Raw genomic sequence first — 56,080 nt, forward strand, 5'->3', positions numbered from 1 at the left:
CGACGCGCACGTACCGGGCCTCGGCCGCGTCCGCCAGGTCGACGGAGACGGTGTTGCCCCGCGCCGGGTCGAAGGCGCGGGGGGCGGAGGCGTCGAGGGTGCGGAACGCGGAGCCGTCGGCACTGCCCTGGAGGGACAGCGTCTGGGTACGGCCCTCCCAGCCGGACGGCAGCTTGAGCACCACCCGGTCGACGTCCCGGGCGGTCCCGAGGTCGGTCTGCACCCACTGCGGGAACGACCCGGCGGGGCCCTCCCAGTAGGACGCCTGCGCGCCGTCGGTGACGTTGCGGGCGGGGTATTCACCGTGTGTGCCGCCGGCCGTGGCCGGACGGCCGAGCGCGAGGTTGGCGCCGGCGGCGGCGGGCGCCCGGCCCGGCGCGGCCTGGGCGGGGGCGGCGAGGGCCAGCGTCGCCGGTCCGGCCGCCACGAGACACGCCGTGACCGCGCAGGTCAGCGGTCGGCGGCCGAGGGATCTCCATCTCATGAGGTCCTCTGTTTCCGTGAAGTCTGCACGCCAATTGAGCAATCAGGTCGACTTTTTGCGGAAAACGCGTCATCAGAGTTGTGGTGGCCCAGGGGTTTGTCAATGCTCCGGGAAGGGAGCTGTGACATGCGGAAATCCGCTTGCGCTGCTTGCGCCGCCTTGCGTTGACCGGCGCGTTCCGGCTGCCTACGCGGTGACCCCGCCGTATGTCTCGTGCGGAGGGGTCGGATGGCTGTGCGCGGGGACATCCGGTAGGTGACTGAGCGCAAAGAAACGAGCAAGACGCGCAAATACCTTGCTCGTCGAGCGTCCGGAGGTGCGCCCGGTGGGGGAGGTCAGGTGCCCAGGCCGGCGTCGCGGGCGCGGGTCATCGCGTCGTCGCGGTTGCTGACCTGGAGCTTGGCGAAGATGTGCGACACGTGGTTGCGCACCGTCTGGTCCGACGGGGACAGATGACGGGTGATCCGCCGGTTGGTGTGCCCGCGGGCCGGCAGATCGAGAACCTCCCGCTCCCGGCCGGTCAGCCGGGGGAAGGCCAGCCGGCCGGGGAACGCGGGGATCGCGGGGAAGTACGTGCCCAGCCGTTCGGCGATGGAGGCGCTGAACACCGCGCCTCCATCGGCCACCGTCCGTACCGCGCGCAGCAGTTCGTCCCGGGACGCCTCCTCGGCCACACAGCCGTGCGCGCCCGCGCGCGGCGCCGCCACCTCGTCGTCGTCCTCGAACAGGGAGACGACGAGCACCCGCGGCCGGGGGCCGGCCGTCCCCGAGGTGATCGCGCGGAATCGCCTCCACGCCCGGCGTCCGGGGCGCTCGCGGCTCCAGGAGGACCACCTGCACGGCGCGGCCGAGCCGGGTGACGGTCTCGACCGCCCCCTCGCCGCTGCCCGCCTCCCCGACCACCGCCAGGTCGTCCTCGGTGTCCAGGGCGACCCGCAGTCCCTGGAGGAACAGGGGATGGTGGTCGACGATGAGCACACCCACGGCCACGGCCTCAGCTCGGGCCCCTTCGCACCATGTCGTCAATAAGGCTAGGTGCTTCCCCCTTTGGTCCAGGAGTGTCCTTTCCGGTCGTCCACCTGCCCGCTCGATGACGGTTCCGGAGCGGGTCGGGACCGTCGCGAATCGAACGCGCGCCAACGGGTGGCTCCGGCGTGCGAGAACCGGCACCGGTGTGGTGGGTTTGAGCGCGGTGGTGCTGGTTCCGGCGGGCGCTCCCCGGCCCGGTCGGTGTGCCGGTGGGGCGACGGACGGCCGGTCGGTGAAGCGACTCGAATGCGACGTGGAGGACGCGGCGCGGGCGCGGCGCGGGACACGGTGCGTCGGGGCGGGGCCGGAGTGGGCGGGGTGATTGATTGCGTACGCGGGCTATTGTGCATGCGGGTATACGCGCAGTGATAATATCTACGTGTGCAAACTGGTGCGAGGGGTCAGTACCGCCCGCTCGCACCGGCTGCCGAGGCATGGCCCCGGGGCCGCACCGTGCCTGCTTTCCGTCGTCACCAGGAGATTTTCTGTGAGTTCTCTCTTCGAGCCCTACACGCTGCGTTCGGTGACCGTGCCCAACCGGGTGTGGATGCCGCCCATGTGCCAGTACTCCGCCGCCCCCGACGGTCTGTCCCAGGGCGTGGCCGACGACTGGCACTTCCAGCACTACGGCGCCCGCGCGGCGGGCGGTACGGGGCTGATCATCGTGGAGGCCACCGGCATCGCGCCCGAGGGCCGCATCTCCCCGCAGGACCTCGGCCTGTGGAACGAGACGCAGGCAGGCGGGCTGCGCCGGATCACCGACTTCCTCAAGAGCCAGGGCACCGTCCCCGGCATCCAGCTCGCCCACGCCGGCCGGAAGGCCTCGACCAGCCGGCCGTGGCAGGGCGACCGCCCGGTCGGACCGGACGAGCACGGCTGGACGCCGGTCGGCCCGAGCGCCGAACCCTACCCCGGCCTGAAGGTCCCGCACGCGCTGACCGTCGAGGAGATCCAGGACACCCTCGACAAGTGGCGCGCCTCCGCCCGGCTCGCGCTCGCCGCCGGCTTCCAGGTCGTCGAGATCCACGGCGCCCACGGCTACCTCATCGGCAACTTCCTCTCCCCGCACAGCAACCGGCGCACCGACGCGTACGGCGGCAGCTTCGAGAACCGCATCCGCTACGCCGTCGAGGTCGTCGACGCCGTACGGGAGGTCTGGCCCGACGACCTCCCCCTGTTCTTCCGCCTCTCGGCCACCGACTGGCTGGAGGAGGGCGGCTGGACCCCGGACGACTCCGTGGCCCTCGCCCGGGTGCTCACCGAGCACGGCGTCGACCTGATGGACGTCTCCACCGGCGGCAACGCGGCCGGGGTGACCATCCCGGTCGGCCCCGACTACCAGGTGCCGTTCGCCGCCCGCATCAAGCGGGAGACGGACATGCCCGTGGCGGCGGTCGGCGAGATCTCCGACCCCGGCCAGGCGGAGAAGATCCTCGCCGCCGGTGACGCCGACGCGGTCCTGATCGGCCGGCAGTTGCTGCGCGAGCCCACCTGGGCCCGGCGCGCCGCCCGCGAACTCGGCGGCGACGTGCGCATTCCCCCGCAGTACGGCTGGCGTCCCTGATCCACCGGGGCACCGGAGGCCGGTAGCCAGGGGAGCGCCGGGCGCCGGTCCCGGCCGTGCCCGCGTGTGCGCCGCCGGGGACTGAGTGGGCGCTTTATCATGTTCCGGTGCGATGTGTCCCCCGCTGGGCCCTGCTCTCCTCCGGGTGCGCGCCCGTCCTGCTCGTCGCGGGCTGGACGGGCGCCGCGTCGTTCGAAGGCTCCGCCTACGACCCCCTCACCCAGACGATCAGCGTCCTGGCCGCCCCGGGGAGCCCCGGCTACTGGCTGATGACCGGGGCGCTGCTCGCCCTCGGCGTCTGCCATCTGCTGTCCGCCTGGGCACTGCGGCCCGCCGCGACCCCGGGCCGCCTGGCGCTGGGCGGCGGCGGGCTCGTCGCGTTCGTGGTGGTCGTGCTGCCCGCGCCGAGCAGCGGGGGCTCCCTGCGGCACGGCTCGGTGGCCGTGATCGGGTTCACCCTGCTGGCGCTCTGGCCGGTGCTGGCCGCGCGGGGCGGCGGCGGTACCGCGACTCCCTGGGCCTTGCGGCCCGGACCGGCGCTCGCGGCGACGGCCGTGATGGCCGCATGCGGCCTCTGGTACATCGTCGAGACACAGCGGCACGGCGCCGCGGGCCTCGCGGAACGCGTGACGACCTTCGCCCAGTCGGTGTGGCCGCTCGTGGTGGTCACCTCGTGCCTCACCCGCGCCGGGACCCCGCCCCCGCGGCGCGCGGAGCGGCCCGCCGGTCAGCCGCGGAGCCGCCCGTGACCGCGGGGCGGCCGGGCCTGCCCGCCGGCGCCGGCCCCGGTGCGTCCCGCGCACCGGTCGTCAGACCCCTCGCGTCCACACGTCCGGGCCGCCGCCACGCCAGTCGATCATCAGGGAGCGGACCACGTCCATCTCGTCCCACCCCTGGAGCCCGGCCTCCTGGAGGAAGCGGGCGACGTCCGTCACGCTGTACGCCCGGCCCAGGATCTCGCCGTCCACCCGCACCCGTCGGCCCCCCTCGTCGTCCGGCGGATACACGGTCACCGGACGGGTCGTCGCAGCCATGTCGCGGTCCGGGGTCAGCTCTTGAGGAAGTCGAGCAGATCCCGGTTGAACCGCTCCTTGTCGCCGTCGACCATCGCGATGCCGTGCGAGCCGCCCTCGTACACCTTCAGCGTCGCCTGCGGGATGATCCGCGCGGCCTTGCGGGCGGTGGCGTCGATCGGGACGATCTGGTCGTCGTCGCCGTGCACGATCAGCGTCGGCACGTCGAACCTGCGGCAGTCCTCGTGGAAGTCGGTGTAGCCGAAGGCGTCCACGCAGTCGACGCCGCCCGTGATCGCCTGCTGCATCGCCATGTACCAGAACGCGTCCTTGTTGCCCTGCGTCACCTTGTTCCCCTCGCGGTTCGCGGAGAAGAACCCGACCGCGGTGTCCTGCCAGAACTGCGAGCGCTCCTTGAGGATGCCGGCCTTGATGCCGTCCAGCACCGAGCCCGGCACCCCCTCGGGGTTGTCCGGGCCCTGCGCCATCAGCGGGGTGACGGCGGAGAGCAGCACGGCCGACCTGACCCGCGAGGTGCCGTGCCGGCCGATGTAGCGCGCGAGTTCACCGCCGCCCATCGAGTGGGCGACCAGGGTGACGTCGCGCAGGTCGAGATGGGTGACGAGGTCCTCCAGGTCGTCCGCGAAGGTGTCGAAGTCGTAGCCGTCGTACACCGGTGTGGAACGCCCGTGGCCCCGGCGGTCGTGGGCGATCCCCCGGAAGCCCGCGTCGGCGACCGCCTTGAGCTGGTCCTGCCAGGCGTCGCCGTTGAGCGGCCACCCGTGGATGAAGACGACCGGACGTCCGCTGCCCCAGTCCTTGTAGAAGATCTCGACTCCGTCACGCGTCGTGCAGATGGGCATGGGACTCGCTCCTCGCGGGGAAGGGGAGGGGCACCGCGCGTTCCGGTGCCGTGTTCTCAGCAGAGTCCAGCCGGCCCGGTCGCGCAATCCGCGGACCCGTCCGGCGCCCTCCGTTGCGCCGACCGGGTGAGCGGTCCCTTCCCTCCCGGGGGCGGGACGCGGGGTCAGGGTCGTGACCGATCCGGTACGGAGACACGCCCAGAAGGGGGTCGCGGCGAATGAGCGGGACGACGGACGGGGCGACGGGCGGGACCGTGACAGCGGTCAGCAGCAACGGCGAGTACTCCTTCACCAAACCCAACCGGCCGAGCATCACCCTGCTGGCCGGCCTGGGCGTGGAGGGCGACGTGCACGCCGGGGTGACCGTCAAGCACCGCTCTCGCGTCGCGCAGGACCCGACCCAGCCCAACCTGCGCCAGGTCCACCTCATCCACGAGGAACTGTTCGCCGAGGTCGCCGACGAGGGCTTCGAGGTGACCCCGGGCGACCTCGGCGAGAACGTCACCACCCGCGGCATCGACCTGCTCGCCCTGCCGGCCGGTGCCCTGCTGCGCCTCGGCGACACGGCGGTGGTGGAGGTGACCGGCCTGCGCAACCCCTGCCTCCAGATCGACCGCTTCCAGGGCGGCCTGCTCAGGCGGGTCGTGGGCCGCGACGAGACCGGCCGCCTCGTGCGCAAGGCCGGGATCATGAGCGTCGTGAAGGTGGGCGGCGTGGTCCGCCCCGGCGACCCGGTCGTGGCGGAACTCCCCAGCGGGCCGCACCGGCCGCTGGACCGGGTCTGACCCGTGGCCCCGCCCCTTCGGTCTCAGGGCCGGGCCGCATCGCTCAGCCCGCACCGAGCCACCCCGTCCTGACGGACACGCGTCCTGACGGACACGCGTCCTGACGGACACGCGTCCTGACGGACACGCGTCCTGACGGCCTCGCGTCCTGACGGCCTCGCGGCCCCGCAGTCCCGCTGAAGCCCGCTGTGATGACAGCCATGCTGTCTCAAAAGAGCATCCGCATGCCGAGACGGCGTGGCTTGTGGAGGTGCCCGTTCCGTATATTCGCACGCATGTCTGCTCCGGCCGCCCTGCTGTGCCTCGCGCTCTTCGCGAACTCCGCGTGGTGTGTCGACGACGGTCTCTGTCGCCCCTGACGCCCGCCCCGTCCGCGCCGCCGCGCCGCCGGGCGCCCCGTGCCCCCGCCCGTCGCCCCCGAGCACCACCGCCGGAGACCCTTCGTGACCACCGCCCCGCCCGCCGGGCCGGCCGCGCCGCCGCGCGCACCCGCCGGCCTGTTCACCCCGTCCCCCACCTCCGCGCCCCGGCCGCAGGCCCCGCCACTGCCCGCGATCCGGCGCATGCCCCTCGCCGTGGCCGGACTGCTGGCCGCCGCCCTGACCGCGTACGTCTGGTCCGCGCACGGCGCCAAGCCCGGCGTCCTGCTCCTGCTGGGCCTCGGCCTCGGTGTCGCCCTCTTCCACTCCCGCTTCGGCTTCACCTCCGCCTGGCGGCAGCTCGTCGCGGTCGGCAACGGCACCGGACTGCGGGCGCACACCCTGCTGCTCGGCACCACCGCCACGCTCTTCGCGGTCATCATCGGCACCGGCACCGGACTGTTCGGCGCACAGCCGGCGCCGTCGGGCGGCTCGCTCGGTGTCGGCCTGGTCGCCGGGTCGGCGCTCTTCGCCGTCGGCATGCAGCTCGGCGGCGCCTGCGCCTCCGGAACCCTCTTCGCCGTCGGCTCCGGACAGACCTCGGTGGTGCTGACCCTCGGGGGATTCATCGCCGGCGCCACGCTCGCGGCCTGGCAGTTCGACCTCTGGAAGGACCTGCCGGCCTGGGACCCGGTCGTCCTGTCCGACCACATCGGCTGGTTCGGCTCCTGGGCCGTGACGATCGCCGCGCTGCTGCTCGTCGTCTTCGTCTCGCGCCGCGTCCAGGCCCGACGCAACCCGCCGCCGCTCGGCCCGGTCCCCTCGGCGCGCACCGCCGCCGTCCGGGCGCTGCGCGGGTCCTGGCCGCTGGCGGCCGGCGCCCTGGTCCTGTCCGTGCTCGGCGCGGGCGTGCTGCTGGTCTCCGGCGGCGCCTGGGGTGTCACCAGCGCCTTCAGCCTGTGGGGCTCGGAACTGGTCGGCGCGCTCGGCGGCCACCCGGAGAACTGGACCTGGTGGCGGCAGCCCGGCAACGCCCAGATGCTGGCGGGCCCCGTCCTCGCCGACAAGACCACGCTCACCGACGTCGGCATCATGATCGGCGCGGCCGTCGCCGCGGCCCTCGGCGGCACCTGGGCCCTGCACCGCGGCATCCCCTGGCGTACGGCGGTGGCGTCCGTGCTCGGCGGAGTGCTGATGGGCGTCGGTGCCCGGCTCGCCGGCGGCTGCAACATCGGCGCCTATCTGGCGGGCATCGCCTCCGGCAGCCTCAGCGGCTGGGTCTGGGGCGCCTTCGCCCTGGCCGGCACGTGGGTCGGTCTCAAGCTGCGTCCGCTGTTCGGACTGGGCAATCCCAAGCCGGGCGACGGCGTCTGCTGACCGGACACCGGCCGGGCGTGCCCGCGCCGCCGGTACCCGCCGGCCCGCGGGCACGTCCCGATGCGCTCAGTACCTCTCGCACGGCCCGCCGTCGACCGCGACGACCGTGGCGCCGACGAACGACGTGCTGACGAACGACGCGTAGTGGGGCAGCAGCGGGCGTTCACCTTGACGGTGAGGACGAACTGCCGTGCTCCACACCGGAGTTGCCGGTCAAGCCCACCACGCCGTGCTTGGCGGGCCGCGTCCCCGACTGGTTGCCGACGCCCCGGATGCCGCCGTCCGACGCGGCGTCGCTCACATCGGCGGTGACCCGCAGCACCTCGGTGCCGGGCGACGCCTGCTCGATCAGTTCCGTGCCGTCGCCGGTGCCGCCGCCGGTGATGACGACGGCCTTGCCGTCGGACCCGTTCGTCACGAGGAGACCTCCTCGAAGGGCGAGGTGCGCGATCGGTGATCTCCGGGGCCGTCGTCCGCCGGGCAGGGTGCGTGGGCCGGGGTCGTGGGGCTGAGGTCCGTGGTCGCCGCCGCTGTGCCGGCTACCACCGCGTCACCGTGGAGCGGCTCGCGGCCCGGTCCCGGCGCCACCCGGATGACGCTGTACCGCTGGTGGCCGGACCAAGGTGGCCGTGGTCGGCCTCGGGGAACATCGGTACAGCGGTCAACGCTGAGCCCGTGATCATGGCGTCTACCGCATGGTGGCGACGGACAACGCCTCATACGCCGACATGGTGTTCGGCTTGGTCAAGATCCTCGGCCACAACTTCAGCCCCCGCTTCCGTGACCTGGACGATCAGCGGTTCTGGCGGGCCACGATGCCCGGCGTTCAGACGGGCACTTGCGGTGCGGTGGAGGACCTGGCCCCCAACCGGGTCAACCCGAACAAGGTGATCACGCACTGGCCGGACATGCTGAAGGTCGCCGGTTCCCTGGTGACCAACCAGGTCCGTGCCTACGACCTGCTGCGCATGTTCGGCGGTGAGGGGGCCCGACCCCGCTGGGGACGGCGTTCGCGGAGTACGGGCGGGTCGCGAAACTGCCACTCCCGGAAAGACAACGGCTCCTAAGCGAGCCGTCGGCCGGATGTCAGTCAGCTGACGGAGGCTGTCGGCACGGTGGCCGAGCCATTCTCGTGGAGACATCGAATCCGCCCGGTACCCGGGCGGGACCACGAGGAGCGGACCATCAACACCATCGCGCAGCACTGGATCAACGGACGGTGGACCGGCTCCGGCTCGGTTCTGCAATCGATCAACCCGGCCGACGGCACAGTCGTCGGCTCCTTCTACGACGGTGGTGAGGCGGAGGCCTCGGCCGCCGTGGACGCCGCCGCCGTCGCGTTCGAAACCACCGAGTGGGCCCGCACTCCTTCGCTCCGGGCGACCGCACTCAGCCGGCTGGCCGACGCCCTCGAGGCCCGGGTGCCCGAGATCGCGGCCATGTTGTCCCGGGAGAACGGCAAGCTGCTGGGTGAGACCACGTGGGAGGTCAGCGGTGCGGTCGGGTGGCTGCGGTACGCGGCGGCCTCTGCACGCACTCAGAGCGCCGGGCGCGCCGCCGAGACGGCACCCGGCCAGTACACCCACTCGGTGCCCGAACCGCTCGGTGTCGCCGGGATCATCTCTCCCTGGAACTCCCCCATCATGCTCACCGTGCGGGCACTGGGCCCGGCACTGGCCGCCGGCTGCACCGTCGTGGTCAAACTTCCGGCTCAGACGGCACTGACCAATGAGCTTTTCGCGCAGGTCCTGGCCTCGGTCACGGAGATCCCGGCGGGCGTGGTCAGCGTGTTCACCGAGTCCGGCAACACCGGGGCCCCGTTCCTGGTCTCCTCGGACAAGGTCGACGTGATCAACTACACCGGCAGTACGCCGGTCGGGCGCCGCATCGCGGCCGCGGCCTCCACGACGCTCAAGCGGCTCGGTCTGGAACTGGGCGGCAAGGCGCCGATGGTGATCCTTCCCGACGCCGATCTGGACGTGGTGATCCCGACCGTGGTGCAGTCGCTGGTGCTGATGAACGGGCAGTTCTGCTGCACCGGCTCCCGCGTACTGGTTCACCGGGACATCGCCGACCAGGTGCGCAGCCGACTCACCAGCGCGCTCGCGCAGGTGCGGCTCGGCTCGGGCGACGACAAGGATGCCCAGCTCGGCCCGGTGATCGACCGGGCGTCCGCCCAGCGGGTGGACGCGATCGTCGAGGAAGCCACCTCGTACGGCACGGTACTTCTGCGCGGCGGCGTGGTCACCGACGGCCCCCTGGCCGCCGGCGCGTTCTACCGGCCGAGTCTGATCGAGGTGGACCGCACCGACGTCCGGATCGTGCAGGAAGAGGTCTTCGGCCCGGTCCAGACGTTCGAGATCTTCGACGACGAGGACGACGCCGTGACCAAGGCGAACGCCACCATCTACGGCCTGGCCGCCTCGGTGTTCAGCTCGGACTCGATGAAGGCCCGGCGGATCGCCCGGCGCATCCGCACCGGCACCGTATGGATCAACACATGGGGAGCCATCAGCGAGGACTTCGAGGAGGGCGGCGTCAAGGGCAGCGGTTACGGCTATCTGTGCGGCCCGCGAGCGATCGAGGAATTCCAGGCCCTCAAGGTGTACGTGGAGCAGGACCACACCCAGTCCGCTCACTGATCAGCTCATGACCCGTCCGGCGTCCGCCCGGGCGCCGGGCCGGGCCCCCGTACAAGAAGGCCACACCATGCCGTCGAGTCTGATCACCGGAGCGACGAACGGTCTTGGTCTCGCTCTGACTGAGGAGGTTGCGGGAGTCGGGCACCAGTTGCTTCTGCACGATCGTAACCCGCGGCAACCGGTGTCGATCGCGCAACGTTTCAGGGCCGAGCAATACATCGCCGACCTGTCCGCTCCGGCCAAGACCCAGCCACTCGCGGCCGAAGTGGCGGCACGGCACCAGCAGCGGCTGGCGGTGAACCACCTGAGCCTTGTGCTGCTCACCCGCCAACTGCTGCCGCTGTTGCGCACGGGCAGCCCATCACGCGGCACCAACATCGCCTCGGTCGCACAGGAACCGATGGGAACCAGAAACGCAGCATTCCGATGTGGAGTGGTCCATGAAGGAGAGGCTTGTTTCCCATGCCTACGGCACCGACGATGCTTCACTGCCGAGCCCACCGGCAGTGACAGACATCCGGCACGCGCTCCGGGAGCAGAGCCGGAACGCGTCCGCGAACGCCGAACCGCGGCCCCGCCCCACCGTTCCGGCCGCCGTCCGGCGTTGGAAGCTGTGGCTCCTCACCGTGTGCGGTATCTACCCCACCATCGTCGTGCTGGGCCTGGCCACGAACCCTGTTCTGGGGGATCTGTACCTGCCGGTGCGACTCGCCGTACTCGTCCCGGCGGCGGCAGCAGCGATGGTCTGGCAGATCAATCCCCGACTGCAGCGGCACTTCGGAGCCTGGCTCACCAGATGACAAGCAGTCCGACTCCGCCGCCGGTGTGCACCGCGGCGCCCGCACACCACGAACCACTGCGCTCCGTCTTCGTCGCGTCGGACGTGGATCTCGCGCTGTCCGCTGGTCTGGGCGCGGGAGGCGAGCTGCTCGACGAGTCGTTCATCATGACTGCGCGGGGCTCGTAGGACGGCGACGAGGGGGCGGTAGCTGGCGGAGGCGACCGTGTCAGCCGGATCTTTGCCGGGCGGGAGGAGGACCGGCACGGTGATCCGCGCGACCTTGGTGCTGTCGTTGCGGTGGGGCTGCGGTGCCCGGCTGGTGTCCTGCATGATCTTCGTTTGGGAGCCGCGGTGTCGGTGAAGCAGATGGCTTCACGCTCCGTTTGCCGACGGGTGCGATACTTCCTGGTCAAGTGCGTGGCTGGTGGTTCGACCGCTTCGCGAGGCAGGACGAGGGACGCGGCGGATGTGGGCGAAGTCAGGGACAGGCATGGGCGTCGGCCCGACCGGGCTGGTCGGTCGGGAATGCGAGCTCGCCGAGCTTGCGGCGTTCCTGGACATGGCCGGGACGGACGGAGCTGTCCTGCTGCTCACCGGTGATCCGGGCGTGGGGAAGACGGCGCTCCTGGACGCGACCGCCGAGCTGGCGGTGGCGAAGGGAGTGCGGGTCGTCCGCGGGAGCGGTGTCGAGTACGAGACGGACATCAGCTTCGCGGGGCTCCATCAGCTCGTCGGCTCGCTGCCGGACGAGCTCGGTCGTCTGCCGCGCTCCATGCGGGAGGCCCTCGAGGTCGCCCTCGGTCTCGGCGCCGGTCCCGCGCCGAGCCGGATCGCCGTCCTGAACGCGGCACTGTCCCTGTTCCACGAGGCCGCGAAGGAGCGGCCGTTGCTCCTCGTGGTCGATGACCTCCATGTCGTCGACCGGGCGAGCCAGGCTGCGGTGGGTTTCGTCGCCAGAAGACTGGGGGGCCGCCGCATCGGGCTGCTCGGAGCGCAGCGGGCGGAGCCCGGCGAATCCTTCCGGTCCACCGGGCTGTCGGAACTCGAGGTCGCGCCGCTGGGTGACGCGGACGCCCTGCGGCTGCTGTCCCGGCGCTTTGCTCACCTTCCCCGCCGGGTTCTTTCGACCGTGGCGCACGAGGCGCAGGGAAATCCCCTGGCGCTGCTCGAGTTCGCCGGGTCCACCGGGGTGTCCGGCGACCAACACGGCCAAGGGGCGGGGTGGGCGAGCGGCCCGGGGCGGGATGTCCGCGCTCTGTACGGCGCCCGCGTCGGACGACTGCCGCGGGGAACGCGCGAGGTGCTGCTGCTCGCGGCTCTTGAGGGCTCCGGCGACATCGGCGTCCTCGAGGCGGCCGGCGGGCCGGGCAGCCTTGAGGAACTCGCTCCCGCGGAGCGTGACCACCTGGTCATGGTCGCGGAGAACGGCCGCGCGGTGCGCTTCAGGCATCCGCTGGTCAGGTCCGCGGTGGTCGACGGTGCCACCGGTGAACAGCGGCGCGGCGCCCACCGCCGGCTGGCCGACGCGCTGGCCGACCAGCCCGAGCGGCGCGGTGATCACCTCGCGCGAGCCACGACGGCGCCCGACGAGGCGGTCGCCGCCGTTGTGGAGTCGGCGGCCCGGAGCGGCCTGCGGCGCGGTGACGCTGACGGCGCGATCGCGAGATTGCGGCGCGCGGCCGAACTGAGCCCCGACCGAGCGGACCGCAGGCGCCGCCTGTCTCAGGCCGCCTATGCCGCCGCCTGGGTCGCAGGCCATCTGGAGATCAGTCACGAGATCATGCGTGAGGTCGAGGGCGGTCCGGCGGCCCGGTCGCTCTCGGCGGCCGCGACGGCCGGCTTCCTGGTGCTCGTCACGGAAGGCGACGCCGATACGGCCCATGCACTCCTGATGGAGGCGGTCGAGCAGGCCCCGGTGATGCCCGGACCGCCGCGTGAGGAGCTGGAGACCGCGCTGTTCACTCTCACCCTCGCCAGCCAGTACTCGGGTCGGCCCGAGCACTGGCAGCCTCTGGTCGATGTGCTCGCCCGGTTCCCCGAGGCAGCGCCCGCCGCCGCGGCGTCGCTGGGGCGTGTCCACCACGACCTCGGCTCCGTCACCGACGGCATGCTGCGCCGCCTGGACGAGGAGATCGCGCGGCTGAAGGACCAGAGTGATGCCGACGTGGTCATCCGCACCGCCCTGATCGCCTCGTACCTCGACCGGCTTCCGGGCTGTCGCGAGGCCGTGTCCCGGGTCATACGCGACGGCGGCGCGGTGGGATCGAGCATGCCGGCCCTGATGTTCGTCGCCCTGGACGACCTGTACGCCGGCCGGTGGCAGGCGTCGGCCGGTGCCGCGGACGAGCTCATCGCACTGTCCGAGGAGACGGGGTACCACCTGTTCGCCCAGGTGGGGCACTACGTCGCTGCGATGGCCGCGGCCCAGAGCGGCTCCCTTGACGCGTGCCGGGAGCACTGCGAGGACATCTGGGGGTGGTCGGGTCCCAGGGGCCTGCGGCGGCTGGAAAACTGCGCCCACCAGGCGGCGGCCCGGGCGGCCCTCGGCGCCGCCGACTTCGAGACGGCGTTCCGGCACGCCACGGCGATCTGCGCTCCGGGTGTGCTGCCGCCGTTCAACCCCGAGGCCGTGTGGTCCGCGCCGGACCTCGTCGAAGCCGCCGTGCGCTCCGGGCGGCACGCGGAGGCGCGACGGCACGCGGACGCGCTGGGCGACGCCGGTGTCGGTCACCTCTCGGTGCGGTTCGCGCTGAGCACGGCCACGGTCACGGCGATGACATCGGCCGCCGAGGACATGGTCCGGTGCTTCGAGGAGGCGCTCGGGCTACCGGGCGTCGAGCAGTGGCCCTTCGAGGTCGGCCGTGCTCATCTGGCGTACGGCGAGAGGCTGCGCCGTCAGGGACTCAACCGCGAGGCCCGGGCGCAGCTGGCCGCCGCCCGCAGCCGCTTCGAGAAGCTCGGGGCCCGTTCGTGGGAGGCCCGGGCCGCGACGGAGCTGCGCGCCACCGGGATGACGCGGATCGGCCGGGGCAAGGCCGGTCAGACCCTCACCCCGCAGGAGCTGGAGGTCGCCAGGCTGGCGGCGACGGGGCTGTCGAACCCGCAGATCGCGTCGCGTCTGTTCCTCTCGCCGCGGACCGTGTCGTCGCATCTCTACCGAGTGTTCCCGAAGCTGGGGATCACGTCGCGGGCCGCGCTCCGCGACGCTCTGGAGGCGCTGCCTCCCGAGCCTCCGGCCACCCGGCCGTGAGAGCTACCGATCGGGTCTCAGTACTGCCCCGGTACTGACCTAAGCATGACCAGCGAGCCGTCGGCCGGATGTCAGTCAGCTGACGGAGGCTGTCGGCACGGTGGCCGAGCCATTCTCGTGGAGACATCGAATCCGCCCGGTACCCGGGCGAGACCACGAGGAGCGGACCATGCCGTTCGTCACCACCGGCGACGGAGTCGAGATCTTCTACAAGGACTGGGGCTCGGGCCGGCCGGTCATGTTCCACCACGGCTGGCCGCTGAGCTCGGACGAGTGGGACGCCCAGTTGCTGTTCCTCGTCCGGCGAGGCTACCGCGTCGTCGCCCACGACCGCCGCGGACACGGCCGCTCCGCCCAGGTCGGCCACGGGCACGGCATGGACCGCTACGCGGCGGACGCCGCCACCGTGGTGGCGCACCTCGGCCTGCGCGACGTCGTCCACGTCGGCCACTGCGCCGGTGGCGGAGAGGTCGCCCGGTACGTCGCCAGGCACGGTGCCGGCCGGGTCGCCAAGGCCGTCCTCATCGCAGCGGTCCCGCCGCTCATGGTCCGAACGGAAGCCAACCCCGCAGGGCTGCCGGCGGAAGTTTTCGACGGCTTCCGCGAGGGCGTGGCCACCGACCGATCCCAGTTCTACCTCGACATCGCCTCCGGGCCGTTCTACGGGTTCAACCGTCCGGGCGCGGACGTCTCCCAGGGCATCATCCAGAACTGGTGGCGCCAGGGGATGGCCGGCAGCGCGCAGGCACACCACGAGGGGGTCGAAGCGTTCTCGGAGACGGACTTCACCGACGACCTCCGGGCGATCGACGTGCCCACGCTCATCATGCACGGCGACGACGACCAGATCGTCCCGATCGCCAACTCCGCCCGGTCGGCGGTCACGTTGGTCAAGAACGCGGGCCTGAAGGTCTACCCGGGCCTGTCGCACGGCATGTGCACCGTCAACGCCGACACCGTCAACGCCGACCTCCTCGACTTCATCAAGAGCTGACCCGGCTCGGTGCCGACACACAGTCCGTCAGCACGGAACACAACACGGAACAGAGAAGGAATCACCATGACCGCAACACCCACCGGCTACGTGACCGTCGTCTGGGACGCGAAGGCGAAGGCGGGCAGGGAGGCCGACCTCAAGGCGTTCATCACCGCCGCCGTCACCCCCTCGCGCAACGACCCCGGCAACATCGACTACGAGGCCCACGAAGTCGAGGGCCGACCCGGCGAATTCGTCATCTACGAACGCTGGGAGACACGCACCCACCTCGACGCACACCTCGCCGCGCCCCGAATGCGGGAACTCGTCCCGCAGATGCTCGAACTGATCGACGGGTCCATCGAGGACGGCATCCGCCTGCTGCGCCCGTTCCGCCCCGCCCACTAGCGCCGGACGCCCGTCGGCATCGAAGCCGGCGGGCCGCACCGCCGCGAGCCCGACCCGCGGGTGCTCCCGGTGACCGCGTCCTGGGAGCACCCGCTTTGACGAGGGCATGGCTGTCACCGCGATGAGCGCGGTCGTCCTGCGTGAGACTCTGTCCGATCCGCGCCGGATCCCCACGACGCGGCGCGTGCAGAAAGCGCTCCTCGCGGCGTCCCGGCAGGCAGGGGGCATCTCCGCCGGGTCGGACCGCTCGATGCCGGGCGCGGCGGGCAGTGCCCTGGCCTCCGGGCCGGCGGACCGCGTCGCCGGCCGGTACCTGCGGCGCGTCCTGGAGCGCTATCCCGGTGACCCGGTGGTGAGGACCGCCTTCCGCTCCGTACTGGGCCTCTGCGCACCCGTCACCAGCCTGTTCGCCCCCTCCGTGGCCGTCCTCCGGCCGCCCATGCCGACGCCGGCCGAGCCGCCGACGTCACCGGAGGAACCCGGGGCCTGAGGAAGTGCGGCAGCTGATGGGCTGTCCGGCTGGCTGGTTGGGTGGGCGGTCGCAGCCTTCCGGGCCTGGCGGGGGATGGTCCGGGCTTGTCGAGGTGCCCGTGCACCGTGAAACGGGGCACGCCGAATCTGTCGGGGATCTGCTGGACGGTCTTCTCCCGCTCGTCGTCGTAGAGCCGCTGGACGAGCACGGCCTGGTCCGCGGTGAGTTCGGCCTGCGCCCGCCGTCTGTTCCGGCGGCGGATCCAACGCGTTCGGCGCGGGATTCCATCTCCACGCTCACGTCACTCCTCCCCGGTGGGCAGAACCCACGCCGAACCCTACGGTTCGCACGGGGTCGCCCAGCTGATCAGAGAGGCTGGCGAGGTGCCGCGAGTACGTCCCTGAGTACCTTCTCGAGCGTGACGCGGGCCAGTTCGTGTCTCAGGGTCTCCTCGATGTCCTGGTAGATGCCCCGCATCGCCGGCTGGATGCCGTGACCCACCACGCATCCCTGGTCCGGGGTGGTGCGGTGCATCGCGAACAGCGGGCCGGGTTCCACTGCCTCGTACACGTCGAGCAGGGTGATCGACCCCAGCTCGCGCGCCAGCGACCAGCCCGCGCCCGCGCCCCGCCGGGACTCCACGAGGCCGGCCCTGCGCAGCTCGCCGAGCAGCCGCCTGACCACCACGGGGTTGGTGTTCGCACTGGCCGCGATCTGCTCGGAGGTGGCGACCTCATGGCCCTGGCGCTGATAGAGACCGATCCAGGCCAGCGCATGGGCGGCGATGGTCAGCCTGCTGTTGGCGCTCATGATCCCTCCTCCGGTCGCAACGCTCCATGTTACGACAGCGCAGTCGCAACAGTGAAGGTTGCGACAACCTGTCGTAACGATTATGGTTACGACAGCCGGAAAAGGGGCAATCGAAGGCAAGCGCGGATCGTGAGCGTGTTGCGAAATCAGAGGAGAACAGGAATGGAAAGTAACGAACAGACCGTTCGCGAGGCTTACCGGCTCGCGGAAGGGAACGTTCTCGACGGTGACGGTTTTCTGGCCTTGTTCGCCGAGGACGGGTCGTTCAACGACATGTCGACCTCGCAGAGTTTCCGCGGAGAGCAGATTCCTCAGGTGATCGCGGGCCTCGCCCGCTCGTTCCCCGATGTACACCGTGAGCTGCTCGAGGTACATGCGTTCGGTGATGTCGTCGCCGTCGAGTTGCGAATCCAGGGCACGCATCTCGGAGGGTTTCCGACTCCGGTCGGCGAGATCCCACCGACCGGGAACCGGATCGACGTGCCGGCGGCGGACCTCTGGTACCTCCGTGACGGAAAGATCGAAAGGTTCAATTGCTACAACTCGATGAGCGTGTGGCTTGATCAAATCGGGGTCCACCCTGACTTCAAGTCCGCAGTCGAAGCCACCGAGACAGCAGCCACGACGGCGTAACTCCGCCGGTCAGCGCCGAGTGTGCGACAAGACACTCCCTTCTTCGGGCCGCATGCCCGGCGCTGCTTCTCGAACGACGTTGTTGTTCGCACTCAACCGCCGACACGACCCGGCGGGCCGACTCATCGAGTATCAGCAGCCCTGGCTGGCAGGTAGGGCAACGACCCACATCGAGTGTCGTTCTCCGGGCCCGCCTCCACGAGACACACGGCTGCGACGAGATCCCACCTCAAAGATCATCGAGGTACACGGGGTCGGACTGCCCTTCCCCATGCCGCCAAGCCCTGCGCATCCGCCACTGACCGTGGGGGAGTTCCACGCGTGCCCGGATCGTGGAGGGCTCGGCCTGCCATGAGTCCGTGACGATCACGAGAACCGGCCCGGAGGCCGGCGTGAGAGACGGCACCACCCGCGCCCCTTGTTCCGCCCTTGGGCAGGACGACGACTCCAGGCTCGACGCCTTGCGGGCCACGGTATCCCTAGGGACAAGATCTTCAGCGAGAAGATCAGCACCCGCGTCCGCGGAGGGCCCGGTTCGAGGAGGCGCTCGTGCGGCGCGGGAGGTCAAGGCCCACACCCCGCACCGCCGCGTCATCTTTACCGGGTACGGGATGAAGCGGCTCGGCCGCGACGCCGCCGAACTCACCGCGCTCGCCGACCACCTCACCGCCCACGGCCTGGTCCTGGAGATGCTCGCCGGGCCCCTGCCCGGCATCTACGGCCCCACCGGTCCGGCAAGCTGCTGTTCGCGTTCTTCGCGGCGATGGCGGAGACCGAGCGGGAGAGCATCCGGGAGTCGACGCTGGAGGGGCTCGACACCGCGGCCCGCAAGGGCAAGCACGGCGGCCGACCCCCGGTCATCACCGCCGACATGTTCCAGACCGTGCTCCGCCGCCGCGCGGGCGGCGAGTCCGTCGAGCAGATCCAGCCCCGACCTGATCATCCCCACCGGCAAGCGCAAGGAACAGAACCCCTCCGTCGCCAGCATCTACCGGGCGCTCGCCGAACACGCCGAGCGCGAGTCCCCACCCGGGACCACACGATCGCCGAGCAGCCGAAAAACTACAGGTACTCCACCAACCACCAGGTCGTCACCGATGCCGACACCCGTCTGGTTGTCGTCGTCGGCCGACCGGTCCCGGGCAACCGCAACGACCGCAAGGCATGGGAGCTATCCGGAACGAAGGACGCCATCGGCCGGCCCACCGTGACCGCTGACGGCGGTTACCGGGGCACCGGTCTGATCATCCCTCACCGCCGTGACCCAGGCCGGGCCGAACTGCCGAGTTGGAAACGGGACAACGCTCAGGGACCGTATTGAGTTCCGATCAATGGGTGGCTCGGGTGAGGTCCTTGAGGCAGATCATCGAGGCGCGTAGGTGGAGGCCGGCGAGGTAGCTGTCGGGAGACTTGTCGTACCGGGTGGCGATGCCACGCCAGGCTTTCATCTTGTTGATCAGCCGCTCGACGGTGTTCCTCTCCTCAGCACGTCAGAGGGCCATGCCTCCCGTTGCGTCGATGACCTGGCCGGTTACCCAGCGTGCGTCGTCGGAGGCGAGGAAGGCCACGATGTCGGCCATGTCTTCCGGCCGCCCGATCCGGCCGAGGGCGGCAAGAGACGCCGCTTGCGCCTCGGCATGCGGATCGCCCAGCAGGGTGGCCGCGCTGGCATCGGTGAGGACGGTTCCGGGGGCCACCGAGTTGACCGTGATGCCCCGGGGGCCCAGCTCCTTGGCGAGGGCGAGACTGAAGTTGTCCAGGGCTCCCTTGGTGGCGCCGTAGGCGATCATTCCCGGCGTGGCCAGGCGGGCCACGGAGCTGGAGATGTTGATGATCCGGCCCCCGTCGCGCAGGCGCGGCAGTCCCTGCTGCGTGACGAAGAACGGTGCACGCACGTTCACGGCGAAGACCTTGTCGAAGGCGTCCTCGGTTAACGACTCCAGGGATGCGAAATCCCCGATGCCGACGTTGTTCACGATGATGTCGAGCTTCCCGTCGGGCACGTGCTCCGTGCCCGCGGCGTCGAAGGCGGCCCAGAGGCGGGCCGCGTCGCCGCGTTCGCCCAGCCCCGCCTGGAGTGCGAAGGCCCGTCCTCCGTTCTTGCGGATGTTTTCGACGGTCTCGCTCGCCGCCGTCTCGTCGCGGGCGTAGGTGACGCCGACGGCGGCGCCGTCCTGGGCGAGCCGCTCCGCGATCGCCCGGCCGATGCCCCGGCTGCCGCCGGTGACCAGTGCGACCTTGTCCTCGAGTGCGCGCGCAGACATGGCGGAAGACCGCCTCCCGTTCATCGAATCGTCTCTTGAGTGCTATGGAGCGCCTAGACCAGCGGCTTGTGTTCGGGCCACCACCGCTGGACGGCTTCGACAGCCGTCGTTGGGCTGACGTTGAAGCAGAGCTTCGCGCCGGGTGCCAGCTCGTGGGTGGTGTTGACCAGCACCTCCAACAGCGGGGTCAGCTCCGGGTCCAGCCGGACGCCGGCGCCGATCAGCACGATGTCGTAGTCCTTGGCGGTCAACGCGGCGCGAAAGACCGCCTCGGCCGTGCGGCCGTAGTCGAGCAGGCAGACATCGACACTGAGGCCGAGCTCCTCGAGCCGAGCCCGGCCCGCGGCCATTCCGGCCCGGACCGCCTCGGCGTCGATTTCAGGGAACGCCGCCCGTGACGAGGGCGCGTCGTCCACCAGCGCTGGATCCAGTCCGACGTTGAGCATGGACGGGGACATGTCGGTGTACCTCCGGTGACCTGGGGTTTCTCGGACCCACCGTAGGCGCCTGGAGGTCGGGCGGCCCTCCCACATTTCTGGGATACCGTGGCAAGGGTGAGTTCCCCGATGGTCCGGCGCGAGACCGTGCGCGACATCGAGGCGATCTGCCGTCTCGACCTCGACTCCCGAATACTGCGCCGCCGGATCGCCGACCGGCTGACACGCCTCATCCCGGCCGACTCCTACTGCTTCAGCACGATCGACCCGATGACGCTGCTGACCGCCGACCAAGTCAGCGCCGGGCTCGTACCGGAGGCGGCCGCGGCCGCCGCGCACAACGAGTACCTGGTGGACGACGTCCTGAAGTTCGCGGCGCTGGCCCGCTCCGAGGTGTCCGCGGGCACGCTCGGTGCGGCCACCGGCGGTGATCCGGAATCCAGCCACCGCTACCGGACCGTGCTGCCGATGATCGACGCACGGCACGAGCTGCGGGCGGGCTTCGTGGTGGACGGCCGCTGCTGGGGCGTCGTCGCCCTCTTCCGCGGCGGCCGGCGGCCCGACTTCACCCCGGCCGACGTCGGCGTCCTGCGGCGGCTGTCCGCCCCGGTCGGTGCGGCCCTGCGCCGGGCCGCCCACCGGGCACCCGACGACACCGCTGCGGGCCCGTCCGAGGCCGGAGTGCTCCTGCTCGACCAGGACTTGCGGCTGTTTTCGGAGAACCTGGCCGCGAAACTCTGGCGGGACGAGCTGGGCCCGTCGCAGGCGGAACTGCCGTCCGCGATCCTGGAGGTGGCCGCACGGGGAAGAGGCGCTGAGCTGCCGGCGTACGGACGCATCCGCGGCCGCTCGGGCAGGTGGCTCTCCGTCCAGGCCTCGCCGCTGAGTGGTGGCCCGCACCCGGCGGCCATCGCCGTGACGGTACATCCGGCGCCGGCCGCCGATGTGGCCGAGATACTGCTGCTCGCGTACGGGCTCACACCGCGCGAGCGGGACGTGCTGGCGCGAGTCGTCGCCGGTCTGCCGTCGCGGACCATCGCTGTGGAACTGCACATCACCGCGGCGACCGTGCAGGACCATCTGAAGAGTGTGTTCGCGAAGACCGGTGTCCGCAGCCGCAGCGAACTGGTGGCGACGGTCCTGGGCCTGTGACCGGACGAGTGATTACTGAGTTTTTCGTAGTACGAGAACCGCGTCACCGGCCTCGGAGTTCCCGACTGAACAAGATCACCGGCTTGGCGTTGACCGCTGTACCGATGTTCCCCCGAGGCCGGTGGTGACCGAGGCGGTGGCCGACCGGCCGACGCCCCGCCCGCTGCCCGACACTGCAGCACCCGCCCGGACGCCGTGGCCTGCCCCGGCACCCTGACCCTGCCCGGTGACCCGAGCGTGGTGGCCGGCGCCCTCGTGGAACGGGCCGAGGCGGGCCGCGTCGACCTGCGGGACCTGCCGGCCGCGCGTCCGGAGCAGCCGCGGCGACCGCTGGTACGGGGCGTCGGGCGCGGCGACCTGCCGGCCGGGCTGCCGGTGGCTCCGCTCGCCGACAGCTGGGTCGGGTTCGCCGTGTACCGGATCGTCTTCGGCGAGGGCGAGCGGGTGCCGGACGAGGCGGAGATCGCCGCGTCGGTGGACGCTGCCCTTCGCCTCCGGCTGACCCCGTCCGCCGCCGGACGGTCGCGCCGGGTGGCCGTGCCGGTCACCCACCGGACCCACCGGACAGCGCCCTCGGTGCCCACGGGATCCACCGGACCCACCGGACAGCGCCCTCGGTGCCCACGGGATCCACCGGACCCACCGGACAGCACCCTCGGTGTCCACGGGATCCACCGGACCCACCGACAGCACCCTCGGTGTCCACGGGACCCTTCGACCCACCGCACAGCACCCTCGGTGTCCACGGGATCCACCGGACCCACCGGACAGCACCCTCGGTGTCCACGGGACCCATCGACCCACCGCACAGCACCCTCGGTGTCCACGGGACCCTTCGACCCACCGCACAGCACCCTCGGTGCTCACGGGACCCATCGACCCACCGCACAGCATCGTCGCTGCCTTCCGGACCCGCCGTGCCCCCGTGGCCCCCGGACTCCCTCTGGACCGGGCGTCGGGCGCGTCCCATCCTGGTGGACGCCGCATCCCGCGGACCGACCGGCACCAGTGAGGTGGCCCCCATGACCGTCGTCGATCTAGCCGCCCTCGGCGAGTCCTTCACCCGCGACCCGTACCCCGTCTACGCCCGCTTACGGGCCAGGGGACCGGTCCACCGCATCCGGATGCCGGAGGGGAACACGGAGGCGTGGCTCGTCGTCGGGCACGAGGCCGGGCGGGCCGTGCTGACCGATCCCACGCTCACCAAGGACTGGAGCAAGGCGGCGCCCGCCCTCGGGCTCGGTGCCGTCTCCGCCGGACCGCACATGCTCCGGGCGGACCCGCCCGACCACACCCGGCTGCGGAAACTGGTCGCCCGCGAGTTCACCCCGCGGCGCGTGGAACAGCTCGCCCCGCGCATCCAGCGGACCACCGACGGCCTGGTCGACACCATGCTCGCCGCCCCCGGCGGACGCGTCGACCTGGTGGAGGCGCTGTCCTTCCCGCTGCCCATCACCGTCATCTGCGACCTGCTCGGCGTCCCGGACCTGGACCGCCGCTCCTTCCGGACCTGGTCCAACGACGCGCTCGGCGCCACCGACCCGGCGGACCGGACCGCCGCGGCCACCGCCATGGTCGAGTACCTGACGAAACTGGTCGACGACAAACGCCGGCACCTCGGCGACGACCTGCTGAGCGCCCTGATCCACGGCGCGGACGAGGACGGCGACTCCCTCTCGCCCGAGGAACTCCTCGGCATGGCCTGGCTGCTCCTCGTCGCCGGCCACGAGACCACCGTCAACCTCATCTCCAACGGCGTCCTCGCCCTCCTCACCCATCCGGAGCAACTGGCCGCCCTGCGTGCCGACCCCGGCCTCATGGAGAACGCCGTGGAGGAGATGCTCCGCTACGACTCCCCGGTGGAGACCCCGACGTACCGCTTCACCACCGCACCGCTGACCATCGGCGACACCACCGTCCCCGGCGGCGGCGAACTCGTGCTCGTCGCCCTGGCCGACGCCGGCCGCGACCCCGCCCGCTTCACCGCGCCGGACGACTTCGACATCCGGCGGGACGCCCGCGGTCACCTCGCCTTCGGCCACGGCATCCACTACTGCCTGGGCGCGCCACTGGCCCGGCTGGAGGCCCGTATCGCCCTCGGCACCCTGCTGGAACGCTGCGGCGAACTGGCCTTGGACATCCACCCGGCCGCCGTCACCTGGCGCCCCGGCATGCTGATCCGCGGCCCGTTCAGCCTGCCGGTGCGGGTGGCCCCGTAGGACGGCGTCCCGGGTGCGGAACGGGCCGGGCGGGCCCACGCTGGCAGGGGGACGACCGAGCGCGGTCCGGTACGGAGGAGTGCGGCATGGCGAAGAGCCGGGACGACGGCAAGAGCGCGGGCAAGGGTGCCGGCAAGGCGCTGTCCAAGGGCGACAAGGTCGCCTGGAGCAGCCACGGCAGCGAGACCGAGGGCACGGTCGAGAAGAAGATCACTGAGCGGACGGAAGCGGCCGGCCGCACGGTGGACGCCTCCTCGGACGACCCGCAGTACCAGGTCCGCAGTGACAAGTCGGGCCGGTCGGCGGTGCACAAGCCGTCCGCCCTCAAGAAGAAGAAGTGACCCGGCCGTGAGCGGCGACGGCCACGGCGAGACCTGGGACGACTTCCACGAGCTGGTGAACATGACACCGGCCGACCTGGAGAAGTGGCTGTCCACGGACGCGTCGAAGGACGCCGGACAGCACCGGGACGGCGGGGAGTCCACCGGCCACGCCTCCGGCCGCCGGATCGTGGAGATCCTCCGGTCACGCAAGGGCGACCTCACCGACGACGACTACGCCCACATGCGCAAGGTCGTCGGCTATGTCCGCCGGCACCTGGCCCAGCGGCCGACGGGCGACGTCACGGACACCAAGTGGCGTCACTCGCTGATGAACTGGGGCCACGACCCGCTGGCGTGACCCCGTCCACCGGCCGCGCCCGCGCTCACGCCGACGCGCCCGCGCTCACGCCGACGCGCCCGCGCTCACGCCGACGCGCCCGGCTCCGCCGCCTCCGGCTCCTGCGGCGGATCGCTCAACTGCTCGCGTACGTAGGTCCATACGACGGCGACCAGGGCGGCGACCGGCACGGCCAGCAGGCTGCCCACGATGCCGGCCAGGCTGCCGCCCAGGGTCACCGCCAGCAGGATCACCGCGGCGTGCAGTCCGAGACCGCGGCTCTGGATGATGGGCTGGAAGACGTTCCCCTCCAGCTGCTGCACCACGATGATGATGGCCAGCGCGATCAGCGCGTCCGTCAGGCCGTTGGACACCAGCGCGATGAGCACCGCGACGAACCCGGCGAACAGCGCGCCGATGATGGGCACGAACGCGGAGACGAAGGTCAGCACCGCCAGCGGCAGCACCAGCGGAACCCCCAGGATCCACAGCCCTATCCCGATGAAGACGCCGTCCAGCAGTCCGACGAGCGCCTGCGACCGCACGAACGAGCCGAGCGTGGTCCAGCTGAGGGACGCCACGGCCGGGACGTCGGTGGCGAGCCGGCCGGGCAGCTGCCGGGTCAGCCAGGGCAGGAAGCGCGGCCCGTCCTTGAGGAAGAAGAACATCAGGAACAGCGCCAGCACCGCGGTGACCAGCCCGTTGACCACGGTCCCGACACCCGTGGCGACCGTGTCGACCACACTGCCGACACTGTCCTGGACCCGGGCCATCGCGGCGTCCACCGCGCTGGTGATCTGGGCGTCCTTGATGTTCAGTGGCGGCCCCGCGGCCCAGTCGCGCAGCCGCTGGATGCCCTCGACGACGCCATCGGTCAGTTCGTCGGTCTGTGAGGCCATGGGGACGGCGATCAGCGCGACCACCCCGGCGGCGACCAGCAGGAACGCCACCGTCACAGTGGTCGCGGCCAGCGCGGGGTGCCAGCCGCGCCGGCGCAGGAAACGGGCCGGCGGCCAGGTCAGAGTGGTCAGCAACAGGCCGACGACCAGCGGCCACACGACCGACCACATCCGGCCCAACAGCCAGAGGGCCACCGCGAGCATCACCAGGAGCAACAGCAGATCGAGGGAGAGGCGGGCCCCGGTGCGCAAAGCGGCGCGGGTCCTCGCGGAACTCAACGTGGCAGACATGGGGGTCACCCTATGGGGCCACCTGGCGCAACGACCGACGCCCACCCACCCCCTGGTATGCGGAGCAACAGTGATACATACTGTGGATGTTTGTATCCCGCTGGTGCCGTCCGGTGCCGTCCGGGGGCGTCCGATGGAGGGTCCGATGGACATCGATGAGGCACGGGGCCGGTTCGCGGTCCTGCGCGGCAAGGAATCCGCGGTCTCGGCCGAGGAACTGGACGCCGTCTGGGCCGCGCTGCCCACCGTCCGTGTCGAGGAGATCCTCGGCGCGTGGCGCGGCGGCGAGTTCGACACCGGACACCCGCTGAACGGACGGCTGCGCAAGTCGGGCTGGTACGGCAAGACGTTCCACTCCGCCGCCGACGCCAAGCCCTTGATCATGCGCGGCGAGGACGGACGGCTCCACTCCGACACCACGCTCGGCAAAGGCGAGGCCAGCCTGTGGATGGTCGAGTTCCGGGGCGAGGTGACGGCCACCATGGTCTACGACGGCCAGCCGGTCCTCGACCACTTCAAGGCCGTCGACGACCGCACCCTGATGGGCATCATGAACGGCAAGGGCTTCGGTGACGGGCCCTTCTTCTACTTCTTCCTCGAACGGGACTGAGCGGTCCGCCGTGAGAGCCGCGGTGGTGGAGGCCGTGGGCGGTGGCTTCACCGTCCAGGACGTCGACGTGGACCGGCCCGCGGGCCGCGAGGTGCTGGTGGAGGTGCGGGCGTCCGGCCTCTGCCACACCGACCTGACCCTGGCCACCCACGGCCTGGGACGGCTCACCCCGCCGGTCGTCCTCGGGCACGAGATCGCCGGTGTCGTGGTCGACGTCGGTCCAGGGGCGACCGAGTTCGCCGTCGGCGACCACGTCGTGGGCTGCCTCGTGCAGTGGTGCGGCGACTGCCCGGCCTGCCTGGACGGCCGGAGCCACCAGTGCCTGCGCCCCGGGGCGACCCTGCGCGACCCCGGACGGCAGGGACCCCGGCTGAGCCGCGCCGGCCGGCCCGTCACCCAGGGGATGGGCCTGGGCGGCTTCGCGGAACGGGCCCTCGTCCACGAGAACCAACTGACCGCAGTGCCCCGCCGGTTGCCGTTCACGTCCGCCGCCCTGCTGGGCTGCGGGGTGCTGACCGGCGTGGGGTCCGTGCTCAACGGCGCGCGGGTGCGGGCGGGGGAGACCGTGGCGGTGATCGGCGTGGGAGGCGTCGGGCTCAACGCGGTCGGCGGCGCGGTCGTCGCCGGTGCCGCGCGCATCGTCGCCGTCGACGTCGCCGCGGACAGACTGCGCAGGGCGCGGGAGTTCGGCGCCACGGACGTCGTCGACGCCACCGGGACCGACCCGGTCGCGGCCGTGCGCGAACTGACCGGCGGGGGAGTGCGGCACGCCTTCGACGTCGTCGGTACGGCGGCGACGACGCGTCAGGCGCTCGACATGACCGCGCTCGGCGGCGGGGTCCACGTGGTAGGCCTGGCGGCGGCCGGCGGTGAGCTGACCCTCTCCCTGCCCCGGCTGCTGCTCCAGCAGAAACGCATCCAGGGGCTCATCATGGGCGCGGGCAACCCGCGGCGGGACATCCCGCGCTACGCCGACCTCTGCCTGCGCGGCCTCCTGAACCTCGACGGCCTCGTCTCCCGGCGGATCGCCCTGCACGAGATCGACGCGGGGTACGCGGCCCTCGCCGACCCCGGGGTGGCGCGGGTGGTCGTCACGTCCTTCTGACGACCGCGCGCGTCCCCTCGCCCGCCGCAGGCCGGGGGGTCACGGTCCGCTGCCCTCACCCCAGCTCCACGGGACCCCGCGCCGAGTCCACCGTGCACGAGAACCCCACCGGCCCCGCGCTCAGCGGCAGTCCGGTGCCCAGCGCCGCGAGGAGCGGGCGGATCTCGTCCGGGTCCGGAGCCGTCGCGGTCAGCGACAGCAGTCGCGTCACCGGAAGTCCGGCCGAGGGGTGGGCGGTGTCACCCCAGTCGATGAGGAACGGCACCAGACCGGACGGGTGGGCGCTGTCGCCGTCGGTCAGCCGCCAGGACAGCAGACTGCCGTCGGGCCGCCGGCGGCTCATCGGCCGTACGGGGCCCGGGTCGTAGCCCCGGGCGCGGGCCGCGGCCACCGCCGCGTCCAGGTCCGGAGGACGGATCGCCCAGGTCACGATGTGCGGCGCGGTGATCCCGTCCACACCGAACGGGCGGGGGCCGTCGGGCGTGGCCTGCTCCGGGTCCGGCCCGACGATCTCCAGGTAACCGGTGCCGCCCAGCGACACCAGGAAATTGCGGGTGCCGCGCCCGACGTGCACCCCGCCGGGCGCGGGCGCCACACCGGTGCGCCGGGTGAAGTCGGCGACCGTCGCGGCCAGGTCCGGGGTGGCGAGGACGAGGTGGTCCAGAAGAGCGGGATGGCTGTCCATCGCACGGAGGGTACGCAGCACCGGTCCGCGTGTCGATCGCGTGTTCGGCAATGCGCCACGCGGCGCCCGGACCCCCCGGCGGAACCGGCCGTGATTCATAGGATTCTCATCCCTCACCCATGGCGGTCCCCAGGGTTGCCCACGTTAGGGTCAACTAAACATCAGGGGGGTTCACGATCACGGACAGTTGTCAACAGGAGGCGGCCCGGTGCCGATGTCGAACGGTACGAGGACGGACATGCGCCGGGTGGCGCGCGGCATACGGCGGCGCCTGAGCCGGCTCGCGGAACCCCCGGTGCCCCGGACCGCCCACCGGCTCGTACCGGATCCGGTGTTCCTCATCTCCTCCGTGCGCTCCGGCTCCACCCTGCTGCGGGTGCTCCTCAACAGCCACCCGGAGATCCGCGCCCCGCACGAGATGCATCTGCGCACCCTCACGGTCGATCTGACCAAGCCGTACACCGAGAAGGCGATGACGGAACTCCAGCTCGACCGGCGCGAGCTGGAACACCTGCTGTGGGACCGCGTCCTCCACCGCGAACTGGTGCGCAGCGGCAAGAAGGTCATCGTCGACAAGACGCCCGGCAACGCCGGGGTGTGGGAGCGGCTGCACGAGGGCTGGCCCGGCGCCAGGTACCTCTTCCTGCTGCGCCACCCCGCCTCCATGGTCAGTTCCCTGATCAACAACCGTCCGGACCGCGACCTCGATGCCACCGTCCGGGAGGTGCGCGGCTATGTCGAGGCGGTGGAGGCGGCCCGCGCCGCGCTGCCCGGTCTGACCGTCCGCTACGAGGAGCTGACCGAGCGGCCGGAGCGGACCACCCAGGAGATCTGCGCCTTCCTCGGCGTCGCCTGGACGCCCGCCATGCTGGAGTACCGCAGGGGCGACCACGGGCCGTTCGTCCCCTTCATCGGTGACTGGAGCGACAACATCAAGTCCGGTGCCATCCAGAAGGCCCGGCCGCTGCCCGCCCCGGCGGACGTGCCGGCGCCCCTGCGCGACATCGCCCGCGCCTGGGACTATCCCTGCTGAACCTCCCCGCGGAAGCGGTGACCCGGAGCGGACCGGCGCCCACGCCGGTCCGCTCTCCTGTGGGGAACCGGTGAATGTCCGTAGAAAGCCGTTTCTGGAATCAGCGACCCGGACTCTGTAACCGCACAGACTCTTGCCTGTATCTCGCCCGTCACCCTATTCTCCCCACGCGGTAAGCGCTTTCTTGATGCGCGGCGCATCGTCACGTGCGGAAACCGCTCGACGCAACGGCTCGCACCACCGCTCGGCACAACCCCCCGGCACCACATCTGGTAGGCGAAGAGGCAAGGGAGTGCGAAAATGAGACGACGAGTCGCGCTGCGGCTGTCCGCGGCGCTGGGCACGCTGGCCCTGGCGGCCGCTACCGGCGCGGTCCTGACGGCGCCGGAGGCCACGGCGGTCGTCACCGCCGGCGCCACCGGCTACGCGACGCAGAACGGCGGCACCACCGGCGGCGCGGGCGGCCGGACCGTACGGGCCACCACCGGCACCGCCATCCACCAGGCCCTGTGCGGCCGCGCCGCCGCCGACACCCCGATCGTCATCGAGGTCGAGGGCACCATCAACCACGGCAACACCACCAAGGTGTCCGGCGGCAGTTGCAGCACCGCCGCCGACAAGATCGAGCTGAAGCAGGTCAGCAACATCACCATCGTCGGCGTCGGCAGCGGTGCCGTCTTCGACCAACTGGGCATCCACATCCGGGAGTCCAGCAACATCATCATCCAGAACGTCACCGTCAGGAACGTCAAGAAGTCCGGATCACCCCTCTCCAACGGCGGCGACGCCATCGGCATGGAGAGCGACGTCCGCAACGTCTGGGTCGACCACACCACCCTGGAGGCGTCGGGCGGGGAGTCCGAGGGTTACGACGGACTCTTCGACATGAAGGACAACACCCAGTACGTGACGCTGTCCTACAGCACCCTGCGCAACTCCGGCCGCGGCGGCCTCATCGGGTCCAGCGAGAGCGACGTCTCCAACGGGTACATCACCTTCCACCACAACCTGTACGAGAACATCGACTCCCGCGCGCCCCTGCTGCGCGGCGGCACCGCCCACATGTACAACAACCACTACCTGAGCCTGAACGAGTCCGGCATCAACTCCCGGGCCGGCGCCAAGGCCAGGGTGGACAACAACTACTTCGAGGACTCCAAGGACGTCCTCGGCACCTTCTACACCGACCAGGCCGGCTACTGGCAGGTCAGCGGCAACGTCTACGACAACGTGACCTGGTCAGCCCCGGGCGAGGACACCGACCCGGCCGGCCCCGACCCCGAGTCGAACACCACGGTGAACATCCCCTACGCGTACACCCTGGACCAGGCGTCCTGCGTGCCGGACATCGTGCGCCAGACCGCCGGCGCGGGCAAGGGACTCAAGGTGTCGGACGGCAGCTGCACACCGCAGACGCCCACCGACCCCACTCCGGACCCGACCGACCCCACCGACCCGGCCGAGCCGACGCCCGGGCCCACCGCCCCGGGCGGGACCAACCTCAGCCTCGGCGCCGGCGCCGACGGCTCCAGCAAGGCGAGCGGGACCAGTTACGGCCATGTGCGCGACGGTGACCTGGGCACCTACTGGTCGCCGAACGGCACGACCGGCTCCGTCTCCGTCAAGTGGGGTTCCGCCACGACCGTCTCCACGGTCGTCGTCCGGGAGACCACGGCCACCGCCGGCCGGATCGGCTCCTGGCGGGTCCGCAACGGCGACACGGGCGCCGTCCTGGCCTCGGGCAGCGGAGCGGGTGTCATCACCTTCCCCGCCACCTCCCTGCGCAAGATCACCTTCGAGATCACCGGCGCCGGCGGGACGCCGCAGGTCGCCGAGGTGGAGACATACGCCGGCTGACCGCCGGCGGCCACCGCCCCCGCCCGTCCGGAACCGGCCTCCCCGGTTCCGGACGGGCGGGGGCGGCGCGCACATCTCCTTGTGACCGCCTCCCGTACCTGGATAGCGTGGCCGCCGCCGCCCACCCAGGGCCGATGCCGGAAGGGAACACCGTGCGGGTCAGCCTCAGAGACGTCGCCGCGCACGCGGGGGTCTCCGTCAAGACCGTCTCCAACGTGGTGAACGACTACCAGCACGTCACCCCCGCCATGCGGGCCCGCGTCCAGCGGTCCATCGACGCCCTCGGCTACCGGCCCAACCTGGCCGCCCGGCACCTGCGCAAGGGACGCACCGGCATCATCGCCCTCGCCCTGCCCGAACTGGGCAATCCCTACTTCGCCGAGCTGGCCGCCGCCGTCATCGACAGCGCCGCCGCACACGACTACACCGTGCTGCTCGACCACACCGGCGGACGCCGCGAACAGGAACTCCTGGTCTGCCGGGGCTTCCGCGCCCGGGTGATCGACGGACTGATCCTCAGCCCCATCGAGCTGGAGGCCGAGGACCTCGGCGACCGCGCGGAGAACGTGCCGCTGGTGCTGCTCGGCGAGCGCGAGTACGACCTGCCGTACGACCACATCGCCATCGACAACGTCGCCGCCGCCCGCGCCGCCGTCCGGCACCTGATCGGCCTGGGCCGCCGGGAGGTGGCGTTCATCGGCGCCCGGCGGGGCCGCAGCGAACCCGCCCAGCTCCGGGTCCGCGGCTGGCGCGAGGAGCTGACCGCCGCCGGACTCCCCTCCGACGCGGGGCTCGTCGCCGCCACCGACGGCTGGGGGCACGCGGACGGGGAGGCCGCCATGATCCGCCTGCTGGACTCCGGCCGGCGCCCCGACGCGGTCTTCGCCTACAACGACCCGATGGCCATCGGTGCCATGCGCGCGCTCCACGCCAGGGGCGTCCGGGTCCCCGAGGACATCGCGGTGGCCGGCTTCGACGACGTGGTGGAGGGGCGGTTCGCGGCGGTGAGCCTCACCTCCGTCTCCCCGGACAAGGAGGCCATCGGCCGGCTGGCGGTGGAGTCCGTGCTGGCCCGGCTCGGCGGCGGGACGCCCGCACCCCGGCGGGTCCGGGCCGGTCACCGCCTGGCGGAACGCGAGAGCACGCTGGGCCGGGCGGGCGCGTTCGGCGCGCCCGGCCGCGACACATGATGTCCACGAGGCGCCCGGCCCGCCGGTGACCGTCGACGGCCGTCCGCTCCACGCCGGCACCGGCACCGGCACCGGCACCGGCACCGGCACCGGCACCACCCGTGTCCCCGGACTGCGGGTGACCGCCCCCTGGGACGACGGCATCGTTCCCGCCGAGCCGGAACCGCGCCACTTCCGCGGCAGGTGGTGCCTCGTGGCCCGCACGGGCGACTGCGCCAGGAAGGCCGGCTCCTTCACGCTGGTCAGCCAGGACGGGGTGGGGGGCCCCTGCCGCCTGGTCGAGGGAAACCTGGAGGAGCCCTTCGGCGACTCCTCCCGCTGGTCCGGCGCCGCGCGCGTCGACGCCGCCGCCGTGCCCGGCGTCGTACGGCCGGAACGGGCCGGTCCCGAAGGCGACCGGCTGTGCGTACGGCGGCGGAAGCGGTCCCGGCGTGAGCCGTCGGCACGGGCACCCTCCCATCGGGCCGGCCGGCGACGATGGCTTTCTTGACATAGGTATGTCTCCATATTTATTCTCTCCGTATGCCCGAGGAGAACGCGTCCGCGCAGGACACCGACCACGTGGCCGCGCGGCTCGTGGCGTGCCTGCCGGGGCTGGCCCGGGCCCTCGACCGCCAGGTCGCGCAGGACTACGCGCACCCCAAGCCGCCCGAGGCGCAGCTCGCCCTGCTGCGGCACGTCGAGGACAACGACGGCACCACCGTCCGCGCGGCGGCCGAGGCCCTGCTGATGAAGCCGAACAACGTCAGCGCGCTGGTCACCCAGCTCACCGAGCAGGGCCTGCTGGAACGCCGGCGGGACACCGCCGACAAGCGGGTCGCGCACCTGCACCTCACGGTCTTCGCCCGGCAGCGGCTCGCCGAGGTCGAGCGCCTGATGAGCGCCCACCTCGGGAGCGCCCTGCGCGCGCTCACCGACGGCGAGAAGGACGCCCTCGGCGCGGCCCTGGGCGCCCTCACGGCACTCGAACGGCACGTGCGCCCGCGCCGCTGACCATCCGCCCCGGACCCTCGCGGACCGGGGCCGTCAGGACGTGCCGCGCCGCCCCGGACAAGGGATACGCCCTGGTCGGGGCCCCGTCCTGTTCCCCCCCTGGGCTCTCCCACCTGTGTGAACGCCGCACGGGGGACCGCCCGATCGGACTCTTCCCCGCTCTACAGAAGGACACGCACAGCCATGCCCTCCGCCGCCACCGGCACCTCCGCTCCGCCGACCCCCGCCCCCGCCGCGGACCGCCCCCGCGGGCGGCGGTCCAACCCGTGGCTGACGCTGATCGCCGTCGCCTTCGGCCTGTTCATGGTCGGCCTGGACGGCTCGGTCGTCTCCATCGCCAACCCCGAGATCGGCCGCGACCTGGGCGCCTCCACCTCCGACCTGCAATGGGTCACCAACTCCTACCTGCTGGCCCTCGCCGCCGCGCTGATCCTCGGCGGCAAGCTCGGCGACCGCTTCGGCCGCCGCACCTTCTACCTCGTCGGCGTCGCCGGCTTCACCGTCGCCTCCGTCGCCATCGGACTCGCCGGGTCGATCGAGGGCGTCATCGCCTTCCGCGCCGTCCAGGGCTTCTTCGGCGCCCTGCTGATGCCCAACACCCTCGGCATGCTCCGGGCCGTCTTCCCGCCCAGGAAGTTCGGCATGGCGGTCGGCATCTGGGCCATGGTCTCCTCGGTCTCCACCGCCCTCGGCCCCATCGTCGGCGGGCTGCTCGTGCAGCACGTCAGCTGGGAGTCCGTCTTCTACATCAACGCGCCCATCGGCGTCATCGCCCTCGTCTTCAGCCTGATCGTCCTGCCGCAGACCAGGAACAGCGCCGCCGCCGACGAGAAGTTCGACATCCTCGGCGTCGTCCTGCTGGCCCTCGGACTGCTCGCCATCGTCTTCGGCGTCGTCAAGGGCGAGACCTGGGGCTGGACCTCGGGCGGCACCCTGGGCTCCATCGCCGCCGGTGTGGTGATCGTGCTGGTCTTCGGCTTCTGGGAGACCCGGGTCGCCTCCCCGCTGCTGCCCATGCGCCTCTTCCGCAGCCGCGCGCTGACCATCGGCACGTTCGTCACCGCGCTCAACTTCTTCGTCCTGCTCGGCGTGATCTTCTTCGTCATGCTCTACCTCCAGAGCGTGCGCGGCTTCAGCCCCGTCGAGGCCGGTGTGCGCACCCTGCCGCTCAGCCTCGCCTCCGTCGTGGCCTCCCCGCTCGGCGCCGCGCTCACCGACCGGTTCGGACCTCGGCTGACCATGCCGCTCGGCATGGGCCTGCAGGCGGTCGCCTGCTTCGTCATGCTCGGCTGGAGCGCGGACTCCTCCTACACCGTCATGTGGCCGCCGTTCATCGCGCTCGGCCTCGGCGTCGGCATGGTGATGTCCTCCTCCTCGGACGCCATCGTCGGCAACGCCCCGGTCCGCGACGGCGGAGTCGCGGGCGGTCTCCAGGCCACCGCCCTGCAGATCGGCGGCGCGCTCGGCACCTCCGTACTGGTGTCGCTCATCAGCAGCCGGGTGAGCTCCACGCTCACCGGTGAACTGACCTCCGCCGGCGTGCCGTCGGCCGCCGCCGCCGGGTTCGGCGAGGCGACGGACGCGGTCGCCATGGGCGTCGCCCCCGTCTCCGCGGACATGCCCGCCCGGCTCCGGGACGCCGTCGTGGAAGGCAGCCACCAGGCGTTCATGAACGGGGTGCACACCGCCGTGCTCGTCGCCGGCGTGCTGTGCGTCATCGGCGCCCTGGTGGCCGTCGCCGGGGTGCGCCGCACCGCGCAGCCGCACGCCGCCTGACCGATCCTGGCCGAACCTGACCGAAGGAGACCGCGCGCCCGCATCCGCCTCGAACGGCGGGCGCGGGCGCGCCGTCTCGGGGTACCCGAAGGGGTATGAGGAACGAACGAACCCGGCCCGAGAGCCGGAAGACGGCCGCGGCACGGGCCGCGGGAACCATGAACCTGATGCGCTGGTTCCGGTGGGTCGCCTCGCTGCTGACGGTCGGTTGGGTCCTGTCCTGGGTGAACAGCGTGATCACGGGTGCACAGGGCCACGACCGGTGGTGGCCGCTGCTCAGCGCCTTCCTGTGGGCCGGTCTGTCCGTGTACGCCTTCGTCACCTACCGCTCGGCGGGACGCTCGCTGCGCCTGTGGTGACACGGCGCCGGTGAGACGGTGACCTCCCCGTCCTTCTCCCGCGGACCGGGCCGGAACTCGCCCGGTGCCCCGGCCGTTGAGCGGGAACAGGGGCCGTCGCCGGACGGTCCGGCACGCGTGGACGGAGGGGGCCGGGGGTGGGGGAGAGGCCGCGACCGCCGCTGCCCCGGCCGCGTGGCTCCGCCTGGCGCCGGGGGCGGGTGCTCGCCGCGACCGCGGTGCTGACCGGCGGACTCCTGCTGTTCCACGGGGCCGTGCCCGACTCCCCGGTCCGGCTCGGCAGCCTGCTGGAGAGCTTCCTGCCCTGGCTCGGCCTGGTGACCGCGGTGCTGCTCGCCCTGGCCCTGCTGCGCCGTTCGGCCACCGCGGCCCTGGCGGCCCTGCTCCCTCTGGTGGCCTGGACGGCCCACTTCGGCGCGCTCCTGCGGCCCGGCGCCGACCATGAGCGCCCATGCGGTCTGCTGGTGGTGCAGCACAACGCGAGCGACGAGAACCCCGACCCGGCGGGCACCGCCCGCGCCCTGGCCGCCGCCGGCCCCGACCTCATAGCCCTGGAGGAACTGCTCCCGCCGGCCCTCCAGGCGTACGAGGACGCCCTCGCCCCCGAGTTCCCGTACCACGCCGTCCGCGGCACCGTCGGCATCTGGTCGCGGCACCCGCTCACCGGGACCCGGCAGATCGACATCCGGCCCGAGGGCGTCGACGGGTCCTGGAACCGCGCCCTGCGGACCGTGGTCCGCACCCCGTACGGCGACCTCGCCGCGTACGTCGCCCACCTGCCCTCGGTCCGGCTCGGCGCGACCGGCCTCGCCTCCGCCCGGCGCGACGAGAGCGCCGGTCTCCTCGGCGCGGCCCTCGACGCCGAGGACCAGGACCGCGTCCTGCTGCTCGGCGACCTGAACGGCACGGTCGACGACGGCGGCCTGGCCCCGCTGACCTCCCGGCTGGACGGGCCAGACCGCGGCTTCGCCTTCAGCTTCCCGGCCCGCCTCCCGCTGGCCCGCATCGACCAGATCATGGCCGCGTCGGCCACCGTCGGGCCCATCCGGACCCTGCCCGCCACCGGCAGCGACCACCTGCCGGTCGCCGCCCGGATCACCCCGGCCTGAAGAGGGACGGCGAGACGTGGGGGACGTCCGGCGCGGCGCCCCCCACGACCCCCCGCAAGACCCGGGCGTTCCCTGACGGCACGTCAGCCCCACAGCTCGCGAAGCGCGGCGTTCACCTCGGCCGGCCGCTGGGTGTGCGGGTAGTAACCGGGCACCCGCAGCAGCCGGGCGCCGACCGCCCCGGCCACCGCCTCCGCGCACGCGATCAGCGGCTCACCGGCGTATGCGCGGTACGGCTCGGGCGCGCCCTCCCAGGTGCCGCAGACCACCAGCGTCGGCCAGGGCGCGGTCCGCAGCGGTTCCAGCGGCACCCGCGCCTCCCAGACGGGACGTTCCCGCATCGACGTGGCCACCGCGCGCAGCCGCCGCTCGGTGGGCTCCGGCATGGGCAGCCCGAGGCCCTCGGTGGAGGCGCGCAGATAGTCCTCCGGGGTGACCGAGTCCGGCAGCGGCGGGTTCCGCGCCACCCGCCGCAGCATGGCCTCCACCACCGGGTGCCCGGCGCTGGCCGAGAACGCCGAGGGCTGGATCAGGGCCAGGGACCGCACCAGGCCGGGCCGGCGGCCCGCGGCGAGCATGGCCGCCAGCCCGCCGTGGCCGTGGCCGACCAGGTGCGCGCCGCCCTCCTGCCGGGCCAGCAGCTCCACGAGGTCGTCGGCGTCGGTGTCGAAGTCGCTGCGCCCGGTGCCCGGAGTGCGCCCGTAGCCGCGCCGGTCCACGAGCAGCAGCCGGTAGCGGCGGGCCAGCGGCCGCTGCGCCGCGAATCCGTAGGCGTCGTCGTCACCCCACGTGAAGACGGAGTGCGCGAACACCACCGGGGCTCCCGCCCCGCCCGTCTCGTCCCACACCGTCCGGTGCACGTCGGTCACGGCGGGCCCTCGCTGTCGTCAGAGGTCGTCACAGGTCCGGCGCACATACCCGGGGCGTCCCGCCGGCAGGACGTCCAGATCGCGCCGTACCACACTGATCTCCCCGCCCCAGCCCTCGCAAGCCCGCTTCAGGCCCCTCTCCTCGTACTCGATCACCAGCACCTCGTCGCCGAACGCCGCGGTGTAGGCGTCGCACTCGTCGTACTGGCCGCACTCCTCCACCACGGCGAAGTCGAGGCCGACCTCCTCGCGGTCCGCGGCCAGTTCGGCGGTGTTCTTCTGGCCGATGGCCAGGCCCTCGTCATGGGCGTGCGCGGCGAGCAGCCCGAGGAACGCCTTGGCGTCGGCCGCGCTCAGCAGGCCCCCGGGGGCACGGGTGTAGCTGTCGTAGTTGTCCGGTTCCACCGCGTCGAAGCCCCGGGCGGCGCAGTCGTCGATCCAGCCGTTCACCTTCGCGGCGATCCGCTCCCGTTTGGCGGCGGTGCCGATGTCGAGCATGGCCTCGCCCCATTCCTCGTCCATCACCACGTGCCCGTCGCCGTCGCGCAGCAGGAGGTCGGGGTCCCACTCCCGTTCGGCGTCGGGCTGGGCCTGGAAGGCGTTGACGTAGCAGATGGTGTAGCGGCCGGCGGCGGGCTTCGCGGTGTGGTCGCGGACGACCACACGGACGTCGTCGGCCGGGGTGTACGGGCCGCCGAGCTGGTAGTCGAACCCGGTGCGGGCGGGCGGCGGCGTCACGGCGTCCGCGGCCCGCGCGTCGCGCACGGCGCCGCCCGAACACGCCGTGCCGAGCAGGGCGGTGAGGGCGGCCGTCACCGTGAGGACGAGGGTGGACGGACGGGAGGGGACCCGGTGGCTGCGCATGACTGACGAAACTCCCACTGGTGGACACGGCCCCGCCTCGGACCCGGCAGCGGTCCTGGCGACTCGGTCCGGACTCGCGGCACGGGGCCGTCCACCGGCTGGGCATGTCTCTGGCCGACCGCCGCGCGGCAGCCGGCCAAAAACCTAGTCCACGTCAAAACCGCACGTCAATCCGGGGTCGTACCGGCCAGGGCACGGGATTCCAGACGCACCACCACGCCCTTGGACGCGGGCTGGTTGCTGATGTCGGCCACGCTGTCCAGCGGGACCAGGACATTGGTCTCCGGGTAGTACGCCGCCGCGCAGCCGCGCGCGCTCGGGTAGGCGACCACCGTGAAGCCGGCGGCGCGGCGCTCGACGTCGTCGGACCACACGCTCACCAGGTCCACCCGCTGCCCGTCGGCCAGCCCCAGCTCCGTGAGGTCGTCGGGGTTGACCATGACCACCCGGCGGCTGCCGTGGATGCCCCGGTACCGGTCGTCGGTGGTGTACGGCACCGTGTTCCACTGGTCGTGCGAGCGCAGCGTCTGGAGCAGCAGGTGCCCCTCGGGCACGCGCGGCATCTGCCAGTCGTTGCGGGTGAACAGGGCCTTGCCGCTCTCGGTGCCGAAGACGCCCTCGTTGACCGGGTTCGGCAGCCTGATGCCGCCGGGGCGGACGACCCGCCGGTTGTAGTCGTGCAGCCCCGGCACGATCCGGGCGATCCTGTCGCGGATCACGCCGTAGTCGGCCTCGAACCGGTCCCAGGGGATCTCCGTCCGGCCCTCCAGGGTCCGGCGGGCCAGCCGGCACAGGATCGCGACCTCGCTGAGCAGCAGCCGGGAGGCCGGCTCCAGCCGTCCGCGCGAGGTGTGCACCTCGCTCATCGAGTCCTCCACCGTGACGAACTGCTCGCCGGTGGCCTGGATGTCCCGCTCGGTACGGCCCAGCGTCGGCAGGATCAGCGCGGTGTCGCCGCACACGGTGTGCGACCGGTTGAGCTTGGTGGAGATGTGCGCGGTGAGACGGCAGCGCCGCATCGCCTCCTCGGTGACGTCGCTGTCCGGGGCGGCCCGCACGAAGTTGCCGGCCACGCCGAGGAAGAACCTGACCCGCCCCTCCCGCATGGCCTTGATCGAGTTCACCGCGTCCAGCCCGTGGTGCCGGGGCGGCTCGAACCCGAACTCGTCGCGCAGCGCGTCCAGGAAGGAGTCCGGCATCTGCTCCCAGATGCCCACCGTGCGGTCGCCCTGCACATTGCTGTGCCCGCGCACCGGGCAGGCCCCGGCCCCGGCCCGGCCGAGGTTGCCGCGCAGCAGCAGGAAGTTGACGATCTCCCGGATGGTGGGCACGCCGTGCTTGTGCTGGGTGACGCCCATGGCCCAGCAGACGATGACCCGCTCGCTGGCCAGCACGTCGTCGCGCACCTTCTCGATCTCCGCCCGGGTCAGGCCGGTCGCGCGGAGGACGTCCTCCCAGGCGACGGTCCGGGCGTGCCGGGAGAACTCCTCGAAACCGGAGGTGCTCGCCCGGATGAAGTCATGGTCGAGGACGGTCCCCGGACGGGCGTCCTCCGCCTCCAGCAGCAGCCGGTTCAGCCCCTGGAACAGGGCGAGGTCCCCGCCGACGCGGATGTGCAGGAACCGGTCGGCGATCTCCACGCCGCGGCCGATCACCCCGCGCGGCTTCTGCGGGTTCTTGAACCGCAGCAGTCCCGCCTCCGGCAGCGGGTTGACCGCGATCACGCGGGCGCCGTTGCGCTTGGCCGCCTCCAGGGCGCTGAGCTGGCGCGGATGGTTGGACCCGGGGTTCTGCCCGACGACGAAGATCAGGTCGGCGTGGTGGAGGTCCTCCAGGGTCACCGTGCCCTTGCCGGTACCGAGCGTCTCGTGCAGGGCGAAGCCGCTGGACTCGTGGCACATGTTGCTGCAGTCGGGCAGGTTGTTGGTGCCGTACGCCCGCGCGAAGAGCTGGAGGACGAATGCCGCCTCGTTGCTGACCCGGCCGGAGGTGTAGAAGACCGCCTCGTCGGGCGAGTCGAGGGAGTTCAGTTCCCCGGCGAGCAGCCCGAGCGCCTCCTGCCAGCCGATGGGCTCGTAGTGGTCGGAGCCCGGACGCTTCACCACGGGTTCGGTGAGCCGGCCCTGCTGGTTCAGCCACTGGTCGGAGCGGGCGGCGAGGTCGGAGACGGAGTACCTGCGGAAGAAGTCGGCGGTGATCCGGCGGGTCGTCGCCTCGTCGTTGATGTGCTTCGCGCCGTTCTCGCAGTACTCGTTGACGTGCCGGTGACCGGGGGAGGGGTCGGCCCAGGCACAGCCGGGGCAGTCGGTGCCGTCGACCTGGTTCATGGTGAGCAGTGTCGTACCGGTGCGCCGGACCGAGGTCTCCTCCAGCGAGTACTGCAGCGCGTGCGCCACCGCGGGGGCGCCCGTGGCCCAGGTCTTGGGCGGTTGGACGGTGAGGTTCTCCTCCGGCTCGTCGCTCGGTGAGGTGTGCATCAGGCGCGTCACTCGCTTCCTCCGGGTGGGTCGGATCGGTCAGCCGTGCGGCCAGTGGGCGCCGTGGCTGCGCGACGGCTCGGCCTCGGCCGGCAGGACGTGCCCGTCGCGGACCGTGTGCCGCCAGGCGCCGGTCTCCTCGCCCACGCCCTCGATGAACTCGCGGAAGTGCGCGAGGGAGGCTCCGAGGACACGGCGCGTCACCCCGAGGGGGTCGCCGGGGCCGACGCGCACCGTGAGCGAGGTCCGGTCCGGCGCGAGGGACAGGAACGCCGCCTCGCCGTGGCCGCGACCCCCCAGGACCCGCCAGCGCACCACGGTGTCCGGCCGCTGCTCGGTGATCTCCACCAGGAACTCCCGGTGGACCGGACCGCGTCCGACGGTCCAGCGGGTGAGGGTCGGCTTGAACTGCTCGACGTCCCGCACCGCGGCCATGAACCGCGGGAAGACCGTGAACTGGGTCCACTGGTTGTAGGCGGTGCGCACCGGCACCGCGATCTGGACCGTCTCTTCGATGGTGCTCATGACCCGCCTGTCTACGAGCGCTCGTCCTGCCAGTCTCGGGTGCCCCCGGAACGGCTGCCACATGTCTTGGTCCTGCCGCGTGATCCCCTCACCCGGCCCGGCGGGACCAGACCCGCACCCAGTCGACCTGGAGGTCGGCGGGGACGAGCGTCGGGCCGCCGAAGGAGCCCTGGGTGTTCTGCATCACCAGGTGGTGCGGGGAGCCGACGATCCCCGAGGTCTCGGTGTGCACCGGCTTCCCGTCGTGGAACCAGGTGATCCTCCCGGGCTCCCACGTGTGGCCGAAGGTGTGCCACCCGGCCCGGTCACCGGACGGCGGACAGTGCCCCCGGTCGACGCGCGTGCTGTGCCAGTACGAGCAGACCTCGCCGGACAGGCCCTCCAGGGTGTCGATCTCGCCGTCGCGGGGCCAGAGGGAGCCGGTGTCCCAGAGCGCCGGCCAGTTCGCCACCGCCCCGTCCACCGACGGGACGCGGGCCCGGTACTCCACCGCTCCGTAGCTGTAGGAGAACAGGCCCATGGTGTTCACGTGCGCCCCGCTGTACGGGCGGGTCTCCCCCTTGCAGATGGCGCTCGCGCCGGTCAGCCGCAGATGCAGCGCGCCCTCGGACACGACGGCGTTGCGCGTGTCGTAGCAGGCGTCCTCGGCCGTGTTCACCGGCCCGGTGACGCCGGTGCCGAACCAGCCGGTGTTCCACTTCGAGGTGTCCAGCGCGGTCCCGTCGAACTCGTCGGTGAACCGCCGCCGCCACCCGCCGGACGCGTCCCACGACGGACCGCCGCCGTCCGCCTCGGCCGGCTCCGCCGACCCGGAGGGCTCACCGGGACCGGACGGAGCCCCGGCATCGGCCGGCTCCGCCTGCCCGGCCGGCTCCGCCACGCTCAGCGTGATCGGCGTCAGCGGGTGCCACCGCCCCTCCCCGTCCTGCCACGAGCCGAACATCGTGTACGACCCGGCGGCGAACGCGCGCGCCCCGGAGGTGAAGGTGTGACCCGAGGGGCACACCCGTACGTCGGAGGCGGCGCCCGGGAAGTCGACGTTGCGGCCGTCGCGGTCGCGTACGGCGACGGTGACCCGGGCCGCGGTCAGGCACCGGTCGGCCGTCAGTTCCAGCCGGGCCGGAGCGCGGTGTCCCGCGGTGAGGTGGTCCGGCGCGAGGCCGAGCTGGGTGACACGGGGGCCGGGCGGGTCGCCGTTCGCGGTGCCGGCGAGCGAGAGAGCCGTCGTCACGACGGCCCCCGAGACGAGGAGGACACCGGCCCGCAGGGCGCGCGACCTCGGCCTGGCGTGCCTGGGTGGGGTGCCCATCGCATAGCTCCTCTCCGGTGCGGCGAGGTTGGCCGTGACGAGGCAGGGTACTCCGCCGCCCTCGGGAGGGAGAGATTTTCCTCTGTTGAGGAAAAGAAGAACGTCTTCGTCGTCGGCCTCGTGGTGCGGGTGCCGTGGCGTTCGCCCAGGATCGGCACGAGGGTGCTGACCGGGAAGTCCCCGTAGCCGACGATCGCGTCGATGCTCCCTCGAAGGCGTCGAGGATGCCCTGTGCCTTCTCGATGATCTCCGGCCGCCGGGTGGAACAGGAGAAGGTCACCGACGCCCTGCCGCGCTTCGGCCGGGTCGACCTGACGGCCGATCCGCCGCCCGTCCCGGAGGGCCTGCGTTTCCCGATGTGGCTCAAGCCCGCCCTGTCGTACTCCTCCGAACTCGCCTTCGGCGTCGAGGACGAGGAGGAGTTCCGCAAGGCCGCCGCCGAGATCCGGGACGGCATCGCACGGGTCGGCCGGCCCTTCGAGCACGTCCTCGACCGCGTCGACCTGCCCCCGGAGATGGACGGCGTCGGCGGACAGGTGTGCCTCGCCGAAGAGTCCCTGACGGGCATTCAGGTCGCGGTGGAGGGCTACGTCCACCAGGGCGAGGTGACCGTCTACGGCACCCTGGACTCGATCGACTACCCCGGCTCACCGTGCTTCCTGCGCCACCAGTACCCCTCGGCACTGCCGCCCGACGTCGTCGCCCGGCTGCACGACGTCACCCGGCGCGTGATGACCCGCATCGGCTTCGACTCGGCGACCTTCAGCGTGGAGTACTTCTACGACCCGGGGACCCAGCAGGTCAGCCTGCTGGAGATCAACCCCCGCCACTCCCAGTCGCACGCCGAGCTGTTCCAGTACGTCGACGGCGTCCCGAACCACCACTGCATGATCGCGCTCGCCCTCGGCACCGACCCCGCCATGCCCCACCGGCAGGGCGAGTACGCCATGGCGGCCAAGTGGTACTACCGCTGGTTCACCGACGGCGCGGTCCGCGCGGTGCCCTCGCCCGAGGACATCGCCCGGATCGAACGCGAGATACCCGGCGTGCGCGTCCACGTCATCCCCGAGGCCGGGCAGCGCCTGTCCGGCCTCTCCCAGCAGGACAGCTACAGCTACGAGGTGGCGCACATCTTCACCGGCGGCGACGACGAGGAAGACCTGCGCCGCAAGTTCGACCGTTGCGTGGCCGCCCTCGGACTCGCCATCGACGAGCCCGGGGAAGGACCGCACGCGTAAGGAGGCCGCCGACATGCGGTACGTCACGAATCCGCCGTACGCGACCAAGGAGGAGGAACACGTCGTCGTCCCGATGTCCGACGGCGTCCGTCTCTCGGCCCGCGTCTGGCGCCCCACCTCCTCCGACCACGACCCCGTCCCCGCGGTCCTGGAGTACATCCCCTACCGCAAGCGCGACCTCACCGCGGTCCGGGACTCCGTCCACCACCCCTACCTCGCCGGGCACGGCTACGCCTGCGTCCGCGTCGACCTGCGCGGCACCGGCGAGTCGGAGGGCGTGCTGAAGGACGAGTACCTGGAGCAGGAGCAGCGCGACGCGGAGGAGGTCCTGGCGTGGCTGGCCGAACAGCCCTGGTGCGACGGCTCCCTCGGCATGATGGGCCTGTCCTGGGGTGCCTTCGCCGCGCTCCAGGTGGCGGCCCGGCAGCCACCCGGCCTCAAGGCGATCGCCATCGCCTCCTTCACCGACGACCGGCACGCCGACGACATGCACTACATGGGCGGGGCGATGCTGTCGGACAACCTGGCCGAGGCCGGGACCATGTTCGCCTACGCCACCTGCCCGCCCGACCCGGCCGTGGTCGGCGACCGCTGGCGGGACATGTGGTTCGAACGCCTGGAGCAGACCGAGCCCTGGGTCCTGCCGTGGCTGCGCCACCAGCGCCGCGACGACTACTGGCGGCACGCCTCGGTCGGTGAGGACCCCGCGGCCGTACGCTGCCCGGTACTCGCCTCCAGCGGCTGGGCGGACGGCTACTCCAACGCCGTCACCCGCCTCCTCGCCCACCTGGACGTGCCCCGCAAGGGGCTGATAGGCCCCTGGTCGCACAAGTTCCCGCACCTCGGTGAGCCCGGCCCCGCCGTCGGCTACCTCCAGGAACTGGTCCGCTGGTGGGACCACTGGCTCAAGGGCGTCGACAACGGCGTCATGGACGGCCCCATGCTGTTGACCTGGATGCAGGACAGCGTCCCGCCGTCCACCTCCTACGAGGAGCGGCCCGGCCGCTGGGTGGGGGAGCCGTCCTGGCCCTCCCCGAACGTCCGCCCCGTCACCCACCCCCTGGTCCGGCACCGCATCGCGCCGCCCGGGGAACCGGCGGCGGGAGCCGGGGGCGAGGTGCTCACCGTGCAGTCGCCGCTGTCCGTCGGCCAGTTCGGCGGCAAGTGGGCCTCCTACAACGCGCCCCCGGACCTGCCCTACGACCAGCGGGAGGAGGACGGCGGGTCGCTGGTCTTCGAGACCGAGCCGCTGGCCGAGCCCCTGGAGATCCTCGGTTCGCCGTCCGTGGACCTCGACCTCGTCGTGGACCGGCCGGTCGCCATGGTGGCCGCCCGGCTCTCCGACGTCCGCCCCGACGGGGCCGCGACCCGGGTCACCTACGGTCTGCTCAACCTCACCCGGCACGACAGCACCGAGCATCCGGAAGCCCTGGAGCCCGGCCGCCGTTACCGCGCCACCGTCCACCTCAACGGGGTGGCGCAGACCTTCCCGGCGGGACACCGGGTCCGTCTCTCGCTGTCCACGTCCTACTGGCCGCTGGCCTGGCCGCCGCCGCGTCCGGCCCGGCTCGGCATCCACGCGCACTCCAGCACGCTGACCCTGCCGGTCCGCCCGGCGGACGCGCCCGACGGCACCCCGCCGGAGCCGTTCGGCGAACCGGAGGGCGCAGAGCCCCTCGCCACCACGGCGCTCAGCCCGCCGGAGGAGCGCTGGGAGGTGAAACGCGACCTGATCGGCTACCACGCCGAACTGGACATCGTGAAGGACCGCGGCATGACCCGCTTCGAGCAGATCGGCCTGGACGTCGGCCGGCGCGCCCACGAGCGCTACACGGCCGTCGCCGACGACTTCACCTCCGTCAGCGGCGAGACGACCTGGACGATGACCTTCCGGCGGGCACCCTGGGAGGTCCGGGTCGTCACCCACACCCGGCTCACCTGCGACGAACGCGACTTCCACGTCGACGCCACGCTCGACGGCTACGAAGGGGACCGCCGGGTCTTCTCCCGCACCTGGAACGAGAAGGTGCCCAGGGACCTGCTGTAGGACGCCGCACGGTTGAAGATCCCATTGGCTTAGGCTTGCCTGAGCTTTACTCAGGATCATCTTCAGCCCGCCCTCGCCGGGGGCTCCTCCGCAGGGAGACCGCACACCATGCCCACGCTCACCCGACGTGTCCACCGTGCCGCCGCGGCGGCGGTGGTGCTCGCGGCCGCCGGCGTCCTGACGCCGGCGGCCCCCGCGACCGCCGCCCCGGCGACGGGGACGTCCGTCACCTCCGCGCCGCTCGTCGCCGGCCTCTACCAGTCCGCCTACTCCGAGCGCAACGACGCGCTGTGGGCGACGGCGTCGGTGGGCCAGCCCCCGGCGGCGGTCACCCGCTCCCGGCTGGTCCGGCTCGACCCGGACACCCTGGAGGTGGAGGCCGCCTACGACGCCCCGCGGGATCCCCGCGACGGCACGATCGAGGCGGTCTACGGCATCGACGTCGACGACGAGCACAACACCGTCTGGGTCACCAACACCCGCGACGACAGCGTCGCCGTGTACAGCCAGCGCACCGGCCGGCACCTCGCGACCGTGCCCGGCGTGGCGCACGCCCGCGAGGTCGTGGTGGACGAGAAGCGGAACCTGGTCTGGGCCACGGCCTACGGCAGCGGCTCCGTCGTCGCCTTCGACAGCCGTACGTACGAGGAGGTCAGGCGGGTCACCGTGGAGGGGGCCGGCCCGACCGGGCTGGCGGTCGACGAGCGCACCGGCGCCGTGCACGCCGCCGACTTCACCCATGACCGCGTCATCCGGATCACCTCACGCTCCGCCGTGCCGCGGCTCATCCCCACCGGGGACGGCCCCCTCTCCGTCTCGCTCTCCGCCGACGGCCGCACCGCCTACACCGCCGACCAGGGAGCGGGCACCGTCTCCGTCGTCGACCTGCGCGCGGGGGAGGTGACCCGGTCGATCCCCACCGGCGAGGGCGCCAAGTCCGTGGCGACCCACCCCCGTTCGGGCCGGGTGCTGGTCGTCAACCGGCTGGCGGGGAGTGTCTCCGTCGTCGCCCCGCGGACCGGGACCGTCACCGGAACCGTCGTCACCGCGGCGCTCCCCAACCACGTCCAGGTTCGCGACGACGGCACCGCCTACGTCCTGGACAAGTCGGCCTCCGGGCCGGACGGCGAGGACCGGGTCACGCGGATCGTCCTCGCCGCCCGCTGAGGCGGGGGCCGCCCCGCTCAGCCGGCCAGGCCGTAGAAGCGGATGCGCGCGGTGGGCCGGAAGCCGATGCGCGGGTACACGGGCGCCCCCGCCTCCGTCGCGTGCAGGGTGGCGCGGGTCAGTCCCGTCGCCCGCGCGCCCTCGTGCAGCGCCTTGCGGGTGACGGCCTCGCCGTAGCCCCGGCGCTGCCAGTCGGGGTCGGTGGCGACGAGCGCGACGAAGAGCCGGCCCTCGGCCGGCACGGCCCCGGCGCACGTCACCGGGACACCGTCGCGCAGGCCGAGATAGGCGTGCACGTCGTTCTTCCAGAGCGCGGAGCCGCCGATCCCGTCGCGGCCCGCCTCCAGGGGGAAGCCGTAGGCGCGGGAGTTCAGGTCCGCGTAGGCGGTCAGCTGCTCGTCGGTGCGGACGCGCACGAACGTCAGGTCGGGGTGGACCGGGTCGGGGACGGGGAGCAGGTCCCCGGCCATCCCGGTCCCGGGGAAGGCGAGCCGGAGCCCCGCCCGTCCGGCCGCGCCGTCCAGCGCCGCCCGCGCCCCCTCGTCCAGCAGGTCCTCGAAGAGCCAGAGGAACCCGGGGTGTTCCTTGGCGCGCATCACGTCCGCCGCATCGGCCAGCCGCCGTTCCAGCAGCGCGGCGTCGGCCCCCGCCTCGGTCAGCGTGAGGCAGTTCCAGAAGGCGAAGCCGCAGTCCGCCCAGCGGACGGCGATGCCCGGGAGGTCACGTACGTCTGCCCCCGGGTCACGGTCGAGGACCATGGTCCGCCACACCGTGGCGAGCTGCTCCACCGATTCGATCGCATCCGCGAGATCCTTCACCGAAACTCCTCGACGTGTCGTGTGCGCGGGACGGGCCGTCCCCGGGGTCAACGAGCGGGAGGTACGGGAGGTTCACGTGTCCGCGCACCGCCGGTGAGCGGCGCGCGGACACGTCCGGCCGGGCGCTGTCCCGGCCGCGGTGGCCGGTCAGGCCCAGCAGCCGTTCACCGTGGCGGCCAGGCCGTCCATGGCGTCCTTGATGTCGCTCGGGGCGGCCGTGGAGTTGTTCTCGATGAAGGAGAAGATCCGCCACTCGCCGTCGTCGGTCCGCGTCACGCCGCTGAGGGCGATCGCGCCGGTGAGCGTGCCGGTCTTGGCGTGCACCTTGCCGACGGCGCACTTCGAGACGGCGTCGTCGAAGCGCCCCCACTCGGGGCCGAGGCTGGAACCGGCCTCGCCGGCCACCGGCAGCCCCTCCAGGATCGAGGCGAGGGTGGGTACCTCGGTGATCGAGTCGAGGAGCTGGGCGAGGGTGGCCGCCGGAATGCGGTCGGCGCGGGAGAGCCCGCTGCCGTCGTACATCGCGAAGTTGTCCAGTGAGATGCCGTACGAGCTGAGGACCTGGCGGACCAGTTCGATGCCGCCCTCGAAGGTGGCCGGCTTGCCCATCTCCACGGCGGTCATCCGCAGCAGTGTCTCGGCGATGTTGTTGTCGCTGGTCTTGAGCATCTGCTTGACGATCCGCGACAGCGGCGCCGACCTGTGCTGCGCCACCGGCACGTCGGACCGCTTCGCGGTCGCCCGGGCGACCTCGCCGTCGACGGTGACGCCGGCCGCCGTGAGCTTCTCGGCGAACACCTTGCCCGCGTCGAGGGCCGTGTCCTGGACGGCGGCGCCGTCGACCACGAGGGAACGCACCGGTGCCACCTCCGTGGGGTAGTAGCCCTCGTTCCAGCCGGTGGCGAGGGTGGGCTCGGCGAACAGGCTGTCGTCGACGCGGACCTTGACGTCGGTGCGGCCCGCGGCCTTGAGCCCGTCGGCAGCGGTCCGCGCCATCTCGGCGAGGTCGTCACCGGTGAGGGTGCGGTCGCCGCCGCCGACGAGGGTGAGGGTGCCGTCGCCGTAGACGACCTTGGTGGTGAACTCGTGGTTCGCGCCGAGCAGGGTCAGGGCGGTGGTCGCCGTGACGAGCTTGGCGTTGGAGGCCGGCATGAGCGCGGTGGAGCCGTTGTGGTCCCACAGGGCGGTGTCCGAGTCGGCGTCGAGGACCACGCCGCTGACGTCGGAGCCGAGGCGGGCGTCGGCGACGCGTTCGGTGAGGTTCTTCACCAACTGCGCGTCGTCGGCGTCGAGCCCGCTGGCCGCGACGGCCTGCGACGCCGTGGTGGGGGTGCTGTCCGCCGCGAACGCGGAGGTGCCGGCCAGGGTGGCGGAGGCCACCGGCACGGCCATCGCGAGCACGAGCGCCCGGCGCGCGCCGGTGCGGCTCACTCTCGCCCTGCGGTGCCGGCGGCCGCCGGCCGGGGCGAAGGTGTTCGTGGGGGTCGTGGGGGTTTCGTCCGGCGTTCCAGTCATGAAGTGAAATCCAAGAGTCGAGTACGTAGATCGATCTGTGGGGGTGGAACTGGGTGGAGCCGCACGCACGTTATCAGCCGTCACATCGCTTTCGGCATAGCCGACGTTCGATTGTGAAAGAAGTGCGACGGCGTATGACCGTCAGGTGAGCGCGCCCTGTAATACCAGGCAGTGGCCGTCGGGCGTGAGGGTGACGACGTCTTGTTCGACTCAGCGTCAATTCCGTACCGCAATTCCCCGCCGCCTGCCGCACGGTTCCCTTTCCGTACGGTCGGGCAATTCTCTCTGCCCTTTCGGGCAGCCGGCGCCGGGAACCGGAAGTACGGGAAGGGCGTCCTCCCGGTGATCTTGTCGACCGTGGCCGCCAGGTACGCCCGGGACCGGGTCACGGCCGAGCCGCGTCCGCCGGGCGAGGCGCGTCGGGCCGTCGAGGCGGCCGTCGTGGCCGCGCTCTGCGCACCGCCCGCGGCTCCGGCCGCGCCGCCGGAGGGCTCCGTCGACCGCACCGTCCGCCGGCAGCCGGCCTCGGTGGCCGCCGTGCTTCCGGACGTCCCCGGTGTCACCGCCGTTGACGCCCGGACGGTCCGGGCGCGGGGTGCGCTGCCCGGCCTCTCCCGGCAGCTCGGCGTGTGGACCCGGGCGGCGCGCTCACCGGCCGGCCCCCGTACCGCCGACCGCACCCGGCGTCACACCCCGACGGAACCGTCGAGGCGCTCGCGCAGCAGGTCCGCGTGGCCGTTGTGCCGGGCGTACTCGGCGATCAGGTGCACCAGGATCGTGCGCAGCGATATCGGCTCGCCGGTGCTCCTGCGGATACCCGTCGCGTCCAGCGTCGGCGCGGCCTCGGTGATCCGCCGGGACCGCTCGCACTCCGCGCGCCAGACGGCGAAGGCCTCGGCGGGATCGCCGTCGAGGCGGTCGAAGTCCTGCCCGGGATCGTCGTCGGAGTAGTGCAGCATCGGCACGTCCTCGTCGGCGAACTGGATGCGGAACCACCAGCGTTCGGCCCCCGCGAGATGCCGGACCAGGCCGTGCAGGGACAGCGTGGACGGAGGCAGCGCGCGCTCGGAGAGCCGCTCGGCGGGCAGGCCGGAGCACTTCTGCTCGAAGGTGGCCCGGTGCCAGTCGAGGTACGCGCCGAGCGTCTCGCGCTCGGTGCCGACGGACGGCAGCCCGGGGCGCGCGGCGCCGGGCCAACGCGGCGCGAAGTGCGCGGGGATGGTGGTGTCGGTCATGGTCCGCCTTCCGGTCCGTCCGTGGCCCCGGCCGAGGGGCGAGGTCCACGACGAGTCTCGCAGGCACCACTGACAACGCCCGGTGACGGCGGAGCCTCCCCGGCCCCGCCCTCGTCCTCGACGCCGCCCTCCCCGACACCGCCCTCCCCGACACCGTCCTCCCCGACACCGTCCTCCTCGACGCCGCCGGCCGCGACGGCACAGCGGCGGGCCAGCACGGCGAACGCTTCCCTCAGCTCCGCGGGCCGCACGTCGTGCGGCACGGCGTCGAACCGGCTCATCGCCGCGGCCAGGCCGGTCCACGACCAGGAGTCGAGCACCACCCGGCAGCGGCCGGACCCCAGTTCCTCGACCAGCCCGTCGTGGACGTAGGGCGCGACGGTGGCCGCCGGCACGTCCAGGACCGCCTCGCCCCGGCAGAGCCGGCTCGCCTGACCGTCCATGCCGCGAAAACGCCCGGCGACGAAGGCGGCGACGTCTCCGCCCGGGACCTCGCGCGGCGTGAAGCGGGGGCCGGTCGGGGTGCGGGGGGAGACGCGGTCCGCGCGGAACGTCCGCCAGTCGTCCCGGTCGAGGTCCCAGGCGAGCAGATACCAGCGGCCCCGCCAGGTGACCAGGTGATGCGGCAGCACCCGACGCCGGACCACCGCCCCGGCACCCTCACCCCGCCCAGCCGTGTCCCGCGCCGCCGGGTTCCGCTGGTCCCCTCGGTCCTCGGCGTCCCGTGCTGTCGTCCCTCGTTCCGTCGGGTTCCGTTCGTCCCGTCGGTCCTCGGCACCCCGCGCCACCGTCCCTCGTTCCGTCGGGTCCCGCTCGTCCCCCCGGTCCTCCGCGTCCCCCGCCGCCACCCCCCGGCCCTCCCTGCCCCGTACACCCGCCCCGCCCCCCGCGTCCCGCGTGCCCACCCGGCCCTCCGTGCCCCGAGTCACCTCCTCGCGTTTCCCGCCCCGCGAGACCGCCCCGCCCCCCGCGTCCCGCGTGCCCACCCGGCCCTCCGTGCCCCGAGTCACCTCCTCGCGTTTCGCGCCCCGCGAGACCACCTCGCCCTCCCGGCCCCGCACAGCCGGATGCGCCGGGACGTAGTCGAACCGCAGCTCCTCGCGGGCGTGGATCGCCGTGCTGATCTCCATCAGCACCCGGCTGTCGGCCTGCACCGGGTCGGCGCCCGGTGGCGCGACCGCCGTCACCTGGAACGCGGCGATCCGGTGCCGCAGCCGGGCCGGCAGCACCTGCCGGAGCGTGGTGAGGGCCCGCGCCGCGGCCTCCCCGATCCCCGCGCCGGTCACGGTGGCGGTCTGCAGGGCGACCGCGAGGGCGACCGCCTGGTCGTCGTCGAAGAGCAGCGGCGGCAACTGCGCCCCCGTGCCCAGCCGGTAGCCGCCGTCCGGCCCCTTGACGGCCGTGACCGGATAGCCCAGCTCCCGCAGCCGGTCCACGTCCCGGCGGACCGTACGCGTGCTGACGTCCAGCCGCGCGGCGAGTTCGTCCCCGGGCCAGTCGCGGCGGGACTGCAACAGGGAGAGCAGCGCGAGCAGCCGTGCGGAGGTCTTCTGCATGTCCGCCATCCTGCCGCGAGTAGCGGACACACCCTGTCCGCCACCGCTGCGAAGGTGAGGTCGTCGACACCGAACGGGCCCCGGCCGGGGCCCGCCCGGCCGACACCTCCCCCTTACCGGCAACCGCAGGCCAGGAGCCACCCATGGCGATCACGACCACGACCCACCTGAACTTCCGCGGCGACGCCCGTGCCGCGCTCGACTTCTACCACTCCGTCTTCGGCGGGCAGACCGTCGCCGTCACCTACAAGGACACCGGCGACGTGCGGAACCCGGACGAGGCGGACTGGGTGATGTGGGGCCAGGTCACCGCGGACAACGGCTTCCGCGTCATGGCCTACGACGTGCCGTCCGCACTGCCGTGGAACCCGGGCGAGAACGCCGTCTTCGTCTCGGTGCGCGGCGACGACGCCGAGGAGATCACCGGCCTCTGGCAGAAGCTCTCCGCCGGCGCCACCGTCGTACAGCCGCTGGCGCCGTCCGCCTGGGCCCCGCTGTACGGCATGCTCAAGGACGCCTTCGGCGTCGTCTGGGTGATGGACGTCGCCGCCCCGTACAACGGCTGACCTCCGCCCGGAACAGGGCGCGCGGCGGGCCACGGAAACCGCCCGCCGCGCCCCCGCCCCCTTCCACCGCGACACCGAGGGACACACCCCTGTGACGAAGTTCGGCCCACCGGGCACCCCCGCCGAGGACACCGAGGCCCGCGACCGGACGGGGCCGGGTCCCGCGCTGCCCGGCCGCCCGGCCGGCGAGCGGACGGCGGCCCGACGACCATGACCGTCCTCGGCACCCGCGCCCTCAACCGCGCCACCCTCGCCCGGCAGTTCCTGCTCGACCGCACCACCGCCCCGGTCCTCGACGTCATCGCGCACCTCGGCGGCGTACAGGCCCAAGAACCGCAGGAACCCTTCACCGGACTGTGGTCCCGCGTACGGGCCTTCCGCCCGGCGGACCTCGACGCCCTGCTCACCGGCCGGCAGGCCGTCCGCACCCACCTGATGCGCCGCACCGTCCACCTCGTGACCGCGGACGACGCCCTGGCCTGGCGCTCCCGGCACGACGCCATGCTGCGCCAACGCGCGCTCGCCGCCTACCGCGCCGAACTCGCCGGCCTCGACATGGAGGAGGTCGCGGCGGCCGGGCGGGCGGTCATGGCGGACGGCCGGCCCCGCACCATGGCCGAACTCGTCGACGCCCTCGCCGACCGCCGGCCCGCCGCGCCCCGCCGGGCCCTGGGCGAACTGCTGGTCGCCGCTCTCATCCCCATGGCCCAGCTGCCCCCGCGCGGCCTCTGGCGGACCAGGGCCGGAGTCCGCAACCTGCCCCTGGCCGCCTGGCTGGGCCGGGACCCCGACCCGTTGCCCGCCGACGGCTCCGACCCGGCCGGCCGCGCCCTGGTCCGCCGCTACCTGGCCGCCTACGGACCCGCCGCCTCGGCCGACCTGCGCGCCTGGTGCGGCCTGGCCGGGCTGCCCGCCGCGATCAGGGCCGTACGCGAGGAACTCGTCTCCTTCCGCGACGAACGAGGGCGCGAACTGCTCGACCTCCCCGACGCGCCGCGCCCCGACCCCGACACGCCCGCGCCCGTCCGCTTCCTCCCCGCGTTCGACAACGCGATCCTCGGCTACCACGACCGCACCCGGATCATCGACGACGCCCACCGCGGCCTGTCGGTCGCCGGGGACCGGGCCGTCCTGGTCGACGGCCGGGTCTCCGCCACCTGGACCCTGGAGACCACGCCCCTGGACACCACCCTCCGCATCACCCCCCTGCGCCCCCTGTCCCGGCGGGAACGCGCCGGAATCACCGACGAGGCCCGTTCCCTGGCCGCCTTCCTGACCTGCCCGGACCCGGGCGGGGACACCGACCGTACGACCGTACGGATAGAGGACTGAGCACCGTCCCGTCCCGCACACCCGTCCGGCCACCCCCGCGCGCCCGCCTGTTTACATCGATGTACACGCGGCTCTAGCCTGGCGCGGATTCCGCTTCCCCGGACGCGCGCGGGAAGCCCGCAGGAAGGGAGAACACGCCCATGCTCCGCCTGTTCCACGCCCTCAGACGCCGCCCCCACGCCGTGCTGCTCGTTCTCGTCGCCGCCCTGACGAGCCTGGCGCTCGCCGCCCCGGTGGAGGCGGCGCCCGCCGCGGACGCCGCCTCCGCCACGGCCACCGGCACCCCGCTGCGCGACGGCACGGGCCTGTACCCGCGTGCCGTCCGGCTCGCCCACAACGGCGCCGCCAACGGCCGTGTCCTCGCCAGTGTCGTCACCTTCGACGGCGACAGCGGCATCGGCGCCATCCACGAGAGCACCGACGACGGGGCGACCTTCCACGAGGTCGGCCGGGTCGCCGACCCCGAGTCCGCGTCCGGTCAGGGGCTGTGCTGCACCACCCTGTTCGAACTGCCGCGGGCGGTCGGCGCGCTGCCCGCCGGCACGCTGCTCTGGGCCTCCTCGGCCGGGCAGGACGAGACCGGCCGCCGCATGGCCCTGCGGATCTGGCGCAGCCACGACGTGGGCCGCACCTGGTCCTACCTCTCGTCCTGCGCGGTGGCCACCGGTACCGGCGGCCTGTGGGAGCCGGAGTTCTCCATCGCCTCGGACGGCGCCCTGGTCTGCCACTACTCCGACGAGACCGACGCCGCGCACAGCCAGAAACTCGTCGCCGTGCGCAGTTACGACGGCGTCACCTGGCAGGGCCGCCACGACACCGTCGCCAGCGGCCTCCAGACCGACCGTCCGGGCATGCCGGTGGTGCGCAGGCTCCCCGGCGGCACCTACTTCATGAGCTACGAGATCTGCACGCCCGGCGGCCAGTACCAGTGCGTCGTGCACTACCGCACCTCCGCCGACGGCTGGAACTGGGGGAGCGTCACCGACCTCGGCACCCGCCCCGAGACCGTCGACGGCACGTACTTCCGCGCCACCCCGACCATCGCCTGGGCACCGGACCCCGGCGGCGCCGCCAACGGCAGGCTGCTGCTGATCGGCCAGCGCCTGCTGAACAAGGACGGCGGGGTGGCCGCCGGGAGCGGTCGCACGATCCTCGCCAACACCGAGAACGGCAGCGGGCCGTGGTACGAGATCGAGGCACCGGTGAACGTGCCCGACCCGCAGATCAACTACTGCCAGAACTACAGCTCCGCGCTGCTGCCCTCGGCCGACGGCCGCACCGTCCTCCAGATCGCCACCGACTTCGACGGCACGGTCTGCAAGCCCTCCTACGCGACCGGCTCCGTCACCGGCACCGGCGACGCCGCAGGTGTCACCGGCGGTGCGGTGTACCGGCTGGTCAACGCGAACAGCGGACTGTGCCTCGACGTCGCCGCCGACTCCCGCGCGGCCGGCGGCAACATCCAGCAGTGGACCTGCAACGGCCTCGCCCCGCAGGACTGGACCCTGACCGCCCGCGGCGACAGCCGCTTCACGCTCACCGGCCGCGGCAGCGGCTACTGCGCGGACGTGGAGGACGGCTCCGCCACGGCCGGTGCCGACGTCCGCCAGTGGTACTGCAACGGGGCCGCCGCCCAGGACTGGCGGCTGGAGAACGTCGGCCGGAGCTACTACCGCCTCGTCGTCCGCTCCAGCGGACAGTGCCTGGACGTGGCCCAGGGGTCACGGACGGCCGGCGCCGACGTCCAGCAGTGGACGTGCAACGGCCGCCAGCCGCAGATCTGGAGGCTGGTGCGGGCATGAGAACGGGCGGGGGCCGCGGCCCCCGCCCGCCTTCCTCCCGCCGGTCCGGGTCAGCGCTGTGCCTCGATGGCGGCCGGCCGCAGCTGCGCGGCCCGCACCCGCGCCACGTCCAGCTTGGTGCCGCGGTCGAAGCGGTAGATGCCGTTCTGCTCCTGGAACACGTCGGTCAGCTGCGTGTAGCAGTAGCCGAACATGCGCGGATCGTCCAGCAGCACCCCGGTCAGGCCGCTGAACCGGGCGTGGAACTCCTCCTCGTCACGGACCCGTTCGCCGTACCCCCAGGACCGCTCCCGGTCCTCGCCGGACAGCTCGGCGGCGGCCCGGGGGTCCCACCAGATGCCGCCGAACTCGCTGACGAAGTACGGCTGCCCCGCGTACGGCAGCGAGTAGGCGGCGCCGTTCTCGTAGGCGTTGACGAACGGCTCGTCCTCGGCCAGCCCCGACATCAGCCGCCGGAACTCGGCCGGGTCCTGCTCGTAGTTGTGGGCGTCGTAGATGTCGGTCTCCGGGACCCGGTGGGCGTAACCGGATGCGTCGATCACCGGCCGGGTGGTGTCCATCGCCTTGGTGGCGAGGAACATCGCGCGGGTCACGTCGTCGAGCTGGGTGATCCGGTCGTGCAGCTTCTGGTACGTCTCGTTCAGCGGGCACCAGCCGATGATCGAGGGGTGGGAG

Annotated in this window: 52 protein-coding genes and 6 pseudogenes (2 of these 58 only partly in view); 35 read left to right on the top strand and 23 right to left on the bottom strand. The window is 72.5% G+C overall.

Annotated features, from left to right (window positions below; all coding sequences use genetic code 11):
* Together Sdagh_RS35360 and Sdagh_RS35365 are read right to left on the bottom strand one after the other, a co-directional pair.
* Window positions 1-484, bottom strand: the beginning of a protein-coding gene (locus Sdagh_RS35360) for a CARDB domain-containing protein (RefSeq protein WP_190076528.1). 2,924 nt of this gene lie to the left of the window's left edge; only the first 484 of its 3,408 coding nucleotides appear in the window; its start codon is at window positions 482-484; its stop codon lies beyond the left edge, outside the window.
* Between the two features lie 335 nt (window positions 485-819).
* The gene (locus tag Sdagh_RS35365; RefSeq protein WP_226536193.1) at window positions 820-1,227 is read right to left on the bottom strand and encodes a response regulator transcription factor; all 408 of its coding nucleotides are present in this window, start codon (window positions 1,225-1,227) and stop codon (window positions 820-822) included.
* 28 nt (window positions 1,228-1,255) lie between these two features.
* Between Sdagh_RS35365 and Sdagh_RS35370 the strand changes: the two genes are divergently transcribed.
* From Sdagh_RS35370 to Sdagh_RS35380, 3 genes are all read left to right on the top strand, one after another.
* On the top strand, window positions 1,256-1,513 hold the full coding sequence (locus tag Sdagh_RS35370; protein WP_226536195.1) for a hypothetical protein: 258 nt from the start codon (window positions 1,256-1,258) through the stop codon (window positions 1,511-1,513).
* A gap of 487 nt (window positions 1,514-2,000) precedes the next feature.
* Window positions 2,001-3,077, top strand: a complete 1,077-nt coding sequence (locus Sdagh_RS35375; RefSeq protein ID WP_189414306.1) for an NADH:flavin oxidoreductase/NADH oxidase — start codon at window positions 2,001-2,003, stop codon at window positions 3,075-3,077.
* Window positions 3,078-3,184: 107 nt separating this feature from the next.
* Complete coding sequence (locus tag Sdagh_RS35380) at window positions 3,185-3,826, top strand: DUF998 domain-containing protein (RefSeq protein ID WP_190010832.1); 642 nt, start codon at window positions 3,185-3,187, stop codon at window positions 3,824-3,826.
* Between the two features lie 60 nt (window positions 3,827-3,886).
* Here the strand turns inward: Sdagh_RS35380 and Sdagh_RS35385 are convergent, their stop codons facing one another.
* Together Sdagh_RS35385 and Sdagh_RS35390 are read right to left on the bottom strand one after the other, a co-directional pair.
* On the bottom strand, window positions 3,887-4,111 hold the full coding sequence (locus Sdagh_RS35385) for a hypothetical protein (RefSeq protein ID WP_189414308.1): 225 nt from the start codon (window positions 4,109-4,111) through the stop codon (window positions 3,887-3,889).
* 14 nt (window positions 4,112-4,125) lie between these two features.
* Window positions 4,126-4,953: an alpha/beta fold hydrolase gene (locus Sdagh_RS35390; protein WP_189414309.1), complete on the bottom strand. Its 828-nt coding sequence runs from the start codon at window positions 4,951-4,953 to the stop codon at window positions 4,126-4,128.
* Between the two features lie 218 nt (window positions 4,954-5,171).
* On the opposite strand from Sdagh_RS35390, the gene Sdagh_RS35395 reads away from it, so the two are divergent.
* Window positions 5,172-5,738, top strand: coding sequence for an MOSC domain-containing protein (locus Sdagh_RS35395; protein ID WP_190076529.1), 567 nt, complete (start codon window positions 5,172-5,174; stop codon window positions 5,736-5,738).
* A 443-nt stretch (window positions 5,739-6,181) separates the two neighbouring features.
* The gene (locus Sdagh_RS35400; protein WP_189414311.1) at window positions 6,182-7,474 is read left to right on the top strand and encodes a YeeE/YedE family protein; all 1,293 of its coding nucleotides are present in this window, start codon (window positions 6,182-6,184) and stop codon (window positions 7,472-7,474) included.
* A 163-nt stretch (window positions 7,475-7,637) separates the two neighbouring features.
* Here Sdagh_RS35400 and Sdagh_RS35405 read toward each other — a convergent pair whose 3' ends face one another.
* On the bottom strand, window positions 7,638-7,892 hold the full coding sequence (locus tag Sdagh_RS35405) for a hypothetical protein (protein WP_226536197.1): 255 nt from the start codon (window positions 7,890-7,892) through the stop codon (window positions 7,638-7,640).
* Window positions 7,893-8,169: 277 nt separating this feature from the next.
* On the opposite strand from Sdagh_RS35405, the pseudogene Sdagh_RS35410 reads away from it, so the two are divergent.
* From Sdagh_RS35410 to Sdagh_RS35420, 3 genes and pseudogenes are all read left to right on the top strand, one after another.
* Window positions 8,170-8,510: pseudogene (locus tag Sdagh_RS35410) on the top strand (Tn3 family transposase); the annotation flags it as partial.
* Between the two features lie 148 nt (window positions 8,511-8,658).
* On the top strand, window positions 8,659-10,116 hold the full coding sequence (locus Sdagh_RS35415; protein ID WP_189414397.1) for an aldehyde dehydrogenase family protein: 1,458 nt from the start codon (window positions 8,659-8,661) through the stop codon (window positions 10,114-10,116).
* Window positions 10,117-10,556: 440 nt separating this feature from the next.
* Window positions 10,557-10,916: a putative antibiotic biosynthesis monooxygenase gene (locus tag Sdagh_RS35420; RefSeq protein ID WP_190076530.1), complete on the top strand. Its 360-nt coding sequence runs from the start codon at window positions 10,557-10,559 to the stop codon at window positions 10,914-10,916.
* A 62-nt stretch (window positions 10,917-10,978) separates the two neighbouring features.
* Here Sdagh_RS35420 and Sdagh_RS35425 read toward each other — a convergent pair.
* Window positions 10,979-11,271: pseudogene (locus Sdagh_RS35425) on the bottom strand (DEAD/DEAH box helicase); the annotation flags it as partial.
* A 116-nt stretch (window positions 11,272-11,387) separates the two neighbouring features.
* Here Sdagh_RS35425 and Sdagh_RS35430 point away from each other — a divergent pair.
* The 4 genes from Sdagh_RS35430 (at window position 11,388) to Sdagh_RS35445 (ending at window position 16,021) form a co-directional block, all read left to right on the top strand.
* Window positions 11,388-14,147 carry an ATP-binding protein gene (locus Sdagh_RS35430; protein WP_226536201.1) on the top strand — a complete coding sequence of 920 codons (2,760 nt, stop codon included), beginning with the start codon at window positions 11,388-11,390 and terminating at the stop codon, window positions 14,145-14,147.
* Between the two features lie 169 nt (window positions 14,148-14,316).
* Window positions 14,317-15,141, top strand: coding sequence for an alpha/beta fold hydrolase (locus Sdagh_RS35435; protein ID WP_190076532.1), 825 nt, complete (start codon window positions 14,317-14,319; stop codon window positions 15,139-15,141).
* 66 nt (window positions 15,142-15,207) lie between these two features.
* On the top strand, window positions 15,208-15,531 hold the full coding sequence (locus Sdagh_RS35440) for a putative quinol monooxygenase (protein ID WP_189414316.1): 324 nt from the start codon (window positions 15,208-15,210) through the stop codon (window positions 15,529-15,531).
* Window positions 15,532-15,637: 106 nt separating this feature from the next.
* Window positions 15,638-16,021, top strand: a complete 384-nt coding sequence (locus tag Sdagh_RS35445; RefSeq protein WP_370594946.1) for a hypothetical protein — start codon at window positions 15,638-15,640, stop codon at window positions 16,019-16,021.
* Between the two features lie 348 nt (window positions 16,022-16,369).
* Here Sdagh_RS35445 and Sdagh_RS35450 read toward each other — a convergent pair whose 3' ends face one another.
* Window positions 16,370-16,813 carry an Rrf2 family transcriptional regulator gene (locus Sdagh_RS35450; protein ID WP_190010827.1) on the bottom strand — a complete coding sequence of 148 codons (444 nt, stop codon included), beginning with the start codon at window positions 16,811-16,813 and terminating at the stop codon, window positions 16,370-16,372.
* Window positions 16,814-16,975: 162 nt separating this feature from the next.
* Between Sdagh_RS35450 and Sdagh_RS35455 the strand changes: the two genes are divergently transcribed.
* Together Sdagh_RS35455 and Sdagh_RS35465 are read left to right on the top strand one after the other, a co-directional pair.
* Window positions 16,976-17,446: a nuclear transport factor 2 family protein gene (locus Sdagh_RS35455; RefSeq protein WP_190010826.1), complete on the top strand. Its 471-nt coding sequence runs from the start codon at window positions 16,976-16,978 to the stop codon at window positions 17,444-17,446.
* Between the two features lie 1,021 nt (window positions 17,447-18,467).
* A pseudogene (locus Sdagh_RS35465) lies at window positions 18,468-18,749 on the top strand (transposase); the annotation flags it as partial.
* A gap of 187 nt (window positions 18,750-18,936) precedes the next feature.
* Here the strand turns inward: Sdagh_RS35465 and Sdagh_RS35470 are convergent.
* Window positions 18,937-19,710, bottom strand: coding sequence for a glucose 1-dehydrogenase (locus Sdagh_RS35470; protein WP_055512680.1), 774 nt, complete (start codon window positions 19,708-19,710; stop codon window positions 18,937-18,939).
* Between the two features lie 53 nt (window positions 19,711-19,763).
* Complete coding sequence (locus tag Sdagh_RS35475; protein WP_056792618.1) at window positions 19,764-20,168, bottom strand: hypothetical protein; 405 nt, start codon at window positions 20,166-20,168, stop codon at window positions 19,764-19,766.
* Between the two features lie 96 nt (window positions 20,169-20,264).
* Between Sdagh_RS35475 and Sdagh_RS35480 the strand changes: the two genes are divergently transcribed.
* From Sdagh_RS35480 to Sdagh_RS35495, 4 genes are all read left to right on the top strand, one after another.
* Complete coding sequence (locus Sdagh_RS35480; RefSeq protein ID WP_159027877.1) at window positions 20,265-21,299, top strand: helix-turn-helix transcriptional regulator; 1,035 nt, start codon at window positions 20,265-20,267, stop codon at window positions 21,297-21,299.
* A 1,022-nt stretch (window positions 21,300-22,321) separates the two neighbouring features.
* Complete coding sequence (locus Sdagh_RS35485; RefSeq protein WP_190010825.1) at window positions 22,322-23,518, top strand: cytochrome P450 family protein; 1,197 nt, start codon at window positions 22,322-22,324, stop codon at window positions 23,516-23,518.
* Window positions 23,519-23,604: 86 nt separating this feature from the next.
* Window positions 23,605-23,859, top strand: a complete 255-nt coding sequence (locus tag Sdagh_RS35490; RefSeq protein WP_189414321.1) for a hypervirulence associated TUDOR domain-containing protein — start codon at window positions 23,605-23,607, stop codon at window positions 23,857-23,859.
* Between the two features lie 7 nt (window positions 23,860-23,866).
* Entirely contained in the window at window positions 23,867-24,199 is a 333-nt protein-coding gene (locus Sdagh_RS35495; RefSeq protein ID WP_226536203.1) for a DUF3140 domain-containing protein, read from the top strand.
* A gap of 65 nt (window positions 24,200-24,264) precedes the next feature.
* On the opposite strand, the gene Sdagh_RS35500 is transcribed toward Sdagh_RS35495, so the two are convergent.
* Window positions 24,265-25,368 carry an AI-2E family transporter gene (locus Sdagh_RS35500; protein WP_190010824.1) on the bottom strand — a complete coding sequence of 368 codons (1,104 nt, stop codon included), beginning with the start codon at window positions 25,366-25,368 and terminating at the stop codon, window positions 24,265-24,267.
* Between the two features lie 145 nt (window positions 25,369-25,513).
* Here Sdagh_RS35500 and Sdagh_RS35505 point away from each other — a divergent pair, with 145 nt between their 5' ends.
* Together Sdagh_RS35505 and Sdagh_RS35510 are read left to right on the top strand one after the other, a co-directional pair.
* A complete protein-coding gene (locus tag Sdagh_RS35505) occupies window positions 25,514-25,978 on the top strand; it encodes a DUF4334 domain-containing protein (RefSeq protein ID WP_189414323.1) in 465 nt (154 codons plus the stop codon).
* 10 nt (window positions 25,979-25,988) lie between these two features.
* Window positions 25,989-27,083: a zinc-binding dehydrogenase gene (locus Sdagh_RS35510; RefSeq protein ID WP_189414324.1), complete on the top strand. Its 1,095-nt coding sequence runs from the start codon at window positions 25,989-25,991 to the stop codon at window positions 27,081-27,083.
* A 55-nt stretch (window positions 27,084-27,138) separates the two neighbouring features.
* Here the strand turns inward: Sdagh_RS35510 and Sdagh_RS35515 are convergent, their stop codons facing one another.
* On the bottom strand, window positions 27,139-27,768 hold the full coding sequence (locus Sdagh_RS35515; RefSeq protein WP_190076533.1) for a VOC family protein: 630 nt from the start codon (window positions 27,766-27,768) through the stop codon (window positions 27,139-27,141).
* A gap of 214 nt (window positions 27,769-27,982) precedes the next feature.
* Between Sdagh_RS35515 and Sdagh_RS35520 the strand changes: the two genes are divergently transcribed.
* The 8 genes from Sdagh_RS35520 to Sdagh_RS35555 all read left to right on the top strand — a co-directional run bounded on the left by Sdagh_RS35520 (window position 27,983) and on the right by Sdagh_RS35555 (window position 36,085).
* Window positions 27,983-28,801 carry a sulfotransferase family protein gene (locus Sdagh_RS35520; RefSeq protein WP_226536205.1) on the top strand — a complete coding sequence of 273 codons (819 nt, stop codon included), beginning with the start codon at window positions 27,983-27,985 and terminating at the stop codon, window positions 28,799-28,801.
* A gap of 300 nt (window positions 28,802-29,101) precedes the next feature.
* Window positions 29,102-30,658, top strand: coding sequence for a pectate lyase family protein (locus Sdagh_RS35525; protein ID WP_190076534.1), 1,557 nt, complete (start codon window positions 29,102-29,104; stop codon window positions 30,656-30,658).
* Window positions 30,659-30,810: 152 nt separating this feature from the next.
* Window positions 30,811-31,848, top strand: coding sequence for a LacI family DNA-binding transcriptional regulator (locus Sdagh_RS35530; RefSeq protein WP_190076569.1), 1,038 nt, complete (start codon window positions 30,811-30,813; stop codon window positions 31,846-31,848).
* 25 nt (window positions 31,849-31,873) lie between these two features.
* Window positions 31,874-32,338 carry a hypothetical protein gene (locus Sdagh_RS37110; protein ID WP_190076535.1) on the top strand — a complete coding sequence of 155 codons (465 nt, stop codon included), beginning with the start codon at window positions 31,874-31,876 and terminating at the stop codon, window positions 32,336-32,338.
* Between the two features lie 32 nt (window positions 32,339-32,370).
* Window positions 32,371-32,841 carry a MarR family winged helix-turn-helix transcriptional regulator gene (locus tag Sdagh_RS35540; RefSeq protein ID WP_189414329.1) on the top strand — a complete coding sequence of 157 codons (471 nt, stop codon included), beginning with the start codon at window positions 32,371-32,373 and terminating at the stop codon, window positions 32,839-32,841.
* Between the two features lie 183 nt (window positions 32,842-33,024).
* Entirely contained in the window at window positions 33,025-34,617 is a 1,593-nt protein-coding gene (locus tag Sdagh_RS35545; protein ID WP_190076536.1) for an MFS transporter, read from the top strand.
* Window positions 34,618-34,712: 95 nt separating this feature from the next.
* On the top strand, window positions 34,713-34,976 hold the full coding sequence (locus Sdagh_RS35550; protein ID WP_226536207.1) for a hypothetical protein: 264 nt from the start codon (window positions 34,713-34,715) through the stop codon (window positions 34,974-34,976).
* 161 nt (window positions 34,977-35,137) lie between these two features.
* Window positions 35,138-36,085 (top strand): endonuclease/exonuclease/phosphatase family protein, encoded by a 948-nt coding sequence (locus tag Sdagh_RS35555; RefSeq protein WP_372478504.1) that lies wholly within the window; start codon window positions 35,138-35,140, stop codon window positions 36,083-36,085.
* 83 nt (window positions 36,086-36,168) lie between these two features.
* Here Sdagh_RS35555 and Sdagh_RS35560 read toward each other — a convergent pair whose 3' ends face one another.
* From Sdagh_RS35560 to Sdagh_RS35585, 6 genes and pseudogenes are all read right to left on the bottom strand, one after another.
* A complete protein-coding gene (locus Sdagh_RS35560) occupies window positions 36,169-36,954 on the bottom strand; it encodes an alpha/beta fold hydrolase (protein ID WP_189414331.1) in 786 nt (261 codons plus the stop codon).
* Window positions 36,955-36,972: 18 nt separating this feature from the next.
* Window positions 36,973-37,818, bottom strand: coding sequence for an endo alpha-1,4 polygalactosaminidase (locus Sdagh_RS35565; RefSeq protein ID WP_189414332.1), 846 nt, complete (start codon window positions 37,816-37,818; stop codon window positions 36,973-36,975).
* A 167-nt stretch (window positions 37,819-37,985) separates the two neighbouring features.
* Window positions 37,986-40,295, bottom strand: a complete 2,310-nt coding sequence (locus Sdagh_RS35570; RefSeq protein WP_189414403.1) for an FdhF/YdeP family oxidoreductase — start codon at window positions 40,293-40,295, stop codon at window positions 37,986-37,988.
* A gap of 39 nt (window positions 40,296-40,334) precedes the next feature.
* On the bottom strand, window positions 40,335-40,820 hold the full coding sequence (locus Sdagh_RS35575; RefSeq protein ID WP_189414333.1) for an SRPBCC family protein: 486 nt from the start codon (window positions 40,818-40,820) through the stop codon (window positions 40,335-40,337).
* An 88-nt stretch (window positions 40,821-40,908) separates the two neighbouring features.
* On the bottom strand, window positions 40,909-42,129 hold the full coding sequence (locus tag Sdagh_RS35580; protein WP_189414334.1) for a glycoside hydrolase family 16 protein: 1,221 nt from the start codon (window positions 42,127-42,129) through the stop codon (window positions 40,909-40,911).
* 119 nt (window positions 42,130-42,248) lie between these two features.
* Window positions 42,249-42,379: pseudogene (locus Sdagh_RS35585) on the bottom strand (ATP-grasp domain-containing protein); the annotation flags it as partial.
* Between Sdagh_RS35585 and Sdagh_RS35590 the strand changes: the two are divergent.
* The 3 genes from Sdagh_RS35590 to Sdagh_RS35600 all read left to right on the top strand — a co-directional run bounded on the left by Sdagh_RS35590 (window position 42,354) and on the right by Sdagh_RS35600 (window position 46,581).
* Window positions 42,354-43,367, top strand: a complete 1,014-nt coding sequence (locus tag Sdagh_RS35590; protein WP_226536211.1) for an ATP-grasp domain-containing protein — start codon at window positions 42,354-42,356, stop codon at window positions 43,365-43,367. The pseudogene Sdagh_RS35585 and the gene Sdagh_RS35590 overlap by 26 nt on opposite strands.
* A 13-nt stretch (window positions 43,368-43,380) precedes the next feature.
* The gene (locus Sdagh_RS35595) at window positions 43,381-45,414 is read left to right on the top strand and encodes a CocE/NonD family hydrolase (protein WP_190076537.1); all 2,034 of its coding nucleotides are present in this window, start codon (window positions 43,381-43,383) and stop codon (window positions 45,412-45,414) included.
* A gap of 108 nt (window positions 45,415-45,522) precedes the next feature.
* Window positions 45,523-46,581, top strand: coding sequence for a YncE family protein (locus Sdagh_RS35600; RefSeq protein WP_189414336.1), 1,059 nt, complete (start codon window positions 45,523-45,525; stop codon window positions 46,579-46,581).
* Window positions 46,582-46,598: 17 nt separating this feature from the next.
* Here the strand turns inward: Sdagh_RS35600 and Sdagh_RS35605 are convergent, their stop codons facing one another.
* The 5 genes and pseudogenes from Sdagh_RS35605 to Sdagh_RS37115 all read right to left on the bottom strand — a co-directional run.
* Entirely contained in the window at window positions 46,599-47,399 is an 801-nt protein-coding gene (locus Sdagh_RS35605; protein WP_190010812.1) for a GNAT family N-acetyltransferase, read from the bottom strand.
* A gap of 147 nt (window positions 47,400-47,546) precedes the next feature.
* Window positions 47,547-48,914 carry a D-alanyl-D-alanine carboxypeptidase/D-alanyl-D-alanine endopeptidase gene (dacB, locus tag Sdagh_RS35610; protein WP_190076538.1) on the bottom strand — a complete coding sequence of 456 codons (1,368 nt, stop codon included), beginning with the start codon at window positions 48,912-48,914 and terminating at the stop codon, window positions 47,547-47,549.
* 686 nt (window positions 48,915-49,600) lie between these two features.
* Entirely contained in the window at window positions 49,601-50,149 is a 549-nt protein-coding gene (locus Sdagh_RS35615) for a DinB family protein (RefSeq protein ID WP_190076539.1), read from the bottom strand.
* A gap of 188 nt (window positions 50,150-50,337) precedes the next feature.
* Window positions 50,338-50,787 (bottom strand): annotated as a pseudogene (locus Sdagh_RS37205) (helix-turn-helix transcriptional regulator); the annotation flags it as partial.
* A 429-nt stretch (window positions 50,788-51,216) separates the two neighbouring features.
* A pseudogene (locus Sdagh_RS37115) lies at window positions 51,217-51,705 on the bottom strand (helix-turn-helix transcriptional regulator); the annotation flags it as partial.
* A gap of 143 nt (window positions 51,706-51,848) precedes the next feature.
* On the opposite strand from Sdagh_RS37115, the gene Sdagh_RS35625 reads away from it, so the two are divergent.
* The 4 genes from Sdagh_RS35625 to Sdagh_RS35635 all read left to right on the top strand — a co-directional run bounded on the left by Sdagh_RS35625 (window position 51,849) and on the right by Sdagh_RS35635 (window position 55,405).
* Entirely contained in the window at window positions 51,849-52,271 is a 423-nt protein-coding gene (locus Sdagh_RS35625) for a VOC family protein (protein ID WP_189414341.1), read from the top strand.
* A gap of 91 nt (window positions 52,272-52,362) precedes the next feature.
* Window positions 52,363-52,485: a hypothetical protein gene (locus Sdagh_RS36615; RefSeq protein ID WP_264201210.1), complete on the top strand. Its 123-nt coding sequence runs from the start codon at window positions 52,363-52,365 to the stop codon at window positions 52,483-52,485.
* Complete coding sequence (locus Sdagh_RS35630) at window positions 52,482-53,603, top strand: winged helix DNA-binding domain-containing protein (protein WP_190076540.1); 1,122 nt, start codon at window positions 52,482-52,484, stop codon at window positions 53,601-53,603. The genes Sdagh_RS36615 and Sdagh_RS35630 overlap by 4 nt, the downstream gene beginning before the upstream one ends.
* 140 nt (window positions 53,604-53,743) lie before the next feature.
* Window positions 53,744-55,405: an RICIN domain-containing protein gene (locus tag Sdagh_RS35635; RefSeq protein WP_190076541.1), complete on the top strand. Its 1,662-nt coding sequence runs from the start codon at window positions 53,744-53,746 to the stop codon at window positions 55,403-55,405.
* Between the two features lie 50 nt (window positions 55,406-55,455).
* Here Sdagh_RS35635 and Sdagh_RS35640 read toward each other — a convergent pair whose 3' ends face one another.
* Window positions 55,456-56,080 carry the end of a glycoside hydrolase family 2 protein gene (locus Sdagh_RS35640; protein WP_190076542.1) on the bottom strand. Its footprint extends 1,193 nt past the window's final position, so 625 of the gene's 1,818 nt are visible here — the last part of the coding sequence; its start codon lies off the right edge, out of view — the gene reads right to left on this strand; it ends in the stop codon at window positions 55,456-55,458.

Source organism: Streptomyces daghestanicus (genome assembly GCF_020521275.1).
Taxonomy (GTDB): domain Bacteria; phylum Actinomycetota; class Actinomycetes; order Streptomycetales; family Streptomycetaceae; genus Streptomyces; species Streptomyces griseoviridis.

Coding starts and splice junctions, on each gene's coding strand:
- dacB (WP_190076538.1), bottom strand. CDS start 48,914: ATGACTGGAACGCCGGACGAAACCCCCACGACCCCCACGAACACCTTC.
- Sdagh_RS35520 (WP_226536205.1), top strand. CDS start 27,983: ATGTCGAACGGTACGAGGACGGACATGCGCCGGGTGGCGCGCGGCATA.
- Sdagh_RS35615 (WP_190076539.1), bottom strand. CDS start 50,149: ATGACCGACACCACCATCCCCGCGCACTTCGCGCCGCGTTGGCCCGGC.
- Sdagh_RS35525 (WP_190076534.1), top strand. CDS start 29,102: ATGAGACGACGAGTCGCGCTGCGGCTGTCCGCGGCGCTGGGCACGCTG.
- Sdagh_RS35575 (WP_189414333.1), bottom strand. CDS start 40,820: ATGAGCACCATCGAAGAGACGGTCCAGATCGCGGTGCCGGTGCGCACC.
- Sdagh_RS35625 (WP_189414341.1), top strand. CDS start 51,849: ATGGCGATCACGACCACGACCCACCTGAACTTCCGCGGCGACGCCCGT.
- Sdagh_RS35500 (WP_190010824.1), bottom strand. CDS start 25,368: ATGTCTGCCACGTTGAGTTCCGCGAGGACCCGCGCCGCTTTGCGCACC.
- Sdagh_RS35385 (WP_189414308.1), bottom strand. CDS start 4,111: ATGGCTGCGACGACCCGTCCGGTGACCGTGTATCCGCCGGACGACGAG.
- Sdagh_RS35580 (WP_189414334.1), bottom strand. CDS start 42,129: ATGGGCACCCCACCCAGGCACGCCAGGCCGAGGTCGCGCGCCCTGCGG.
- Sdagh_RS35450 (WP_190010827.1), bottom strand. CDS start 16,813: ATGAGCGCCAACAGCAGGCTGACCATCGCCGCCCATGCGCTGGCCTGG.
- Sdagh_RS35440 (WP_189414316.1), top strand. CDS start 15,208: ATGACCGCAACACCCACCGGCTACGTGACCGTCGTCTGGGACGCGAAG.
- Sdagh_RS35435 (WP_190076532.1), top strand. CDS start 14,317: ATGCCGTTCGTCACCACCGGCGACGGAGTCGAGATCTTCTACAAGGAC.
- Sdagh_RS35630 (WP_190076540.1), top strand. CDS start 52,482: ATGACCGTCCTCGGCACCCGCGCCCTCAACCGCGCCACCCTCGCCCGG.
- Sdagh_RS35565 (WP_189414332.1), bottom strand. CDS start 37,818: ATGCGCAGCCACCGGGTCCCCTCCCGTCCGTCCACCCTCGTCCTCACG.
- Sdagh_RS35475 (WP_056792618.1), bottom strand. CDS start 20,168: ATGTCCCCGTCCATGCTCAACGTCGGACTGGATCCAGCGCTGGTGGAC.
- Sdagh_RS35545 (WP_190076536.1), top strand. CDS start 33,025: ATGCCCTCCGCCGCCACCGGCACCTCCGCTCCGCCGACCCCCGCCCCC.
- Sdagh_RS35570 (WP_189414403.1), bottom strand. CDS start 40,295: ATGCACACCTCACCGAGCGACGAGCCGGAGGAGAACCTCACCGTCCAA.
- Sdagh_RS35540 (WP_189414329.1), top strand. CDS start 32,371: ATGCCCGAGGAGAACGCGTCCGCGCAGGACACCGACCACGTGGCCGCG.
- Sdagh_RS35420 (WP_190076530.1), top strand. CDS start 10,557: ATGAAGGAGAGGCTTGTTTCCCATGCCTACGGCACCGACGATGCTTCA.
- Sdagh_RS35490 (WP_189414321.1), top strand. CDS start 23,605: ATGGCGAAGAGCCGGGACGACGGCAAGAGCGCGGGCAAGGGTGCCGGC.
- Sdagh_RS35550 (WP_226536207.1), top strand. CDS start 34,713: ATGAGGAACGAACGAACCCGGCCCGAGAGCCGGAAGACGGCCGCGGCA.
- Sdagh_RS35470 (WP_055512680.1), bottom strand. CDS start 19,710: ATGTCTGCGCGCGCACTCGAGGACAAGGTCGCACTGGTCACCGGCGGC.
- Sdagh_RS35485 (WP_190010825.1), top strand. CDS start 22,322: ATGACCGTCGTCGATCTAGCCGCCCTCGGCGAGTCCTTCACCCGCGAC.
- Sdagh_RS35445 (WP_370594946.1), top strand. CDS start 15,638: ATGGCTGTCACCGCGATGAGCGCGGTCGTCCTGCGTGAGACTCTGTCC.
- Sdagh_RS35455 (WP_190010826.1), top strand. CDS start 16,976: ATGGAAAGTAACGAACAGACCGTTCGCGAGGCTTACCGGCTCGCGGAA.
- Sdagh_RS35590 (WP_226536211.1), top strand. CDS start 42,354: ATGCCCTGTGCCTTCTCGATGATCTCCGGCCGCCGGGTGGAACAGGAG.
- Sdagh_RS35515 (WP_190076533.1), bottom strand. CDS start 27,768: ATGGACAGCCATCCCGCTCTTCTGGACCACCTCGTCCTCGCCACCCCG.
- Sdagh_RS35430 (WP_226536201.1), top strand. CDS start 11,388: ATGGGCGTCGGCCCGACCGGGCTGGTCGGTCGGGAATGCGAGCTCGCC.
- Sdagh_RS35505 (WP_189414323.1), top strand. CDS start 25,514: ATGGACATCGATGAGGCACGGGGCCGGTTCGCGGTCCTGCGCGGCAAG.
- Sdagh_RS35395 (WP_190076529.1), top strand. CDS start 5,172: ATGAGCGGGACGACGGACGGGGCGACGGGCGGGACCGTGACAGCGGTC.
- Sdagh_RS35595 (WP_190076537.1), top strand. CDS start 43,381: ATGCGGTACGTCACGAATCCGCCGTACGCGACCAAGGAGGAGGAACAC.
- Sdagh_RS35635 (WP_190076541.1), top strand. CDS start 53,744: ATGCTCCGCCTGTTCCACGCCCTCAGACGCCGCCCCCACGCCGTGCTG.
- Sdagh_RS35600 (WP_189414336.1), top strand. CDS start 45,523: ATGCCCACGCTCACCCGACGTGTCCACCGTGCCGCCGCGGCGGCGGTG.
- Sdagh_RS35390 (WP_189414309.1), bottom strand. CDS start 4,953: ATGCCCATCTGCACGACGCGTGACGGAGTCGAGATCTTCTACAAGGAC.